Origin of the sequence: Chitinophaga niabensis, from assembly GCF_039545795.1 — a bacterium.
GTDB classification, from domain to species: Bacteria; Bacteroidota; Bacteroidia; order Chitinophagales; family Chitinophagaceae; genus Chitinophaga; species Chitinophaga niabensis_B.
The window spans coordinates 4,155,814-4,213,484 of record NZ_CP154260.1 but is presented as its reverse complement, the minus strand read 5'-3'; the positions used below and the strand labels follow the sequence as shown (position 1 = coordinate 4,213,484).

Here is a 57,671-nt window from a genome sequence, read left to right as displayed (position 1 = left end):
TACTTTCACTTCCTATATAGCGCCCCCAACGATCTATAAATATGATATCCAGTCCGGCGCATCCGAAGTTTTCCGTAAAACAGAGGTGAAGTTCAACCCGGCTGATTATGAAACAAAACAGGTGTTCTTTACCAGTAAGGATGGTACCAAAGTGCCCATGTTCCTTTCTTATAAAAAAGGGATTAAACAGGATGGCAAGAACCCGGTACTGTTATATGGCTATGGCGGGTTTAACATTCCTTCCACGCCTTCCTTCTCTGTTTCCAACCTCTTCTTTATGGAACAGGGTGGTATCTATGCAGTTGTAAACCTCCGCGGTGGAAATGAATATGGGGAAGCATGGCATAAAGGCGGTATGCTGGATAAGAAGCAGAATGTATTTGACGATTTCATTGGTGCAGCAGAGTACCTGATCAGCACTAAATATACCGTTCCCGGTAAACTAGCCATCCGTGGCGGATCCAATGGCGGCCTGCTGGTAGGGGCCTGTATGACGCAGCGTCCGGACCTGTTCAAGGTAGCTTTGCCGGCCGTGGGGGTACTGGATATGTTGCGTTACCAGAAATTCACGATCGGCTGGGCATGGGCAGTGGAATATGGTTCCAGTGAAAAGGCGGACCAGTTCCAGTACCTGGTAAAATACTCGCCGCTGCATAACCTGAAAAAGGGCACGCAATATCCTGCTACGCTGATCACTACAGCTGATCATGACGACCGTGTGGTGCCGGCGCACTCATTCAAGTTTGCCTCTGCACTGCAGGCCGCGCACAAAGGCAGCAACCCGGTATTGATCCGTGTGGAAACACAGGCCGGGCATGGGGCCGGTAAACCTACCTCCAAACTGATAGAGGAGGCTACGGACATCTGGGCCTTTGTGATGTATAACCTGGGTATGAAGATGTAAATAAATTTAAAAGAAAGACGCCGCGTAATACTATGTTGTTACGCGGCGTTTTTAGTATATTAACATGATGAAAGTATTAATCACAGGGAGCAACGGGCTCCTGGGGCAATACCTGGTAGAACTCCTTTCCAGCTTACCGGCATACGAAGTAATTGCCACGGGCAGAGGCGCCAACCGGCTGCGGATGCAAAAAGGCTATCAATATGAATCTGTAAACCTGGCAGATGAATCTGCCGTAAAAAGATTAATAGAAAGAACAGCCCCTGATGTGATCATTCATGCCGGTGCCATGACGCAGGCGGATGACTGTGAACGCAGTAAAGATGCCTGCTGGATGGTGAATGTAACGGCTACACGTTATTTGCTGCAGGGTGCGGAGAAGGTAGGCGCTTTCTTCCTGTTCCTTTCTACGGACTTTGTTTTTGATGGTCTCAGCGGCCCATACAGCGAAGAGGATGCCGTGAATCCTGTGAATTATTACGGCGCCAGCAAGGTAGCTGCGGAACGCCTTGTAAAACAGGCAAAAGTTCCCTGGGCTATTGCAAGAACGGTACTCGTATATGGTGTGGCCGATGATTCCCGCCGCAGTAATATCATTACCTGGGTAAAAAGTAACCTGGAACAAAAGAAGAAACTGAAGGTGGTGAATGACCAGTGGCGTACGCCCACACTGGTACAAGATCTCGCGGAAGGATGCAAACGCATCATCGATAAAAAAGCAGAAGGTATCTTTCATCTCTCCGGAAAAGATATGCTGACCCCATATGATATGGCCATGCAGGTGGCTAATTACCTCAACCTGGATACGAAGTTATTTGAGAAGGTGGATGCCTCCAGTTTTAAACAACCTGCACAAAGGCCTGCCAAAACAGGATTTGTGATCGATAAAGCTGAGCGGGAGCTGGGGTTTGCGCCGCGTAGTTTTGAAGAAGGGTTGAAGCTGGTGATAGAGCAATTGCCTGAGAGGTGATCTGCCGGAACCCTGCCGCGCTGCAGAGGGCGGATGTTTTTTTATTTTCAGGGGATGCGTGTTTTTTAACAGGAACTGCGTTTTCAACAGAGCAGCGTTTTTTTAAGAAGATCAGGCTCACTGCCAATGTGTTCAATATCCTGGATGAATACCTTTACTCAGGTGCTGATTATGGCTCTTTCTACTACTGGCAGGCGGAAGCTCCGAGAGATATCGGTTCAGTATAGCTTATAAATTCTAATAAAAAGGCCGATCAATTTGATCGGCCTTTTTTATTCTGGTCTGTTGTATCTGGTGTTATATCCGGGATTTGTTTCCGGGCTTAATGCATTGGGATAATTATTCTTCTATGCGGATAGCGCTTTTCGGCACTTTGAACCGCTGCTCTACGGAATCTTTTGCTTTGGTTGTATCCGCCGGCAAAGTGCGGAAAGGTACAGCCAGGTTATACGTAGCGGAATCTTTGGCAGTGAACATCACTACTTCATTTTGCTCCCACCTGATCCGTTTTTCATACATTTTCTGTGCTTCGGCCTGGGTTCTGAAGGTCTGGAACACTACATAGTAATTGATAGAATCACTTACCGGCTCAGATGGCACAGGAGGCAGTGAGTCCGTTACAGGCGCAGCGGCCTGCTGGTTACTTGTATCTTTCTCCGCAGGCGCTATTGAAGCAGACTGCCATTCATCCTTTAGCAGGTAAATAGCTACGCCGCCTGCGATCACGAGCAATGGCACTATTACCCACCACCATCTGAAACGGCCCTGGCTTTCAAACTCTTCCGGTATGGCAGACATGTGTTCCACCACTTCATGATTCACCACTTCCGTAGTGCCCTGCAATACTTTAGGGGCAGATTCAGGCCGTAATACCTGCTGCAGCGAAATGGGCTGCCAGGCATCCGGTAATTCCTGGGGGGTGAAACGGATCTGGCCGAAAGGATCCAGCCGGAGGGAACCCACACCTGGCAGGTCGATCGGCTGGCCGGTTTGCAGGCTTTCCCTGAATTGCTGCAGGTACTTGTCCAGCTTGAGGGAAGCTACGGCATCCACGAGGTTTTCTTTTTGCGAGATCCAGTGCAGGCAGGAGCCATCATCTTCCCAGCGGGTATCGAAGTTCACTTGCTGGCGGGGAGGCGTTAACACCTGGTCCACCACGGAAAAGTGAGCGGGGATATGCTGAATAGTAAAGGTGCCCACCTGCGGAACAGAGCAGGATTGCTGTTTAAAAAGTACTTCTGTGATGTATTGCTGTAGCATTGCGGCCAGGTCAGTTTGAGTGCAAGTTTACGATTTAAAACTTAATCGTTATACCACCCAGCACGTTTAACCCGTAGGATTGATACCCATACCACCGCTGGTACTTGGAATTGAATAGGTTATTGGCGTTCAGCCAGATATTGAAATTCTTGCCGATATCGAAGGTGGCGCCTGCGTTCAGGTCCTGTACAGACTTCGTTTTGGCGAAGTATCCGGTGGGCAGTACATAATAGCTGCCGTTGAGGGTGAACAGGTTGGCGTTCAGGTGCAGTTTTTTGGCAATGGTGTACTGTGCGTACAGGTTAGCCTGGAAGGGCTGTACATGCCAGGGTTTCAGTTCGGTCTTCTGTTTGGTGAAGTTGAACCAGTCCAGCGCAAGGCGCACCTGGAACTTTTCTTCCTGCTGGTAACCTACTTCTATATGCGCCTGGAAGGCACGGAGCTCTTCCTCGTTACGCATGTAGAACTTCTTGCCATCTATGGAATCATTCACGAAAAGCGGCAGGTCGTACCAGGTAACAGCGGCAAACTTGGTGTTATAGCTCAGGTGGCTGCCCAGAGTTCCTTTGATACCGGTGTACTTTTCTTCCACGCGGGTGTTCCTGATACCAACAGGGTATTTTTCGATGAATGGATTCTTATTGGCCAGGTTGCGGAAATTGTTCTTGTCTATATAAGAGATCCAGCCACTGCTCAGGATGAGTTTTTTACGGATCAGGTGTGATTCGTTCACGATGTCTGGCAGCAGGTAGAACTTATCGTTCGTCCAGGTAGGGTTCACACCGGCATGGAGCATAAAGCCAGGCTTGGTCACCTCTACGGCTGGGTGAACGGCTGCTACGTTGTTATTGATCTGTTCGTTATTGTCCTCTTTAAAATTACTCAGGTCCAGCAAACCTTCTGCCTTGAACCAGATATCTTCAAACAATTGCTTGCGGATAGGTGCTTTCAGCACAAAGGTGTTTTCCATGCGTTTGTAGGAGTCACCGAATACGATGAACTCTGCCTGCGGCTGGAACTGGAAGGCCCAGTCGTTCTGCGGGCGGTTCTTAGCCCCTACTTTAGCGATCACTTCATTAAAGCCCTGTTTTACATCTCCTTTGCTGAAGGTGTAAAGATCATGATCATATCCGTAGTAATGCACCTGGTTGCGGTTGTAACCAAGGCTGGCATTGAATTCGAAAAGAGGGGAGAAGTAAGTACCGGAACCCAGTACATTGATATTGGTGTAATCCTGGTTTTCGATATCGCCCTGTGAGGAGGTATAATTAAAGTAGAGGCCGAGGTTGTATTTATCTGCCCTGCCTGTACCAAAACCAGCCTGCACCAGCGGGGTCTGGAAGTTCCCGTAGCCCAGTTTTATATAGTTATTCTGCAGTTGCAGGGAAGAGGTATCCCTTCCTAAAGCCAGGGGGCGGATAGGCACCGGCTGATACATAAAGTAAAGGTTTAACGCCGGCACCTGGTAGCCTAACTTAGGCCGTGTGGTATCCACGGAAGGTAAGGAGGCAGTAAGGTTCAGCTTGGCTGCATCACGCAGTTTAGGCTGGTATTTGGAAATGATGTCGATCGTTTCCTGTTTGAGTGTGTCTTTCTTCTGGGCCGTGGCAACCTGTTGTATGAGTAAACCTGCGCCAAGTGCCAGGAAGAATTTCGTTGTATGGAAAATGGTAAGATTCATATGCGTTAAATGCTATAAATTATTTGATCTTGGAACCTGCTTTTTCTTCTGCTTCTGCTTTGGCCAGTTTGTCTTTGGCTTCTGCCTTCAGCTCAGGGATGGGACAGTTTTCCGCAATGCTCTGGAAAGTAGCTTTTGCGTTGAAGTAATCTTTCTGACGGGCGTATACATCTCCTAAGAGGATGTAAGCTTTCGCTGTCCAGAATTCATAAGAAGAAGTATTCTTGATCACATCAAAGCCGGCTTTTTCTGCAGCAGCCAGGTCATTTTTCAGGAGGTAACAGTTAGCGATGCCGTAGCGTGCTTCTGCTCCTATTTCTGATTTGGTGAGGCCGGCGGCTATTTTATATTCATTGATGGCTTCATCGTACTGTTGCTTTTCCTGCTGTGCTTTACCAAGGTAGAAGTGACCGATGATCTGGTCGTCCGTACTGATATTGCTGGCGGATAACAATTGTTCTGCCTGGACGCTCACATCGTCCCAGCTCTTCAGCTGGTAATTGCTCCTTAGCAATCCGCGGTTGGCAGCGAGTGTATTTTCTTTATTGGTGGAAAGGGCCAGCAATTGCTGGTAGTATTCTTTTGCTTTCGCATAATTCTTCACCTGGTAGTAGTTCAGGTAAGCAGCCTGTAAAGCGGAGCGTTCCGCAAAAGGGCTGGTACCGCGGGTGAGCACAAACTCATAAGCGGGCAATGCGTTGGCGTAATCTTTATTGTTATAGAGGCATTCTGCTTTATAGAAGCTGGCCTGTAAAGCAAACTGACCGTTCGGATATTTCTGCAGGTAATTGGTGAAGGCAGTGATAGCACCGGCATAGTCTGCATTGCTGAAACGGGTTTCAGCGGCAGCGTAGGTGATGGAATCTTCTGCGGAAGCAGATACAGATTTACCGGATGCTTTCAGCAGGGCCAGGTAGTCGTCTGTTTTGCCTTGTTCCACATAAATGGTGCGGATGCTTTGCAATGCTTCATTAGCTTCTGTGGAGTTCGGGAATTTCTCTACCACCTGGCGGAAGTATTGTAACGCCGTGTTATCCTGGTTGGTATTGAAATAAGCAAGACCGAGTTTTACCAGTGCTTTGGGAGCATTAGGCCCGTTTGGTTGCTTTTGCAGTACGTTCTTGAGATAAGGAATGGCTTCAGTGAAACGTTCATCGCTCAGGTAGGTATCGGCAATTTCCATTTCAGATTCATTCGTGAAGTTAGAGCCGGGATAACTGGTGGCCAGTTGTTTCAGCAGGGCCAGTTTCTCGTTGTGTTTACCCTGGATACCCAGGATGATGCTCTTCTGGTAAGTAGCGTAATCAGCACCTGGTTCGTTGGCATTGATGATGCGGTCATACAGTGCGGTGGCTTTGGCAAAGTCGCGCAGCATGTAATAGCAGTCTGCAGCCCGCAGTACGGCATCATTGGTGATGCGTCCTGCATTGGGGCCGCTGGCCCGCTGTGCAGATTCAAAGTAAGGCAGGGCCGTGGCGTACTGTTCTTTTTTCAGCAGACTGTATCCCATGTTATAGCTGGCCGTTTGTGTATTGGCTTCGCCGGATACAGGCGTGTTGCCTGCATCAAAATAGGCCTGAAGGCTGTTGATGGCTTTATCCGTATTGTTCTGGCGCAGCGCTATTTCCGCTTTCCAGAATTGTGCCAGCTGGCCGATCTGTTTGTCGTATGGATTGGCGAGGGCAATATCCAGCAGGCGGTCTGCTTCTGCCAGTTGCTGGTCGTTCACTAACTGCGTGGCACGGCCGTAGGCTACTTTCTGGTAAGCCCTTAACACGGCGGGGCTCTTTTCCGGCAGTTGTTCCAGGATAGCGATGGCTTCTTTGTAGTTATTGGTATTGGCAAACAGCTGCACGAGTATTTCGCGGGCTTCTTTGTTGTATTCGGAGCGGGGATAATTGTTCACGAAGGTGGTCAGCTCCGTGATCGCTGCATCCTGGTAACCTAATTCAAAAGAAAGTTTGCCATAGTTGAAGCGGGATATTTCCTGTTGCTTGGGGTTGGAACTGTTGCGTGCGCAGAAGGCGAATGCATTCCTTGCGTTGGCTTTCTGGCCGGTGCGGAGGTAACAGTCACCCAGCAGGTACATGGAGTTCTGGCCCAGGGAATCCTTTTCACTGCTCAGCTGTTTAAAACCAGTGATGGCTTTATCCAGGTTCGCGGTTTGATAGTAAGCGTAAGAAAGCTGGTAAACATCTTCCTTCCTTATTTCGTCTGCATTCTCCTGGTATTCCTCCAGGTAGGGGAGGGCTTTGGGATAGTCCTTCTTTTCGAAATAAGCCTGGCCTACCAGTTGTTTCAGTTCCGCTTCATAATAAACGTTCCCTTTGCGGATCAATGGTTCTGCGTAAGCGATCAGCTGATCTTTTTTACCCTGGAAGTAGTAGATCTCTGCGATATAGTAAGGTACCACCGCATCATATTTCGGATCGCCTGTTACACGTTTGAAGCTGTTAAGGGCAGCATCGTACTGTTTGTTGTAATAGGAGATGAAGCCGTAGTAATAGTTGGCGGGGATGTAGTATTTGTTCTGGATCTCTTTGATGGAAGCAAAAAGCGGTTGTGCTTTTTTGAAATCCTTCACGTTGAAGTAGCAATAGGCCAGTTCGAATTTAGCATCTGCAATATCTTCATTGGAAAGGTTGTCGATACTGGCTGCTTCATAGTAAGGGATCGCTTCCGTGAATTTGTTCCGGTGGAAGTAGAACCGGGCCAGCTGATAGCTTACCATTTGTTCCCGGGCGCTGTTGTTGAAATTTTTGATAAAGGCCAGCGCCTTCTTCTCCGCATCTTCATTCTGCAATTTCAGGGCGCACATGGCATAATAGTAATGCGCGTCCGTATTCACGAGGGAACGGTTGGTTTCCTGGAAATAGCTGATATCGTCTATTGTTCTCTTGAACAATTGCATAGAAAGGGCATATTTCCCATCGCGGTACAATTGCTGTGCTTCTTTGAAAGTTTTATCCGGCTCCGTGTAAATACGGGTTTGCTGCGCGTGGACGGCGGCAGATCCTGCGATCCCTGCCAGGAGGAAGAATACATGCAAAGGTGGAAGAGAGAAGTTCTTTCGAGTGAATAGCTTCATGCTGTATGTTATTTCGAGTATTATTTTGTTTAAAACGGTTTCAGACTGAAATTATTTCAAAAGCAAGACAGTGCCGGATTTTCAGGCCCCTGCTCCCGAATGCTAAACTTGGCAATAGATTGAGGTTGACAAACTTGGCAAATATATATTTTTATAGTTTTTAACCCCCTTGCAGGTTATCTACCCTATGTGGATAAACTATTGGATGTGGATAACTATTTAGTGCTTATATATATTAGATTCTATCTAAATTTGTGCTGATCCTGATTATTAAGAAAAAAAGCTGTTATACTTAACAAGAATCAAACCAATTATCGACTATGAAAAAACTCTTATCTGCCCGATTCACTAATGGCCAAGTTAATTTATCACTATTGATCCTGCGTGTTGGTTTTGGTGCATTGGTAATGCTTCGCCACGGCTGGCCTAAATTAAAAGGGTTTTCCACTTATGCCAGCCAGTTTGCCGATCCCTTCGGCATTGGTAAAACCGCTTCGCTGGGATTAACCGTATTTGCGGAATTCTTCTGCGGTGCCCTGCTGGTATTAGGTTTGCTGACGCGCCTTGCTACCGTTCCTTTGATCATCTGTTTCAGCGTGATCATTTTCATGATCCACAAAGCAGATGGTATGGAAAAACAGGAGTTTCCCATTCTTTTCCTGTTAGCCTTTGTTGCCATCCTGATCACAGGCCCTGGTAAGTATTCTATAGACGGCGCGATCGGTAACTAAACCGGGAAAAATAAAAAGTAAAAAGGGAATTTGTTGGTGGTAGTAGGAATATCCTACATTTACACCTTCAATTTCCCTTTTTGCATTATGTACAGTACTACGATAGATATTCGCGTTCGTTATGGCGAAACAGACCAGATGGGTTATCTCTACTACGGGAATTATGCATTGTATTATGAAGTAGGCCGTACTGATGCTATCCGCCAGCTGGGCTTTACTTATAAAGAACTGGAAGATCAGGGTGTGATCATGCCGGTAGCGGAATTGCAGGTGAAGTATCTGCGCCCTGCTTATTATGATGATGTGATCACGGTAAAAACCACCCTCAGGGAATTGACAACCAATCATAAGATCCAGTTCCACTCAGAGTTGTATAATCAGAAAGGAGAGTTATTGAATGTGGGTGTTACAACATTGGCCATCATCGATGCCAAAAATAAAACGCGCATGAACCTGCCAGAAGTTATGAGAGAGAAACTGGCGGTATATTTCTAAGCAATACAAAACACATCAGCATGGAAAAGATCTACGCCAGCCTCATCACCATCGGAGATGAGTTGCTGATAGGCCAGACCATTGATACCAATTCCGCCTGGATGGCACAGCGGCTGAATGAAATAGGCATCTGGATCCAGAGAAGGGTGGCTGTGGGAGACGATAAGGCAGCTATCATCAAAGCGCTGGAAGAAGAAGGAAAGAATTCTCAGATAGTTCTGATCACCGGCGGCCTGGGGCCAACGGCAGATGATATCACCAAACCGGTGCTTTGCGAATATTTTGGCGGGAAGCTGGTACAGGATGAAGCAGCTTTACAGAACGTGCTGCAACTGTCTGCCATGCGGGGGCTGCCTGTGCTGCAACGGAACCTGGACCAGGCGCTGGTGCCGGATGTTGCTACTATTATACAGAATAAAAGAGGCTCTGCACCCGGTATGTGGTTTGAAAAGGGAGGAAGTATTTATGTATCTATGCCCGGCGTACCGCATGAAATGAAGGGGATTATGGAGTATGATGTGATAGGTATGCTGCAGGCCCGTTTTGAAACACCAGCGTTGCTGCATCATACACTGATCACGGCAGGCATGGGAGAATCCTTTGTGGCAGAGCGGATCATGGATTTTGAAAACAACCTGCCCAAACATATCAAGCTGGCTTACCTGCCTAATTATGGCTTATTAAAGCTGCGGCTCACCAGCATTTCCCCGGATAAACAATCTGCTGCAAACGAACTGCAGCATGCCTTTGATACCCTGAAATCCCTGGTGGGAGATATTCTCGTAGCAGAAAAAGATGTTACGATGGGAGAGGTGTTGGGAGAAGTGCTCAAGACAAAAAACCTGAAAGTGGGTACGGCGGAGAGTTGCACCGGTGGAAAGATTGCCAGCCTGATCACCGCCATTCCCGGCAGTTCTGCCTATTTTAACGGAAGTGTGGTGGCTTACTCGTATGAAGTGAAACAACATGTATTGGGTGTACAGGCGGAAACGTTGGAGAAACACGGGGCTGTAAGTGAAAGAACAGTACGGGAAATGGCAGAAGGTGCATTGCGGGTATTAGACGTAGATTGCGTAATGGCAGTGTCCGGCATTATGGGGCCGGATGGCGGAACGGAGGAAAAACCCGTGGGCTCTGTATGGATCGCAGTAGGCGGTAAAGGGAAGATCGTTACCAAACTGCACCGTTTCCGTTTCGACCGTGCCCGGAATATTGATATGACCTGTGTGGCTGCCATGAACGAATTGCGGAAATGGCTGGAACTTTAATTTACCTTATTTTTGTCCTCTACTAAAAATAAAACACTAAAACACTTTTATGGCAATAGTCGAACTGGTGATGCCCAAAATGGGAGAAAGCATAATGGAAGCTACAATCCTGCGTTGGCACAAGAAACCCGGTGATAAGGTGAAGTTAGATGAAACGGTGCTGGAGATAGCAACTGATAAAGTAGACAGCGAGGTGCCTTCCATTGCGGAAGGAGAGATCACTGAGGTCCTTTTTAATGAAAATGACGTGGTGCCCGTAGGTACCGTGATTGCACGTGTGCTAACAGCAGCAGGTGCCCCTGTGGCTGCTTCCCCTGCTACGCCATCCCCGGCAGCTGCAGCTCCCAAAGTTGTTAGTGACTCTCATTTCCAGACAGCGCCTGCCCGCACAGAAGCAGTTGCACCTGTTTCCGGAGAAGCACGTTTTTATTCTCCCCTTGTACTCACTATTGCACAACAGGAAGGCGTGAATTTCGCAGAGCTGGAAAAGATCCCCGGCTCCGGAACAGAAGGCCGTGTTACTAAAAACGACATACTCGACTATATCGCCAACCGCAGCAATTCTACCTCCACACATATCCAGGAGCCGGTAGTGGTGCAGGAAGCACCCAAACAAAGAGAAGTGGCTACCGTGCCTGCTTCCAACAGTTATGGCGGTAATGTGGAGATCATTGAGATGGACCGCATGCGCAAACTGATTGCGGAACATATGGTGCGCAGCGTGCATACCAGCCCGCATGTGACCAGTTTTGCAGAAGCTGATGTAACCAATATGGTACGCTGGCGTGAACAGGTGAAGAAGGATTTTGAAAAAAGGGAAGGAGAGAAGATCACCTTTATGCCTTTGTTTGTGGAGGCCGTGGTGAAATGCATCAAGAAGTTCCCGCTTGTGAACTGCTCACTGGATGGAGATAAGATCATTCTCAAGAAAGATATCAATATCGGTATGGCTGCAGCCCTGCCCAGCGGTAACCTTATTGTGCCGGTGATCCGCAATGCGGATACCCTGAACCTGGTAGGCCTTACCAAACAGGTGAACCAGCTGGCCAATGCCGCCAGGCAGAACCGCCTGAAACCGGAGGATACACAGAATGGTACCTTCACCATTACCAATGTAGGTACTTTTGGCAGCCTTACCGGTACGCCCATCATTAACCAGCCGCAGGTAGCTATCCTGGCGGTAGGGGCTATCAAGAAACGCCCGGTAGTGGTAGAAACGCCCCAGGGTGACTCCATTGCCATCCGCCATATGATGTACCTTTCCATGTCCTACGATCACCGGATTGTGGATGGTTCACTGGGTTCTACCTTCCTGAGCGCTGTGGCGCATGAGATGGAGAATTTTGACCCGGGTAAGGAATACTAACATTATTGAAAAGGCTCCGGGTTCCGGGGCCTTTTTTTAGCCTGTTTGGGCTTTAATGAGGTAAGGGGCTCAGGGGTACCTTTTTGGGGCATTAAAGGGCAAAAAAAAGGCCTCCATGTTGGAAGCCTTTTATTGCGTCGATGAGTAATTTAGTATTAGTAACGACCACGGCCACCGCCGCCACCGTATCCACCACCGCCACCACGGTTTCCACCACCTCTGTTTCCACCACCGCCATTGGCTTGTTTAGGACGAGCTTCGTTCACCATCAGTTGCTTGCCTTCCACTTCACTACCGTTCAGACTCTCCATCGCTTTAGTTCCTTCTTCCTGGTTTGCCATTTCTACAAATCCGAAACCACGTGAACGACCGGTTTCATGATCTTTGATGATTTTTGCAGAGGTAACTGTCCCGAATTCGCTAAAGATTTGGTGAAGGTCCTCATCGTTCAACCTGTAGTGCAGGTTGGCTACGTAGATGTTCATGATAAAAAAATTAAAAAATGAAAAATAATATTGAAGTTAAGGAATTAACTGAATAAAAAAAATGCTCCCTTGTTTTTTCAATGTTTTGCCTTATGGGAGGGGGATGCCGTAACATCATCAATCGTTGGACAGCAAAGGGTTAGGGGCATTATATAATGACCATAAATATGTGACTCCGGGGCTTTTGATGCTTGATATTAAGATTTTTCGTAACTTCAATAAGGGCTGATCTAAACGGCCGAAAGCTATGAAGGCATTGAGTGAGACGTGGTTCGCTGAAGGATTTATAGATTTCGAATTAAAGAAATATACCCTTCTCGCCTACCTCCAGGAGATTAACCGTTACTTTAACGAGAACAAGCTATACCCGCAGCTGAGCGATGTGATCTTCCATTACAATAACCTGCTGGCATTCAAGGAGAACAAACAGTTCCTCCGGCAGCAGTTCCCCAAACAGTTAACAGCCGTGAATTTAGAGCGTTTGCAACTGCTGTATGAACAGATGATCGCAGACGATGAAATGATGGAAGAACTGGAGAGCATTATGCAGTTTGCCTTACTCAAAATGAACCGTACGATCAAGGAAGGTGCGGAGATCTATGATTTTGTGGAAGAGAAGCTGAACATAATGCCGGTGGGCATTATTCCGCTGGATATACAGGAAGGGTATATGCTTTTGTGTGATGGGAAGTTCAGCGATACGGAAGTGTATCAGTACCGCCTGACGATCTTTGAAAGGCATGATGAAAAGTACAGGGGCATTCATACCAAACATATCAGTACCTATACCCGCAGCCTGGCGCATACTTATCAGAGTATCAAATCAGACCTGATCCGTCACCGGCAGGAGTTGCCGAACCCTGCGGTGTACACGATACAAACGGAGCTGGTATTCCCGGTGCAGGAAACATTGCTGCCGGTGGCGAAACGTTGTTTGGTGAAGTATATCACGGCAAACAGGGCTTAGGGGAACAAGGTTGTTTTAGCAAGGTTGTTTTAGCAGGGTTGGGCAGCAAGTTTTGTAATTTATAAATCCGCCATGGTAGCTTCATCCTAGCTTTATCCTTGCTTCATGTTGCCTGCCGGAGCGGGTTTAAGCTACTTTGAAGCTAGGATGAAGCAAGGATAGATCTTAATCCAGCTTCAATACCTTACCCGGTTCATTCCCGAATTTCACTTCCACTTCATACCCCAGGGGCTTATAGTAATTGCCAATGATCTGGCGGATCTTCTCTTTACTTTGCTCGAGGTAGATGTTGTTTGTCTTTAGTTGTTCACGCGAAGTTTCGTACAATTTCTTCTGTACGTCTGTGTATGTTTCATCATTCGAAGGAACAAACCAGCCTTTTTTATTGGCCGTTTCCATCTGGCTGAGGCGAAGCTCGTAACTCAGCAACGCTGGGGCCGGAAGCTGTACTACTACCCGTTTTTCTTTCAGTGTAACGGAGAAGTTCTTATCATCTATATTCACGCCATATTTGGCAGTGTAAGGAACAGTTACCCAAATAGTGTTTTCTGCAAGCACTTTATTGAGATTATCCCACCAACCTCCGTTATTCTCCACATTGCTGCGTTTGATGTTAGCATTGCCCTGTACCTCAAGACTGGCAAGCTCTGCAATCTCGCGTACAATCAGGCTGTTGGACAATATAGTCTGGTTCACCTTTTTAGAGCCGAACCACTGGCCCAGCCAAAAGATGAACACAATAAGCAGAATAACTACGATCCACTGAATGATCTTTTTCATGATGATTTTTTCATGTCTGTATAAGTACCGTTCATGAGTTTACCCATTACACGATCAGGATGTTCGAGTGCATTAAAACCAAATTGTTTGTACAATCCATGTGCATCCTGTGTGGCGAGCATAAACCTGCGAAGTGTTGTCAGATCAGGATGTGCGAGGATCACTTCCATCAGCCATTTGGATAATCCCCGGCCGCGGTGTGCGGGCAGCACAAATACATCTGCGAGATAACCGAAGGTGGCAAGGTCTGAGATCACCCTTGCAAAACCTATTTGTTCCTGGCCATGATAGATGCCAAAACACAGAGAGTTGGCAATAGACTTTTCCACGAAACTGCGGGGTATATCCTTTGCCCAGTATGATTCTTCAGATAAATACTGATAGATCACATCTGTTTGTAACTGGCTTTTGTCTGTGCTGATCCTGTATCCTTCCCGGGTTGTTTCAATATGTAGCATGCCTAAAAATAAATAAAAACGCCGGATACATCGACCCGGCGTTTTAAATATTCCGTACTCTAAAATGATCTGTTTAAGCGTAACGTTGCCTGCGCAGTATCCTGGAGTATAATTGCGGTGTAAGGCCGGTCACTTCCATAAACTGGCGTTCCAGGGTATGGCGACTGGTTTTGAAGCGTAAAGCCAGGTCCAGCATTTCCACCTGTCCTTTTTGTGCGGCGAGATAATCTACCATTTCATCTACCTGGCGCAATGCAGGTTTTTGTTTTGGCAGCAGGTCTTCCAGCACTTTATCCAGGATGTTCTGGATAGTGTCCAGGTTATCAGCATTGTTCAGCTCTTTGGCAGTTAGGGCCCAGCTGTTGTCCACTTTAGTAAGGTCGCGGAAGTAATTGGTAACGGACTCCATGCTGATGCCCATCAGCCTGTGGCTAGCGTAGGCATTGAGTTGTACTACTACTGCATTCAGCGGGCCTGTTACGCGGGCATTCACTGCGCAGGTAAAAGGGCCTGTTACAGACGCTTCCGGTAACTCAAAAGAGGCATGATCATTTGGTTTAAATGCCAATGCGCCTTTTTGAATGAATACCAGGTACTGTTTACCTAATGTAAAAAGCTTTTTCTGAGCAATGTCTGCAGCCGATGTGATGTTTTGCAGAACAATATACTGTTGCACAAAAGGTTGCAAAGTATCTTTAGGACGAAGGTAATAGGTGTTCATAGGATTTAGCGGTTTTGTCTGTGATCTATCTCCGCGATAACTGATGTAAATATAGTTATTTTAGTATATGCAAGAACATTTTAATTAGAAAAATTCACGAATAAATTAGAAACCATTGAAAATCTTCCACTTAACTACAAAATAACAAAACCGGGAGCCAAGCCCCCGGTTTTGCATATTAAGCTGTTGATTATCAGTAGTCAAATCCCCAATTCTTGCCCTTTTCCGTGGCAGGAACGCCCTTGCTTAACCATTGCGGGGCAGGAGCCCCCTTTAGAAAATGATCAAAGAACTGCTGCTCCCGGATCTGGATATCCTTCCGGTTCTGGCGTTGTATAAGGTTGTGTGCTTCATTATTATAATTAAGCAGCCAAACCGGTTTGCCCAGGCGGCGGAGGCCGGTGAACATTTCAATACCCTGGTACCAGGGCACGGCGCCATCTGCATCGTTGGACATAATAGCCAGCGGCGTAGTGACCTTGGGCAGGTGGAAGAGGGGAGAGTTCTCTATATATAACTCCGGTTTCTCCCAGAGGGTAGCACCGATCCGGCTTTGGGTATGCTCATACTGGAACTGGCGGTTCATGCCACTTTCCCAGCGGATGCCTCCATAGGCACTGGTCATATTAGCTACCGGTGCGCCGGCCCATGCTGCTTTGAACAGGGTAGTGGCTGTGATCAGATGACATACCTGGTAACCACCCCAGCTCTGACCCTGGATGCCCATATTACTGCGGTCTATCCATGGATTTTTCGCCAATGCTTCCGCACCGCTCACAATATAATCATAGGCGCTCTTGCCCGGCCGGCCGTTTTCATAACTGATATCCGGGGCCAGTACAATGTACCCGCGGCTCACGAAGAAAGAGATGTTCAGTCTTGATGGTGTGGGAGCCGGTGGCTGATAGGTATACAATCCATCTGTGAGTTTCTCATAGAAATAGATCAGCACCGGGTAACGTTTATTAGGATCAAAGTCTTCCGGTTTGTAAAGGATCCCTTCCGTGGTTTTACCATTATAAGTATCCCATTTGATCAGTTCCGCGGTACCCCAGTTATATTGTTTCTGTTGCGGGTTGATCCGGCTGATGCGTTCTGCCGATGCAATATTGGCACCTGCAAATACATCCGGTGATTCAATATAATTAGCACGCTGGAAAAGATATACATCTGCCTGTTTTGCCTTCTCTGTTCCCTGGTAGGAATAAGGGCCCATCACAATTAACTGCGGGCCTTTTTTATCATTCAGCTTGAGAGAATAGAAACCGCCGAATTTGGAAGAGTCGCTTTGTGCTTCCAGCAGCAGGGATTGTTTAGGTTTGAAGAAACGGTCTTCCCTGTTGAGGCGTACATTGCGTAGCACCGTTTTTGTTTTCCTGCCCAATCCGTTGGTGATCATCACCGGTGCTTCTTTACCTGTTGGATCTGTTTGCCAGATATCATAGCGGTCGTTGATGTATACATACTTATCATTTTCCAGCCAGCCGCTGATACCATATGGACCCGGATAATCCGGCATGTCCATTTCCTCATCCGTGATCTGTGTAGGAATAGCAGCGCTGATATCCCTCACCTCTGCAGTAGTGATCTCATAGCAGAACCATTTTCCGGAAGGCTGAGAAAACCAGTAGATGAAACGGCCTTGCGGGGAAATGAAAAAGTTCCCGTCCAGTTTTTCTACTAACAGGCGGCGCTCGCCGGTATTGATGTTCACAGCATAAGCAGTTTTCAGTGTGCTGCCCGTCCACTGTAATGCTACGCGCTGGCCTTTATCTGTTGTACCCAAACCGTATGTGGCATTTCCTTCATCTGCAATAACAAATGTTTCCATTTCCTGATCGCTTAACTGCACCATGCGGTTCTGTTGCAGGAAATATACAGCTGCGTAACTCTTTTTCAGATCACGGTCCAGGTTCTTCAGCTGCATGGGTTGCAGGTAATCATCCTGGTAGTTCCAGATATCCACTTTCGCCACTTCGAATTCTACGATGGTGGTATCTTTTGGTGGCTGGATAGGTGCGGTGCCAAAGAACAAACGTTCGCCGTTTTTTGAGAAGCTGGGTATACCATCTTCTGAAACGCTCCACTTCTGCGGAATGCCGGTAGTAGACTTTGTGACAACAATGTGCGCACTGTCCTGTGCCGGTTTGTAATAATATAAGGAGAAGAATTTCTGTAAAGCTTTTGCACTGTCTCTGCTGCCAAGGTATGCTACCTGCTGCCCTTTGTCGTCAAAAACGAACTGTACAAAGGAGCCATGCCCGCGGCTGAGTGTATCTGCTTTCCTGCCGGCCACATCCCATAACCATACACCTGGTCTGGCGAGTGAATCTTTTTTAGGTGGATTGGTAACGAGTACGATCTTGTTACCGGGTTTGCTGATCGTGTAGCTGGTGACACTTTTGACGGTGTCCTGCGGTTTGTTGCTGCCAAGGTAATGGATTACGAGGTCGCCTGCTGCAGCGCTGCCGGCTCCACCGGGGGTATCTTCATCCGCATCTTCTTCAGTGTTGCCTTGCTTTCCGGGAGCATCCGTTTTAGCAGGTGCCGGTTTTTTAGCGCCTTTTGCTGCAGCGGTATCCGTCTTAGGTTTGTCAATCAGATAAGCCAGCAGGCCGCTTCCTTTTTCCGGTGTTTTAAAGGATTTCACGGCAGCTACCTTTGTAATATTGGTTTGCCCTAATTCAATGAAACCCAGTGAGTCTTTGGGCATTTCATCCGGTTTCTTTTTCTTGATCCGGGCCTGCCTTACATCTTTGAAAAAGGGTTTGATCGTGAATACCACAAAACGGGAATCTTCTGTGATCACTGCGGCCGTAGCCCGGGGAACATCAAGCTGCTGCCCGTTCTTCAGGTTACGGATCACCAGGGTAGCGTCTCCCTCCTGTGGTGTAATTGTATAGATTGCCCATTGTCCGTTATTGCTGATGGCTTTGGTGCCAATGCTCTGCCAGCCGTCATACACTGTATGGTCCAGTGGTTTTTTGGGTTGGGCCAGTGCTCCTAATGGTAACAGTACGGATAGGGATACGAACCATCTTAAAGATCGTTTCATAAGCCGTTAGATTTTAGTTTCACAAAATAATAATTCCTGTGAGAAAGCAGGCGGGAAGGTGGATGAATGGTTAAGCCAGTTTACTGCGCCGGTTCTGCCGGAACACCCTTACCATCTGCAGTGCTACAGAAAGTAAGATCAGGCCCAGGCCCAGGTAGAATTCGCTCCGCAATAATTTGTTCTCATGAAAAAGGATGAAAGCCAGGATAATGCTGTATAAAGGCTCCAGGTTGAAACAAAGGTTCACCGTAAAGGCAGAGATCTTTTTAAGCGCATTCATGGAAAGCGTGTACATGAGTACGGTGCAGAACCAGGCCAGGGCCAGGAGGTATACAAGATCCATGAAAGAAGGGATCATGGATGCCACCGGAAAAGCATGCAGGTAAAAGGGCAGCAGTAGTGACAGGCCCAGGAAACCAATGCCCAGTTCGTAAAAGGTAATGTTCTCTGTATTGTACTTCGCTACCAGCCGTTTGTTGAATACCGTAAACAGGGCGGCAAACATAGAAGAGATAATGCCCAGTATGATACCGGTACGGTATTGCGTATCAAAGTGAAAGATCAGGAGGATGCCTGCGAGGGTAAGCAAACTCAGCAGCATTTCCACTTTATCAAAAGCACGCCGGTTGATCAGGGGATCAAAAATGGCGGTGAATAAACTGGTGAGTGAAAAGCAGACCACGCCAATGGATACGTTGGCATATTTGATGCTGCCGTAAAAGAAGATCCAGTGCATGGCAACGATGAACCCGGTACCGCCTATACGTAAAATGGCCTGCAAGGGTAATTTTTGCAAACGGCCCTGCCAGCGGAATAATACGAACATGGTCACGGCAGTGAACAGCAAACGGTACCAGACCAATAAACCTTCGTTCAGGGTAATGAGTTTACCGAGGATACCGGTAAAGCCAGCTAAAAAAACGGAGAGATGAAGTTGTAAGAATGCTTTTTTCATTTGCCAAACAGGCTCTGCCACTGAATCTTCAACACACCTAAAATGCCTTCCTTCACAATGCCTTTGCTCATTTTAGAATAGCCTTCCTTGCGGTCAATGAAAGTGATAGGCACTTCCTTTATTTTAAAGCCCAGTTTCCAGGCGGTGAATTTCATTTCTATCTGGAACGCATATCCCACAAACTGGATCTTATCCAGCTGGATCTTTTCCAGCACCCGGCGTTTGTAACATACAAAACCTGCGGTGGCGTCTTTTACGGGGATCCAGGTGATTAGGCGTACATAAATAGAGGCGCCGTAGGATAATACAGCACGGTCCCATGGCCAGTTTTCCGTATTGCCGCCTTTTACATAACGGGAGCCTACGGAAACATCTGCTCCTTCAGCTGCACAGGCGTGATGTAAACGAACGAGGTCTGCCGGGTTATGGGAGAAGTCCGCATCCATTTCTGTGATATACCCGTAGTTTCTGGCAAGGGCCCATTTAAACCCATGGATATACGCGGTGCCAAGCCCCAGCTTGCCACTGCGTTCTTCCAGGAATAACTGCCCCGCATACTTTGTTTGCAGTTCTTTTACGATGTTGCCGGTACCATCCGGAGAGCCATCATCTACAATAAGTACATGGAAATCCTGCTGTAATGCGAATACCGCGTCAATGATCCGTTGGATATTGTCCTTTTCATTGTACGTTGGTATGATAACTAATTTTTCCAATTAGCAATTGCGATTTTAAGGATGGCGAAAATAGGGAATATCCGGCTTAATATTACATCGTTAACGAAAACATTATGGTTTTTTTAGCATCATACTGTGATATATCTCTGTCAGTTTCTGCTTGGTGTTGAGGGGAAAGTCTGCTTTCATCATCCAGTCGTAATACTGCGGCTCTATCTTCAGCACGTCCCTTACAGGCCTGCCTTTATACTTGCCGAAGTTGAATAGTTCAACGCCGTTCTGGATGGTCATCCTGCGGGCAAAATCCACATAATCATCTTCTTTAGTGAAAGTGGCCAGTGCTTCCACTTCCGGTTTCAGCTGCTGCTCATACCTGACCAGCTGTGCTTCCAGGATCTCATAAGTGGCGATGGCATCTGCTTCTGCACTATGAGCATTTTCCAGGTCCTTATCACAATAGAACTTATAAGCAGCGCTGAGCGTACGTTTTTCCATGAGGTGGAAGATCTTCTGTACGTCTACGAACCTGCGGCTTTTGATGTCGAAGTTAAGGTCCAGGCGTAGGAATTCTTCTACAAGCAAAGGCACATCAAACCTGTTTGAGTTATAACCGGCTATATCGCAATTTTCGAGGAACTGTTTGTATTCATTGGCTACCTGTTTGAAGTAGGGAGCATCTTTCACATCTTCGTCCGTAATCCCGTGAATAGCCGTAGTGGCTGCAGGAATGGGAATGCCGGGGTTGATGCGTTTGGTTTTATTGAGAACGGACTTGTCCGGCATCACTTTTATGACAGCTATCTCAATGATACGGTCCGTTGCCACATTGGTGCCTGTAGTTTCAAGATCAATAAAGGCAAGCGGACGGGTGAGTTGTAATGCAGACATATTCTTTGGGTTCTAAACCGTTAAGTATTTTTTTAATCCTCCAAAATCCAAACCTTCATAATCGCCGGAGCTCATGAGGAGGACGTTAGTATTGTGAAAATCCTGCTGACCGAGGAAGGCTTCGAGAGCGGCCCGGTTGTTCAGTATAACAAGATCTTTATTGGCAAAACCTTCCCGGATGATTTCGGGGCTGAGGTCCGGCATACGTTTTATTTCCAGGGCATGTGCGCTGTAAAATACGCCTGCCAGGTCTGCGGGGTCCAATGCGCCGGCATATTCACTCATAAAAGCCGCATTGAGGCTGCTGTACGTATGTAATTCCAGTACAGCAATGAGTTTGCGGTTCGGGTATTGTTTACGGAGCGCCTGTATGGTGGCCTTAACTTTGGAGGGGGCATGGGCAAAGTCGCGGTAAAAGGCGGTCTGCTCATTTTTTGCCACCAGTTCCATCCTTTTGGCAGCTCCTTTAAAGGTAGCAATTGCCGCCAGAAAATCAATATCACCAATTCCTAAAGCTTTGCAAACCAAAAGGGCAGCATGGATGTTAAGCAGGTTGTGCTCCCCGAAAACCATCAGGTCTGTGGAAGCATTACCAAAACGAACGCGGGTGAGGCCATTAATAATGGTATGCTCCGGTACCCCGTAAGGGATACATTCCAGATGGCTGCCTTCTTTGGCTACCAGTTGCCGGAGGGTTTCGTCCGTTTGGTTGTAGATCAGTTTACCGCCGGGTTCCATGGTACGGAGGAAGATGGCGAACTGCTCCAGGTAGTTCTCAAAAGTGGGGAAAACATTGATGTGGTCCCATGCAATACCGCTCAGCACGGAGATCTGGGGGTGGAGAAAGTGGAATTTGGGCCTTTTTTCCAGTACGGAAGCCGGGTATTCATCTGCCTCGCACACAATGAGCGGGGCATCTGTAACGTTTACGGATTGGGAAAAACCTTCCAGCTTTGCACCCACCAGGTAATCGAATTGCTGGTGGCATTGTTGTAAAACGTGCATGATCATGGAGGTAATGGTGGTTTTACCATGACTGCCGCCTATGGCCACACGGGTTTTATCCTTACTTTCCTGGTAAATGTATTCCGGGAAAGAGTAGATCTTTAGTTGGAGTTCCTGTGCCTTGATCAGTTCCGGGTTATCCGCCCGGGCATGCATGCCCAGGATCACCGCATCGAGCTGAGGGTGGATGCGGGCGGGGTCCCAGCCGAGAGAGGCAGGGAGAATGCCTGCTGTGGCGAGGTTTGACTTTGAAGGTTCAAAGATCTCGTCATCGCTGCCGCTTACTTCGTAACCTTTATGCCTGAGGGCGATGGCCAGCTGGTGCATAACACTGCCGCCTATCGCTATAAAATGTACTTTTGCCATGACAATTCCCGGTTCTTTGTGTATTAAATTTGCAAATGAAAATCAATAATTAACAACACATAGGGTTGTTTTTTCTAATATAAACATATATATTTGCAAATATAAGGTCACAAAATACGAATCACAAAGTGCAAATAATTCAAGCCTATGAAATTTCGTTTATTTACTAAAATGCAGAATATGAAATCAGGATACCGCTTGATCGGTACATTTTGTGTAATGGCAGTGTTAGCTGTCATGTTTTCTTCCTGCGCTTCACAGAAGCTGGGATGCCCCATGAAGATCACCAAAGTGCAGCACGAAAAGGATAAAAACTGTTAGTACTGTTATGTGGATCGACCTGGAGAGTGAAGAACAATTGCATACGATACAGTCCCGTTCCTTTGAACAGAAGACGGTAATTTTCAAACACAGTACCCGCTGCAGTATTAGCAGTATGGTGAAATCCCGCCTGGAAAGGTCGGTGGTACCGGAGGGTATTGCGTTCTATTACCTGGATCTGATCAGGTACAGGAGCCTTAGCAACAAGGTGGCGGAGATGTATAACATTCCGCACGAATCGCCGCAGCTGCTATTGATCCATAACGGAGAGTGTATATACGACGAGAGCCATATGGCCATCAGGATGGAAGAATTGGAATAGATGAGTTGAAAAATAATTAAGAGGGCTGGCCGCTGTGCCGGCCCTTCCTTATTGTTAATGCCGTAGCTTTGCGGTATGAAACATCGTATAGTTGTGGCAGTAACCGGAGCCAGCGGTTCTATTTATGCCAGGCAGCTTTTGAACAAGCTGGCGGGGCTGAAGGAGCAGGTGGACCAGGTAGCGATAATACTTACAGAGAATGCCCGCACTGTTTGGGAAACAGAGCTGAGCGACCGGGGCTTTGAGCACCTTCCTTTTCCCATTTTCAGCCAACATGATTTCCATGCCCCTTTTGCTTCCGGCAGCGGGCGTTATAATACCATGATCATCTGCCCTTGCTCCATGGGTACGCTGGGCCGCATTGCCGGTGGTATTTCCAATGATCTTATTACCCGAGCGGCGGATGTGGTATTGAAAGAAAGGCGGAAGCTGATCTGTGTGCTGCGGGATACGCCTTATAACCTCATCCACATCCGTAATATGCAAACGGTAACAGAGGCAGGTGGTATCATCTGCCCGGCCACTCCTTCCTTTTACAGCAAACCCCAAACGATAGAAGACGTTGCCGCTACGGTGGTGGACAGGGTGATAGACCTGGCAGGGCTGGAGCAGGACACTTTCCGCTGGGGGGAATAAATTCTGTGCGGAAATTTGTATCCTTGTTATTCATTTATCATTCTATCATTCATGAAAATAGCCATCATTAACGGGCCTAATCTGAACCTGCTGGGAAAGCGGGAACCGGAAGTATACGGCAGCCTTACTTTTGAGCAATACCTGGAAACGCTGAGAGCGCAGTTCCCGGATGTGCAGATCGATTACTTTCAGAATAATGTGGAAGGGGAGATTGTGAACCATTTGCACAGCGTTGGTTTCAGCTACGATGGTATTCTGCTGAATGCAGGAGCCTATACACATACTTCCGTGGCTATCCGTGATGCGATTGCGGGGATCAAAACGCCGGTGGTGGAAATTCATATCAGCAATATCTATGCACGGGAAGAGTTCCGCCATACATCTCTTACGGCAGCGAAAGCAGTGGGTGTGATCTGTGGATTGGGCATGAAGGGATATGCGCTGGGGGTAAGGTTCTTTTTGGAGAAGTAACTTAATTAAGACAGTCTATTTTATCGAGGATTACATTCATGTGATCCAATCCATATAGTAAAGCGCCTTCATCGATAGACATCCAGTTGAATAGATCGAGAATAAGCCCGTAATGTTGGCGGGTGTAGGTTGTACTTAGTACCGATAGGCCATCTGAGAAACATATTGGTTCATGGTGGGCTATTCTGTTTCTTATCCCGTTTATTTTCTCCAGCTCCCTAAAAACAAAGGTATTATCATAGTGATGCAATGGTGTGCTTCTTGGTTTGGCAGGAAAGATTGCCAGTAATGTTCTTCCTAATGCTGTATACTGATGCCGGGCAAACATATACCGCCAGAATCCAAAATCCATTCTCGCTATTAATTTCGGATGGCTGTAATGCACTCCCAGTTCTGAAACAGCATTGTTGATCATGAGTGGAGTTTTGCCACACCTGGGAGTGTTCAGGGCGCCCCCAGGCATTGCTGCATCTCTAAGCCAATCATTGCCCTGAATAACCTTGTAGTGTCTATCTATTGCATTTCTTAAAGCAACTTCAAAGCAGGAAATAATTGTAAACATTCCCTGGGAAGCCCTCAGATTTAAACGATATAATTTCATCGCTTTACGGGTAATTCCACCCACTGCAGCAAGATACCTGCCTAGCCGATCATTTGACATGATGGCTTCAAAATCTCTATATTTCATTCCGATGGGTTAACTTTCTTTTTTGATCGAAAGAATAGTACTATATTTGTGAAACAGTTCCCGGTTGTCCCTGGCTTGCCAAACTTCCGGGTTTTTTTGTGCCCTTAAAAGTCCAATGTGCCATAGGCACAAATTGGTAGTATTGGGTTAACGAGTACTAATTAATAGAATAAACGATAAATAAAAAGTTAAACAACTGTTATCGCTATCTATAGTGAATGAAACAGTAAAAAAACTAAGGGGCAAACCAAATTTTTTTGGTCTGCCCCTTGATAAATAATCTCGTCTGGTCAATTAATATTTACTGCCGAATTTGTTCCCATACATTGTGATCAGCCGTTTGTCCATCCAGGATCCTCTCATGTTGCGCGTTACGATCTTACCATCAGGCCCGATCAATACACAGGTTGGGATGCCGTTGAAATTATACAGCTTGGACAGGTCGCCCTGGAATGCTTTCAGGTCTGATACCTGCAACCATTTCATCTTTTCCTCGTCCACCGCTTTCAACCATTTTTCTTTGCTATCGTCCATGGAAATACTGATCACTTCAAAGCCCGCAGGATGATAGAGCTCATACACTTCCTTGAGATGAGGAATATCTGCCCGGCAAGGTCCGCACCAGGAAGCCCAGAACTCCAGCAGCACATATTTGCCTTTGCCAACGTGGTCGGACAATTTAACGGGTTTGCCGTCCTTGTCCTCGAAAGCAAATTCTGCATACGGGCTGCCGATCGCGGTTTTGGTGGTTTTCGCTACTGCTTCCTGCAGGTCTTTTCCAGCTGCGGAATTTTTGATCTCCGGTGAAAAGCCTGCCCATAGTGCATTTATTTCATCTACCGTATAAGCGCTCATGCCTCTTTTAAAAACATATGCTGCAACGTAGGAAGATGAATTCTTCCGGATGTAATTGGCCAGATGGTCCTGCGCATTTTTCCGCGCAGCATCTATCTTGTCTACCGCTGCAATACCTACGGAAACCGGCCCTTTTTCTTTATCCTTACCTGGGTTCAGATAAGCGATGTAGCCATCGAATGCTTCGGATGATCTTTTCTGCAAAACATCATATTCTTTGCTGAATGCCAGGTATTGATCGTACAGCGGGGCGCCTGTCACTCTCACTTTGCTGTGGTCGAACTTGTTCGTGTATACCTGCAGCTGGGTGTCGATGCTGTCCAGCTCGGCGTTCAGGGTGATAGCCCTGTTCTCCACAAACAGCGGGATCAGTGGCTGCCAGGGGCGCTTTTCCTTTTCAGTGGGCTCGTTTTTCATGATGGTGATGTCGAACATCTGTGGATAGTCTACCTGCCCGCGGAATTCGAAAGTACCATTCCTGATGATGGTGCTGTCTGCCAGCTTAGGGTTATTGCCGGAACGCAGGAATACTTTTTTTCCTTCACCATTCCCTTTCAGGTGGCCGGTGATCGTATACCCTTGTGCCAGGGCATTCATGCATGGAAGCATGGCCAATAGTAGGAGTGTGTTCTTTTTCATGTTGATCTTTGATTAATGACGTATCCTGATACCATCCAGGCAAAAATATGGCGGTGTGCGCATATTGCCGGCGGCATCTGTATCTGATGATGAAAGGTGGAATACAAGTTTGTTTACTGTGCCGAGCTTTGCCAGGTCTACCTTGTACCAGTCTCCCAGGATCACGTTGTAAGCTGGCAGCAAGGCATCTACATTTGGCCGGATAGCGAGCCAGAAATCCACTGTGCCTGTTGCTTTCTCCGCATTGAAGCCTGTTACGCTCAGTTTTACGAAACCTTTAAAGGTAGCGCCGGCTGCCGCAGTGGAATCTGCCGCTACCTGCTGAGGTGTTTTGTTTGCAGCACGTGCAGCGTCCGCTGCAGCCTTGCCTGCAGCGCGTTTGGCCAATGACTCCTGACCTGCCAGGCTGATGAGGTCGCCGGGTAGTGTAAATCTCCCATAACGTTCTGTGGAAGGATTGGCGATGTTGATGTTCTTCACTTTTGTTCCGTTGATCTGGTAGGCCTGTGTAACGGGGTCCACAGTGCCGGAGTAGATGGAGCCATATGTTTCCAGCAGATAATTGTAAGAAGTATTGGCCACCAGGATGTGTTCCACTACGGCCGCTCTGTCCAGCGTAAGGAAGGCGTCATCATTCTGCACACGGGCCACGAGGTAGTTGCCGGTTTGATTGGGTTTGGCAGTATACACGCTGAAAATGCAGGAATCGATGCTGGCCTGTGCCTGTTCAGGTGTTAAGCCGGCTGGAGCAAAGTCAGGGCTCAGGTTCCAGGGGTAGGAACGCCAGTTCTTGCTGGATATTGCAAAGCCGCTAAAGCCACCGCCTGCATGCTTCTTTACGTTTATGGTTACAACGCCTGATTGAGAAGTCCCTGCTTTGAAAGGTGCATCGGGTATTTTGAATGAGAGTTCCCCAGGTTGCAGTTCATCAAATGTAACATCATTCACTTGTGCGATGGGTTTGCCTCTTTCTTCTTTTTTGCAGGAAAGGGCTAATGCAGATATCAGTATAGTAAAGATGAGATTGTTTCGCTTCATGATCGGTTATTTTAAGTCAGCATTTTGAGTCATGGCCGGATTGTTGATGATCTCGGCATCCGGAATGGGCCAGCATATCCTGTTTTCCACGAGTGGTTTACTGTCTTTGATCGTTACGATCCAGGGCTGGCCATTGTTTGTAAAACGCACTGCAGCAAAGAACTCGCTGCCATTTTCCAGGAACAGCTCCAGGAAGATCTCGCGGAAGATCAGGTTCATTGCTTCCTGAATATTAGCAGGTGATAATGCAGGCAGGGCTGGTGTGGTACGTTTTGCACGCATTTCATTGATGGGTGCAATGGCTTCTGTGGCGGAGGCACCGGTTCTCGCCAGCAGTTCTGCTTTCATGAGGTATAATTCTGCATAGCGGAAATAATATGCTGCGTATTTCTCATCAAGAGGGCTCGTATTCCTGCCGGCATAAGAACCCAGCCTGCAGACTTTTTTGAAGGTATGGTTCATGGTATTGTCCCATGTTTCCGGTGAACGAACAGGTCCTGTAGCCACATCCCAGCGGGGATCGGCCTTGAACCAGTCCAGCCCGTAACGCAGGCCTGCTGTGAGTGTGGCGCCAACCGGCAGGGGCAGTTTATTACCGGCATAAACAAGGCCATACGTGTAATAATAACCACCTGCAGAAGTTCTGGTGCCATTGTCTTCAAGATAGCGGGCAAAGAGGTTCTCTTTGGAATCCCAGGCATTCTTGTAGATGTCGTTCATATTGGCTTCCAGGGCGAGCGATGCAGGATGGTTCTGCAGCACATCATTTACCAGGCTGAGCGATGCTTTTAACATCTCGTGGTCATTACGGTAGGCGCCGCGGTAGAGCAGGAGTTTGGCCTTGAGGGCTTTTGCGAATTGTTTGGATACGTAACGCGGTGTGGTGATATCCTTCAGTCCCGCGATCGCAGCATCAAGGTCTTCATAGATCTTCTCATAGCTTTCCCCCACATTAATGCGGGCTTTGATCACATTCCCAAGGTCCATCGCCTGGTCGCGGTACAACAGGCCATCCGGATCAGCATCATCGGCCCACCAATGACTAAAATTCCAGAGCAGGTTAGCGTTGATCCAGGCACGGAGGCATTTTGCTTCCGCCAGTAATGCAGATTTCTCATCTGCAGTAATAGCGTCAGCAGAGAGGTTATTGATGCCGGTGATGGCAAAGTTGGCCGCATTGAGGCTTCTGTAGAAAGTCTGCCAGCAGCCTGTATTACCGCCTGTTGTTTGGCTGTAACCCATATCGTAATCAATGGCCATGTAACTCATGAAGCCTGATTTGGAGGCGAGTGCGGCGTACATCCCGCCGGACCAGGAATCGTTCTGGAAAGAGGCGTAAATTCCACCCACCGCGGCTCTCGCTTTGGATGCACTGGTGATGGCATTGGCATCTGTCAATGCATGAATGGGTTGTTCATCGAGGAATTTTTCGCAGGATGAAAGGCTGGCAGTCAATAAAAGGATCGATATATAATGTAATGTCTTTTTCATGCGGTCGGTTATTTAAAAGTGAACCTTGCGCCGAGATTGAAATTCCTGGCGGATGGATAAAAGCTGTTGTCTACGCCCATGCCTGTTCCAATGGCGCTGGATGACCAGTTACCTTGCGGATCGAAACCGGGATAGCGGGTGAGGGTGAACAGATTGGTTGCCTGGAAAGTGAAGTCCACTCCCTGGATGAGGTAATCGCGGAACATTTTCGCAGGCAGGCGGTAGCTTACATTCAGTGCGTTCAAACGCAGGTAGGACGCGTCATACAACCAGAAGTCAGAGAAGGTGGAGTTACCGCCATCACCGTATTGCGTCATACGTGGCATGGTAGCTTCGTAAGTGCTCAGCAGGGTAGCGCTTTTGCCTGCCACAAGATTGCTCTGGTTGTAGTTGCCCACATATCCGGCATCGTCCATTGCCATTTTCCATAAACGTTTATGGCCGTATGCATATGTGAAGGTGGTGTTCACCATGAGGTTACGATAGTTGAATGTGGCACCGAACCCGCCGGCGAATTTCGGATCTGCGCTGCCGATGTGCGTTTTGTCGCTGTTATTGATCACGCCATCGCCATTCTGATCTACAAAGTAGAGATCACCTGCACTTTCATAGCTGTTGCGGTACATGATCTTTCTGCCCTGTGCATCCCTTCCCTGGAGTGCGATCAGTTCTTCCGCCGTATTGATGAGCCGGTCGTAGGTCTGGAAGCCATACCAGATGCCTGTTTTCTCACCTTCTTTCACGCTCATATAGGTGGTGATAGAACTGGGGAAGAACAGTTCCTTTGTAATACCGTTGATGCGCAGGATCCTGTTTGTATTACGGTAGATGTTGAAGTCCAGCGTAAAAGTGGTATGCTGTTTTTTGACTACATCTACACTGACATCAAACTCAATCCCTTCATTTTTCAAAGAGGCCACGTTAGAACTGATACTGGAGAAAGAACTGCTGGGCGGCAATGGCAGGCTATAGATCAGTTCGTCTGTATGTTTGCGGTATACACCTATTGTACCCCTGATCCTTTCATCCCACAATCCATAGTCAAGGCCCAGATCCGTCATTCTCGTCTGTTCCCACTGCAGGCTGGCATTGCCAATGCTGCTGGGCGCAATGGCAGGTTGCTCATTATAGCGTGAGGAGCCAACGCCTGTGATCCATGCATAGCTGCCCAGGTTCTGAGAACCTGCTGTACCGGTAGATGCACGCAGTTTGAGATAAGAGATAACACGCTGCAAACGCGGGCTCTTCATGAAGCTCTCTTCCGTGATCAGCCATGCCAATGCGCCGGAAGGAAAAAGGCCCCAGCGTTTGTCTGGCCCGAAGCGGGAAGATCCATCGCGGCGAACGGTACCGGAAATGATGTAGCGATTATTGAATTTATAATGCGCACGCGCGAACTGAGAGATCAGCGCATTGGCTGTGTAGGATTCAACAAGGGCTCCGCGGGTGGCGGCGGAAGAGAAGTCGTTCAGGATATCGTCATCCGGGAAGTTGGTGGCGCTCATGCCATAGCGCAGGAGGCTGTTCTTTTCCATGGAATAACCGGCCAGCGCCAGGATGTCGTGTTTACCAAGTGTTTTCACATAGGTCAGCGTATTTTCCCAGACGCGTGTTTGTGTTTTATCCTGCTCTAATGTTCTGCTGCCCGTGGTGTTAAAAGTACTGCCGCGGCGCATGTATTGGAGGCGCTGGCTATTGGCATAGTTGACAGTAAAAGCAGATTTTGCCATCAGGCCATTCAGGATGCTCAACTCAAGAAAGCCGGTGCCATTGAATGTTTGTCCATCGCCGGTGTTGGTATTGAGCAGGGTAGTGTATGGATTTTCCGTATAGGCGTCACGGGTAAAGAGAGAGCCATCAGGATTGTAGGGCGGTATATCCGGGCGAACTTTCTTCAATACGTCCAGCATATAATCCTTATCATCCGTTTTGCGGGAAGCGCCATTCAGGTTCAGGCCGAATTTCAGGCTGCTGCGCAGTTTGGCTTCCAGGTTAAGCCTGCCGCCGTAGAGGTTGCTGCCGCCTGATTGTACGATGCCGTCCATTCTTGTATTGTAGATGGATACGTAATAGGCGATGTTGGAAGTACCGCCTCTCAGGGAGAGATCGTATTGCTGGGAGATGGGGTTCCTGGTTACTTCCTTCATCCAGTTGGTATTGCCTTCGTAATAAGCGCCTGGCAAAACTTTGAAGCTGTTGCGGTTGAACTCGCTGCTGTTGAGGTTGAAGAAAGCCTGCTCATCCAGGTAGAGGCGTGTAAAGTAATCGAACACGCCACGGGTGTAGGCTTCTTCACGGGCTGCTTTATTTGAAAAATCGATGTATTGCGGGGCTTCCATGTATTTGTAACTGTTGAAGTCCTGCACCTGCAAACCGAGACGGGAAGAGAGTTCTATGGTGGGGCGCATACCTTCCACCCCTCTGCGCGTGGTAACGATCACCACGCCGTTGGCTGCTCTGGAACCGTACAATGCAGTAGCAGAGGCATCTTTGAGGATGTCTATGCTTTCTATGTCGTTCAGGTTCAGGTTATAAAGCGCGTTAACGATATTGCCGGAAGTAGCCGTATTGGAAGAATAGTCCGGCACACCATCGATCACCCATAGCGGCTGATTGTTGCCGGAGATGGAAGAAGCGCCGCGGATGATCACGCTGATGGGGGAGGTGGGGGAAGCAGACTGTATAGCCACGTTCACACCGGCCACCTTGCCTTGCAGTACGCTCTGTATGGTAGCGCCCATAGGTGCGTTACGGATCTCCTTTGTGCCAAGGTGTGCTACAGAGCCGGTCACATCTTTTACTTTGGCGGTGCCATAGGCTTGCACAACAACCTGGTTAAGTGTGCTGTTATTTTCTTCCAGCACTACGATAAGATCTTCGGATGTAGTGTTGACCTGCACTTCTTTTGACTGGTAACCGATGAAGGAAAACTGCAGTACTGCCTTGTCATCCAGTTCCAGTGTAAAGCTGCCGTCCCCGGCTGTAACGGTGCCGGCTTGTGTGCCTTTGATGCGTATGCTTACGCCAGGCAGCGGCTTTCGTAGCTTGTCCGTTACACGGCCACGGACCTTTTTCTTTTCAACAGCATCCACACGTGGTGTGATCATTAATCTTTTCTGGATGATAATAGTGTTTCCACGCATGGTGTACGTGAAGGGTTGGTTTTTGAAACTCTTGTCCAGTACTTCTTCCACGGAAGCATCTTTCACTTCTATCGTAACAGGTCTGGCGGTTTTCATCAGGCCTGCATCATATACAATGTCGTACACGCGGAGGCTGCGGATGGAGCGGAATACATTTTCCAGTGGCGCGTCCTTTTCAGAAAGCGTGATCTTTTGTGCATATCCCACAGCATGCACCTGGAAAACAGCAAAGAGCAATAAAGCGGTTGTTAGTTTCATGACGAGCGGTATGGTGACAGGCATACGGGATCGCCTGCCGGTTGGCAAGAAAATTCTACAATACATACTTTAATAGATTTGGTTTTTGATTATCCCTTAAAACAAGCTAATGGTTGGTTTATGTCTGGTGCCAGTTTCAAGATCTCATGTCCTGTTTTATCTTGTTATTACAACGTTTCTGCCTTCAATCCTGAAATGTACCGTGCCGGTAGTTTCCAGGTCTTTCAGCACTTCCGGAAGGCTTTTCGAGCGGGACATCATGCCGCTTAAACCTATATCCGGCAAAGGTTTTTCGTACACAGGCTGAATATCGTACCAGCGTGATAGTTTGCGCATGATACTCTCGATCGGTTCATTATTCCATATAAAGTAGCCTTCTTTCCAGGCCATTACTTCCTCCATGTCAGCGTTGATGATCCGCATTGGCTTGTTGCCGCGGAACATGGCTGCCTGTTGCCCCGGCTGCAATACGCGGGAAGCCTGTTGCAGCGTATTGGTCAGCCGTACGCTACCCTGCAGCAGGGTTGTTCTCACAGCATCCTCTTCTTCATAAGAGTTGATGTTGAAATGCGTGCCGAGTACGTCCAGTGACTGATGGCCGGATATTACGCGGAAAGGCTTTTCCGGATCCGCAGCCACTTCAAAGTAGGCCTCGCCATTCAATTCAACGGTACGGTCCTTCCCCGTGAAGCTGGATGGAAATTGCAGTGATGAAGCTGCGTTCAGCCAGATCTTCGTGCCATCCGGCAGGGTAAGCCGGTATTGCGCACCCCGCGGAATGTCTATCCGGTTGATGTGTACTTTCACTTCACTTTCATCCGCTCCTTCATATATCAACTCTCCATTGGCCGCCTTGCGGATGCTGGTATTTCCTTCCCGGGCCAGCAATCCGTTTCCCGTACTGTCCAGCATCACTTTCTGACCATTCGCCAGTGTGAGCACAGCCATGTTTTTGCCGGGCAGTGCATCGTTCTTTGCAATCGCCGCAGCCGGTACGGCTTTTTGCGGTTGCGCCTGCCGGAAGATGAAAAATCCTGCAGTTATTACCAGCAATATACTGGCAGCTGCTATACTGCGCCAGGGTGAAATTTTACGGACCACAGGTTCCTTCATGGCATCTGCAATCCTTGACCATACGCGGTCTCCACCATCCTGAACAGGAGGTAACACCGGGCTGTTCAGCAAAAGGATCAGGCCACGTGCCTGATGCATCTGCTGTGTTTTTTGTGGATGTTGTTCACCCACAGCTGCCCAATAGGCGTTGCTTTCTGCGGTAGGATATTTTACCCACGCCAGGAAATCCTGATCGTGCAGAAAGTCGGCCGTTGCGTATTGACCGTAATCGTTGCGTATGTTATTCATAACCCGTGTACCAGTATATACACATGGGATCTATATTTTACCCCACGTTTTTGAAAAAATCCTGAAGTTTTTTTCTAAGACATTATTTTGATGAGAAAAGCCAGCAGCACAAAGTTTTCGCGGAGATGGCCGAGTGCCCGGTAGATCAGCTTGTAGGTGGCTTTGGAGGTGATGCCCATCATTTCACTGATCTCTTCATAGCTGAGGTCTTCATAGAATTTGAGGTAGATGGCCTCCCGCTGGCGGTCCGTCATACCACTCATTGCTGTTTCCAGCTTTTGTTTCAGTTCCTGCAGGCGCTCTTTCTGCATGAGCACTTCATCCTGCCCGATCTCGAAATGGAATTGCAGTTTGTCGTCCTGCTCAGTATAGGAGGCCGTATCCGGCAGATATTCCAGCTTACGCGCCAGTACGCGGCGGAAGGATTTATAGAGATAGAATTTAACAGAAGCGGTGGGGCCAATATTTTTGCGGTTCTGCCAGAGTTTGATAAAGAGGTCCTGTACGCTTTCTTCAATAATGTGCTGGTCCCTCGTGAACCGGATGCCATATTGCATCAGGCCTGTATTATACATGTCATAAAGCTGCCGGAAAGCCAGTTCGTCACCTTCCCTGTAGGATAACCAGATACTGGTATCGGCCATAGATATATTATTCTCCATCCGCATTAGTTATCCTTACCCGGTCACAGCGTGGCCCATGATATGGTGAATGGAATAAAAATAAGAATATCTCAGGGAATGTTTTACAGAACTTTATTACTCCGGTTTTCAATAGTGTTATATAAAAAAGAACGGGAACCTTTATGGCTCCCGTTCGCAAGGTTTTTATTAATGTGTATGCACATGTTCTTCTTTGAAAGCTTCTCTTGGTTTGAGCCCTAATAACTCGAACATCATATGGTCTTCTTCGAAAGAAGGGTTTTTAGTGGTGAGCAGCTTTTCTCCGGTGAAGATGGAGTTGGCGCCTGCCATAAAACACATGGCTTGTTCGGAAAGGCTCATTTCAGCACGGCCGGCACTCAGGCGTACCATAGCTCCCGGCATGAGGATGCGGGTGGTGGCGATCATGCGTACCATATCCCAGAACTCTACTTTCGGCAGGTGTTCCAGTGGTGTGCCTTTTACGCGGGTAAGTGCGTTGATGGGAACGGAATCCGGATGGCTGGGCATGTTAGATAAGGTGCGCAGCATATTGATACGGTCCTCATGAGATTCACCCAGGCCAATGATACCGCCGCAGCAAACCGTTACGCCTGCTTTGCGCACATTGTCGATCGTTTGGAGGCGGTCATCGTATGTACGGGTAGTGATGATCTCACCATAGTATTCATCGGAGGTATCCAGGTTGTGGTTGTAGGAGTAGAGTCCGGCATCGGCCAGTTTCTGTGCCTGGGATTCGGTGAGCATGCCCAAAGTGCAGCATACTTCCATACCGATCTCATTTACGCCTTTCACCATTTCTATCACCCTGTCAAAATCCCTGTTATCGCGTACTTCGCGCCATGCGGCGCCCATGCAAAAACGGGTGGAGCCGGCGTCTTTCGCTTTTTGCGCGTAAGCCAGTACTTCGTCCTTTTTCATCAGGGCCTGTACATCAATGCCGGTATTATATCGGGCTGCCTGGGGGCAGTAAGCGCAATCTTCGGAACAACCGCCTGTTTTGATAGAGAGCAGGGTACATACCTGTACTTCCGCTGTATCCTGGTACTCCCTGTGCAAGGTAGCAGCACGGTACATGAGTTCCAGCAGGGGGGTATTATAGATATCCTTTATTTCTTCAAGTGTCCAATCGTGACGGATCATAATACTTCAGATTTGACGGCAAACCTACAAATCAATTGCGAATTTACCATTACGAATTACGAATTAAATTATATTTTCTTGTGTTAAAGCTTCATTCGTAAGGCTCAGTCGCTGATTGAGGGTGGTTTACAGGTATTGGAAATTGGTTTTCGGTGTAATATTGAGCAAGGTCTGGTAGATCAACTGGATGGTACTCTCGATATCGTCTTTCTTGATCATTTCCACGGTGGTGTGCATGTAGCGCAGGGGGATGCTGATCAGGGCAGAAGGTGTACCATCATTGGAGTACGCAAAAGCATCCGTATCTGTACCGGTGCTGCGGCTTACAGCATGCAGCTGGTAAGGGATCTTTTCTTTCTGCGCGGTTTTGATGATCAGGTCACGCAGGATGTTGTGTACAGCCGGGCCGTAAGTGATGCTGGGGCCGCCGCCGCATTTAATCTCCCCTTCGATGTTCTTGTTGATCATCGGGGTGGTGGTATCGTGTGTAACATCTGTGATGATGGCCACATTCGGTTTAATGCGTTTGGCGATCATCTCTGCACCGCGGAGACCAACTTCTTCCTGAACAGCATTAACAATGTACAAGCCGAATGGCAGGCGTTGTTTGTTTTCTTTCAGCAGGCGGGCCACTTCGGCGATCATAAAACCACCGATCCGGTTATCCAGGGCACGGCAGATAAAGTAATCGTAGTTCAGTTCTTCAAATCCATCGTCAAAGGTTACCACGCAGCCTACGTGGATGCCCAGGTCCTCTACTTCCTTGCGGGAGCGGGCACCACAGTCCAGGAAGATGTTCTCTACTTTTGGATGTGGTTCTTTACCATCTCCGCTGCTGCGCAGGCGGGTATGGATAGCAGGCCATCCGAAAACCGCTTTTACGCTGCCGGCTGCTGTATGGATGTTTACGCGCATGGAGGGAGCGATCGCCTGATCGGAGCCGCCATTGCGGATCACATAGATCAATCCTTCAGGGGAAATGTAGTTCACAAACCAGGATATTTCATCTGCATGCGCTTCTATCACTACTTTAAAAGCCGCATCCGGGTTGATCACACCTACTGCAGAACCATATGGATCTACAATGGTATCGTCTATATAAGGTTTAAGATATTCCAGCCAAAGTTTTTGTCCTTCCTTCTCAAAACCAGTAGGGGAGGGATTGTTGAGATAAGTCTTCAAAAAGGCCAACGATTCCTTCGTTAATATTGATTTTTGTTTCTTAGACATCTTTGTTCGATTAATTATCCTGCAAAAATACGGATTCCCGGCATTCTGCGCATTATATTCCGCCGGCACTCACCCAAAGGAGATGCAGCAGCGCGGAGAGCATCATCAATCCGTCCAGGTAAAAATAATAGAGGTAATCGGAGTCATGTTCCTGTGCGTATCGTTTAATCATGGCCGTTATGGTAACAGGTACCAGTAAACTGAACAATACGAAAATGGGAACGGCGGTCGCCAGCAATAAGGCAAATACGGCTGCTAAAAGTACAGAGCCGTAGTACAGTTTATCCAGCTGTGCATCCGGCAGCAGGGTAATGAGACTGCGGATGCCCTGTTGGCGATCCTGTTCTCTGTCCCGGTAATCAAAGAGGATGCAGATGGCGTATATGAGGAAGAAGCGGTGCCCGGTGAGGTAGAGTATTTCCAGTGTATCCGTATCGCCAGCAATGAGAGCGGGGAGAACAGTGGTTACATATGTCCATACGAAAGCGAGGAAGATGGTTTTGCCGATGGCAATTTTGCTCAGCCAGCTGAACATTTTATGTGGCACTTTGGGTGCGGAGTAGAGGAAGGTAAGCAGTACGGCGCCGCTAACGGGCAGCCAGTGTTTTAGGAGCGGGAGGGCAAACCAGATGGCACCGATCAGGCCAATGGCGCATCCGAGTAACTGCAGCTTCCTTCGCCGCAGATTCCAGCCGTGCCTTTCAGAGGTATTAATTGAACCGGGGGTAAGGTACCAGTGGAAGTTGTAGCTGCAAATGGTAGCGAAGAACACGAAATAGTAATAGTTCAGGCTATCGTACCGCAATTGCAGGATATGGTCGGTCTGCCAGGTCATTATTACCGCGCAGATGGCGATGTATAGTGAACTGAACAGGAAAAAGTTAAAGAAGGCCCGAATCATGGGCGCTAAATTAGGAAATAGCGGAGGATATATTGTATGAGTTAGATCATATGAGCAGGGAGGTGTTGGGTTGAGGGGATAGAATATGGTGGATGAGCCAGGTCCTGTGATGTTTATTGATCAGGATGGGCGGATAAACATGGTGGATGGCTAAGTGATGTGGTGGTTATTGAGCAGGGTGGGTGGATAGGAATATGGTGGATGAGCCAGGTCCTGTGATGTTTATTGATCAGGATGGGCGGATAGAACATGGTGGATGGCTAAGTGATGTGTTGGTTATGGGATGTACAAGCGCTGGACGATCCTTATACGATAGTAGGGAGATCCCTGTAGTGGCGGTGGATTGGGGGTGGAGGGATTGTGGACCGGGTCTGGAGGTGAATACAGGCAAGGGTTTGAGCAGCCGGAATGATAATAGTATATACTTTTGTAAGGTGTTTTTATTTTAAAATTAAATAGTAATATATTATAAATAATTCCATCGCACACCCCGCGATGGAATTATTTTATTTACTATTTATCCTCTTTAATGATCTTCAATCCTTTCGTCCATCTCACCAGTTCATTCAGCATTACCTTCGCCTGTTTTTCAGCAGATTCTGTAGGCACAAATACATCTTCATCATTGATATACTGAGAAAAGAAAGGGAGATGCACTGCTTCCGTTAAAGCCACCATTTTAAAAGTAGCCAGATCGTTTTTCAGGCTGTTAGCTGCTCTTGTACCTGCAGATACACCACCATAACTTACCGTGCCTGCTGCTTTATATCCCCATTCATGATAAAGGTATTCCAGTGCATTACGCAGGGGGGCGGGATAATTATAATCATATTCGCCGGTTACAAAGATGAATGCATCTGCAGCATCGATGGTTGCGCTCCATTTTTGGGTGTGTGCATGCTCATACTTTTTCATGCTGGGGTGATGCGGTTCAGACATCATCGGGAGGTTGATGGCTGCGAGGTCCAGCACTTCTACTTCAAAGCTGCCATGTTGTTTGGCCAGTTCAGTGATCCAGTTGGCTACGATGGGGCCTTTGCGGCCTTCCCTGATCGTAGCGATGATGATTTTTAATTGATACATGGCGCAAAAGTAGTTTTCTTTTGGAAGAGATGGGAGGGAGTTACCTGGAAGTTAGTGCGGAAGAATGTATTTGCTGTTTTGTATATTTGTTGACTATGAAGTGGCTGCTGATCCTATTTGCAACTTACATGCTGGTGCTGCCTTGCATTCCCTGCAACGCGGAGGAGGTTTGTTGTTTGAAGGAAGAAGCCTGTGCTGCGGGATCGGATTGTTCTTCAGATGAGAAGGACTGTACTGACGAGGAAGCCTGTTCTGATGAACACTCCTGTTCTGATGAACGCTCCTGTACTGATGAATACTCTTGTTCTGATAAAGGTTCATATTCTAAAGAACATTCCTGTGCCCATGAAGGTTCCTGTTCTGATAAAAATTCTTCCCCGGAAGAAGAATCCGGTGATCATTCTTGCCCGGAAGAGCCCGAAGAGCATGAACACTCTGCCACCTGCCCCTGCTGCCCTTCTTTCTCCTGTAATACCTGTCACTCTATTATAGTATCCAGCCTGGCTTTAGAAGAACCCATCATATCTGCCCGCAGTTGTGATAATACCTCTTTTGCAGATAAACCGCTGGCTAATTTCTCCGCCATTATCTGGCAACCTCCTAAGGTTCTTTATTTTCCTATACATACATAAAGAACCTAAAATCTATAACTCATGAAGAAAGCGATCAGCTTATCACTATTGCTTTGCGCAGGCATTTTATGTTATGCGCAGCAGGTGCCTAAGTCCATTGATACAACAAAAATTGAAGAAAAAGAACTGGAGGAAGTAGTGATCTCCTCTACCCGCAGTACCCGTACCATACAGAACATTCCTACGCGCGTTGAATTCATCGGCGGAGAAGAACTGGAAGAAAAAGGCAACATGAAACCGGGAGACATCCGCATGATGCTGAATGAAAGCACGGGTATTCAAACCCAGCAGGTATCTGCTACTTCTGCGAACGCCAGCATCCGCATACAGGGGCTGGACGGGCGTTATACCCAATTGCTGAAAGACGGATTTCCTTTATACGCCGGTTTCTCCGGAGGGCTTGGCCTGTTACAAACACCTCCGCTTGACCTTAAACAGGTAGAAGTGATCAAAGGATCGTCCTCTACTTTATATGGCGGTGGTGCTATTGCGGGATTGGTGAACCTTATTTCACGGGTACCCACAGAAGAAAGGGAATTGCGGTTCCTCGTAAACGGCACTTCTGCGGGAGGACTTGATCTTAGCGGTTTCTATGGTCAGAAATTTGAGAAGGTGGGGTTTACTTTGTTTGCCTCGCATAATGCCAGCAGGCCCTATGATCCATCCAATACCGGCTTTACGGCTATTCCTAAAACAAGCAGGTTTGTATTTAATCCAAAACTGTTTGTTTATTTCAATCCCAAAACCACCTTCAGCTTTGGTGTGAATACCATCTTTGAAGACCGTACAGGAGGCGATATCCTTTACATCAAAGGAAAGGGAGATAATGTGCATAGTTATTTTGAGAAGAATGAAAGCAAACGCTTTTCCACACAATTATCACTCACACATCAGTTTAATGAGCACAGCAGTTTAACGGTGAAGAATTCCGTGAGTAACTTCTCGCGGACCATCAGTGTACCTGATTATGTGTTTGATGGTAAGCAATGGTCCAGTTACACGGAAGTAGCCTATAACAGGAATGGGGAGAAGATGGATTGGGTAATGGGGCTGAATGTATATACAGACCTGTTTCATGAATTCCCGAAAGACGGTTCCCGTAAAAGGGATTATGAACAATACACCATCGGCGGTTTTGTGCAGAACACCTGGCAGGCCAGTAACTGGCTGGCATTGGAAACGGGGTTGAGGGTAGATCATGTGGCGGAAATGGGCACTGTTTTTCTGCCACGCATTGCAGCGTTGTTTAAAATAACGCCGGAACTGACATCAAGGATTGGAGGTGGTTTAGGATATAAAACGCCTACTATGTTCACAGAAGAAACAGAGCGGGTACAGTACAGGGAGGTAGAATCTCCTGCAACGCTGCCTCCTGTATTTGAAAGGTCTTACGGCGGTAATTTTGATGTGAACTATAGTACCTCGCTGTCTGATAAAGTGAACCTGAGCATCAACCAGCTTTTCTTTTATACGAAGATAAAAGATCCTTTGCTGCTGGTATTGGATAATGGTCATCCAACATTACGCAGTGCAGTGGGATTTATTGATACCAAAGGCTGGGAAACGAATGTGAAAGTAGGTTTCGGAGATTTTAAACTGTTTGTGGGTTATACTTTTACGGACGCGCAATTGAAGGATGGGTTGGTTAAAAAGGATAATCCGCTGACGGCGAAACATCGTTTGAATAATGTGCTGATGTATGAGCTGGAAGAGAAATGGAAGATAGGGCTTGAAGCTTATTATTACAGTGAGCAAACGCTGAACGATGGCGCAAAAGGTAAGCCTTACTGGATCTGCGGCTTCATGGCGGAGAAGTTGTGGGAGAAGTTTTCTTTGTTCATCAATTTTGAGAACTTCCTTGATGCCCGGCAAACGAAGTTTGATACGATCTATACCGGTACGGTTACAAATCCTGTGTTCAGGGACATTTATGCGCCGTTAGATGGGTTTGTGGTGAACGGGGGGATTAAGCTGAATTTATAACTGCCAGGCAACGCAGCGATGGTTATTTGGGCAGGAACATTCGCTCAATAAAGAACCAATGTACAAGCGTGCGACGCAACGGCGGCTTCATTAAAGAAGAACTGCCTGGTACATAAAAAGAACCGGCGCTTAACTTAAGCGCCGGTTTTATATTTTAATAGAAGGATATTTCCGTGTTTCTTTCCCGGCGTATTGACTACTTTATTTACAAAGGAATATTTCCGTGTTTCTTTCGTGGCATGTTCACCACTTTATTCTCCAGCATCTTATATCCTTTGATCAGTTTGCTGCGCGTTTCTTCCGGCATCACTACTTCATCAACATAGCCTTTTTCTGCAGCCAGGTAAGGGTTTGCAAAGCGCTCCGTATATTCAGATACCAGCTCATTCATGCGTGCTTCAGGATCAGCGGCAGCATCTATCTCTTTCTTGTAAATGATCTCCACTGCGCCTTTAGGTCCCATTACGGCAATCTCAGCCTGCGGGAATGCAAAGTTGAGATCGGCACCGATGTGTTTGGAGTTCATCACACAATAAGCACCGCCATATGCTTTCCGTGTGGTAACGGTGATCTTGGGAACAGTGGCTTCACTGAGGGCAAAGAGTAATTTGGCACCATTGGTGATAATGCCATTCCACTCCTGGTCTGTTCCGGGCAAGAAACCGGGAACATCTACCAGTACCAATAAAGGAATATTGAATGCATCGCAGAAACGGGTGAAGCGGGCACCTTTGATGGAAGCTTTGATATCCAGTACCCCGGCCAGGATGGCGGGCTGGTTGGCTACAATGCCAATGCTCCTTCCGGCAATACGGGCAAAACCTACGATGATGTTATCTGCGTAATCTTTATGTACTTCCAGGAAACTGTCTGTATCCGTGAGTTCCGCGATCACTTCCTTCATATCGTAAGGCTGATTGGGATTCTCAGGGATAATGTTATTCAGCACAGGGCGTACTTCATTGCCTAACTCGTATGGATACACGGGAGCGGTATCTTCGCAGTTCTGCGGCATGTAGCTGAGCATCTGTTTGATGTTCTGGATACATTCCACTTCATTGGCGCAGGCAAAATGGGTAACACCACTTTTAGTAGCATGGGTATGTGCTCCGCCGAGTGCTTCAGAGGTCACTTCTTCATGTGTTACCGTTTTTACCACGTTAGGGCCGGTAACAAACATATAAGAGGTGTTCTCTACCATGAGAATGAAATCTGTGATGGCAGGGGAGTATACGGCTCCGCCGGCACAGGGCCCCATGATAGCTGATATTTGCGGGATCACGCCGGAGGCGCGGGTATTGCGGTAGAAAATTTCTGCATAACCTGCCAGGCTTACCACACCTTCCTGGATACGTGCCCCGCCACTGTCGTTCAGGCCAATGAGGGGAGCGCCGTTTTCCATGGCAAGGTCCATGATGCGGCAGATCTTTTTGGCGTGCGGCTCTGAAAGGCTGCCGCCATATACAGTAAAGTCCTGGGAAAAAACATATACGAGGCGGCCATTAACAGTACCGAATCCGGTTACTACACCATCTCCGGGGAATTGTTCCTGTTCTGTGGTAATTCCTTTGTTCCGGTTGTGTACAAACATGCCGAGTTCTTCGAAAGAACCTTCGTCCAGCAGGAGCTGGATCCTTTCGCGGGCTGTAAGTTTACCTTTCTTATGTTGTGAATCGATGCGTACCTGTCCACCGCCCAACCGGGCTGAGTCAATTTTGGACTGTAGTTCCTGTATTTTACTCATACGTGTAAAAATACGGGATTGCGTCTAATTGTGGATAGCTACTTTGGGAAGTACTAAAGTATCGCTGCTGTTACCGGCATTGTCCAGTACAAAAACCCTGTACTGCATAGTGTCAGGATTAGTGACAGCGGGAGGGATACCATCTCTGAGGCGCATGCGAACATCCATTCCATCGCTCACATATAATTCTACTTCTGCCTTCAGTTTGGTTCCTTTATGGCTTTCCAGCAAGGGGAAAAGCACGTCTGTATAAGTGGTGTCGTCAGGGTTATCGCGCCATAAACGGGAATCGTGTACCCACATAGCTCCTTCCGTATCTCCGTTGGCATCCTGGAGTTCAAAGGTATAAACCAGCAGATCCTGCCCTTTTGCCACATCCAGTGTAGACACTGATTTGAACTTGAGCACAGGTTTATCGCCTTTCGGATCATCCTTTTTGCAACCCAGAAAACCTATCAGTACGATGGATAAAGCTACAATTTTCTTCATATAACAAACCTACATTAAATTGACCAAAAGGCAAAGCCTCCGGTATAATAAACGCTCCCTTCCCCGGGTTTGTTACATGTTGTTTCCGGTATTTTAAGAAGGATCGTAAATTTGCCCCGATGAACGATTCTTTTGCAGACCGGATATTTACCAGCAAGAGCCCGGAAGTGCTTGTGCCAGAGCTTTTTCGCTTCCAGTACCTGACCAATTCCCTCTACAGGGCATATGTGGATGCTTTGAAAATAGACCCCGCCGGGGTGCAGGAGATCAGCCAGGTACCCTTTCTGCCCATCCAGTTCTTTAAGAGCCACCGGGTGGTTTGCGGGGAATTTGAACCAGAGGTAGTATTTGAAAGCAGCGGCACTACGCAAACCCAGAACAGCAGCCACCTTGTTAAAGATACCTCCATCTATACACGAAGTTTTATGGAAGCTTTCCGCCAGTTCTACGGACCGGTAGAAGATTTTGTAGTGCTGGGCCTGTTGCCTTCCTACCTGGAAAGGCAAAACTCTTCCCTGGTATACATGGTGCAGGAAATGATCCGGCGCAGCGGCAAACCGGAAAGCGGCTTTTACCTCTATGAACATGAGAAGCTGGCGGAAACACTGCAAGCCCTGCAGCAACCGGTACTGCTCATTGGTGTTACGTTTGCGCTGCTGGATTTTGCAGAACGCTTTCAACTTCATCTCCCCAATGTGATCGTGATGGAAACCGGTGGTATGAAAGGCCGCAGGGAAGAATGGACGCGGGAAGAGCTGCATGCCTATTTAAAAGAAAGACTGGGTGTAACCACCATTCATGCGGAATACGGGATGACGGAATTACTCAGCCAGGCCTACTCCAAAGGAGAAGGTATTTTCCGCTGCCCGCCCTGGATGAAAGTGCTGGTGCGGGATGAAAATGATCCTTTCCAGCTCTACAGCGCCAGTGCCTCCGGCGTGATCAATGTGATAGATATGGCTAATATCCACTCCTGCGCATTCATTGCCACAGACGATATCGGCCGCCTCCATGCAGATGGAAGTTTTGAAGTACTGGGGCGGATGGACCATTCCGCTTTAAGAGGTTGTAGTTTAATGGTGAATTAAGATAATATGTTTATCTTTCCGGCAGAATACTTATCCTATGAAGAGACTTTTGCTTTTGGCAATGGTATTATTTTTCTGCATGCCGGAAATGCAGGCCCAGTTACTGAAAAAGATAAGGGGCAAAAAAAAGGAGAAGACGGAAGAAACCGAAGAGATTGATGAATCCTATCCACAGACCCGGCCTAAATCCACAGCAGCCAATCCGGCTTTGATCATCGGCGGCGATGAAAAAGTAATTGTAGATTCCTCTTACGAATATGATATGGCAGTATACCAGGAAAGTGAAGCTTTCCAGGGGAACCAGCGTGTAATAGACGGGGGAGAGGATATTGTGATCTACTACAGCAGCACGGAAGCCGCTTTCTGTATTCAGTTACAAAGCCGGAGCACCGGTACCAAATATCATTTCTACGGGGATTTTGCCAAAGAATCACAACTGATGCTGGCAGGTGTGGGAGGAATTGCCAGCGGGGACAAGATCAAACTGGAACTGGAGGGCATGGAACCTGTATACCCCGGTGAAATAGGTTACCTGAGCCAGCTGCGGCGTACAGGTTCCAAAAAAGTGATCTCCGGCGTGGCTTGTGAAGAATATGTAGCCCATAACCTGCGCAGGGACCCCCGGGTGGTGAATACCAACCATGCAAAAGTAACGGCCTATGTATGGATCCCCATGGACCCGCATTCCGTTTTCCCCGGTTACAGCCTGATGCCCAATCACTTTAAAATGCAGATAGAGAAGATGCGGATTGATGGTTCCTATCCGCCGGTGGTGATGCCATTGGAAATGTTCCTGGAATATGGGAACGGGGATAAGGTGTATACCTATACTACCATGATCATTGTAAATGAAAGAAGGAAAGTGATGCTCACGGACATTAATAAGTAACGGCCGGGAAGGCCCGGCCGCTAATGGTTTCCGTTGCATCTTTTAATTGCTAACAGGGTAGTTCTGGATATTGGAGCCAACCCATGGTAGAAAGGCCCTGAGGCTAATAATACAGGGATAGAATGGCGAATTCTTTATGCTAAAGTAATAGCTGAATTGCAAAACATATGGTAAATGTTTGTGAAGCAAATGTGAAAATTGAGAGTAGTCCACAGGACTAATATAGAATTGTGTTTTTTAATGTATTTTCGTAAAAATTGAGGCACAATTAAATCTTAAACCATTCACTATGCAACGTTTAGCGGCATTTTTATTTATCGGTGGCGCCACCGTCCTGATGTCTTTTGCGAACCCTACCACAGAACCAACCAGCAAAGTTGTTGTAGTTGCTCCCCGCGCTACAGTTTACCAGGTAGATAATTCACAAAGCAGCCTTAGCTGGACAGCTAAGAAAGTAACCGGTTCACATTCCGGTAATATCTCTGTTTCTTCCGGCAAGCTGGAAGTGGACAAGAATGTATTAAAAGGCGGATCTTTTGAACTGGATACCCGTTCCATTACGGTAACAGACATTAAAGATGCTAACATGAACGGCAAATTGCTGGGTCACCTGAAAAGCGATGATTTCTTTGCAGTTGACAAACATCCTTCTGCCAGTTTCGTGATCACGGGCGCAGCAGCTAAAGGCGGTGGAAATTATGACGTGAATGGTAACCTTACTATCAAAGGGATCACTAAACCTATCTCTTTCCCTGCTACCGTAACAGTAGCTGGCGGTAAGGTAACAGCTAAGGCTACTATCAAGGTAGACCGTACCAAATTCGACATCAAGTACCGCTCTAACAATTTCTTCGAGAACCTTGGAGACAAAGCGATCTATGATGATTTTGAACTGGATGTAACACTGGTGGCTAACGCACAGTAAACTTATAAAAGGCCGGATGCTCTCCGGCCTTTTTTTATAATTTCAGCAGGCCGTATTTATACAGTGAATTAACAGGTTTGTTATCCCAGAAAAGCTCAAAGTCTTCCAGCCCCGCCGCTTCATAACTTTCCATCACTTCCTGCAAAGTATAGGTTTTAGGATTGTTGATAGACAACTTCTCCAGTATGCCGGCAAACCATTCGCCGTGTGACTGATTCACACTGATCGCATATTTTTCTTTTTTATCCTGGAAGGTGAAAGAGGTCATTTCCCAGGAACTGCCTTTCTTGGATTTTGTGAAATTCTGCACCGCAGGTTTTCTGCCCAGCCAAACCACCTTGGCAGTTGGTTTAGCCGTAACGAACTGATCTTCCTCCAGTGCTTTTTCAATATAGTCAGGCGGGATCTTTGTGCGGGGTACTTTGAACTCGAACCATTTCTGCAAAGGATCATCAAGACAAATGCCATGCATAAAGTTGAGCAGTGATTTCTTTAAACCAAAACTGAACAGCTCATGTTCTGCGCCTGTTTCATCGATGTGTACGATATCGTTGTTGGCGAAAGTGCCGATGGTTTCTGTTTCTTTCTTCACCATAAACTTCTCCGGGTTCAATCCTACAGGGCTGTGCGCCGTCATGGTAAATAAATGCCAGAAGGCAGATTGCAGGATACCCATTTTGAACATCTGGCGTACCATTTCCAGTGAGTCGATTGTTTCCTGTGCGGTTTGTGTGGGGAAGCCATACATGAGGTAAGCATGTACCATAATACCAGCCTCTGTGAAATTCCTGTTCACCTGCGCCACCTGCGAAACGGTAATACCTTTCTGGATCATTTCCAGTAAACGGTCTGATGCTACTTCCAATCCACCTGAGATAGCAATACAGCCGGATGCTTTTAACAGGAAACAAAGATCGCGGGTGAAACTTTTCTCGAAACGTACATTCGTCCACCAGCTGACGGTGAGTTTCCTTTTCAGTATCTCGAGTGCCAGTGCACGCATCAAAGCAGGCGGTGCGGCTTCATCCACAAAGTGGAATCCGTTCTGGCCGGTTTGTTTAATGATCTCTTCCATCCTGTCGCACAGCAGGGAAGCGGCGATGGGTTCATAGAGGCGGATGTAGTCCAGCGAGATATCGCAGAAGGTACACTTGCCCCAGTAACAGCCATGTGCCATGGTGAGTTTATTCCAGCGGCCATCACTCCACATGCGGTGCATGGGGTTCACTACTTCTATGGCTGAGATATATTGGTCCAGCAGAAAATCACTGTAGTCCGGTGTACCTACCTGGCCCTGTTTATAATCTGCACAGGCTTTATTGTTGTAATAGGTGACTACGCCATCTGCTAAAGTGAAAGTACGTTTGAGTTCCGTGATGTCTTTCTTTCCTTCTACATAAGCGATGAGGTTTTCGATGGGCGCTTCTCCATCGTCCAGCGTGATGAAGTCGTAGAATTCAAATACGCGCGGATCAGCAAGAGAACGCAGTTCTGTGTTCGCAAAGCCGCCACCCATCGCTATTTTAACGTCAGGGTAATTGGCTTTGATCCATTGGCCGCAGCGGAGGGAAGTGTAAAGGTTGCCGGGGAAAGGAACAGAGATGGCTACCATTTTAGGTTGTACACTTTCCATCCTTGCCTTCAATATATTGATCAGGATCTCATCAATGAAGGTATATTCCTGTTGCAGGGCATCGTAGAGTTCATCAAAACTATTTGCAGAGCGGCCGAGCCTTTCTGCATAACGGCTGAAACCAAAATGTTCATCCACACATTCCATGATGAGATCGGAAAGGTCTTCCAGGTACATGGTGGCCAGATGTTTGGCTTTGTCCTGGTTACCCATGGAACCAAAAGCCCAGTTAAGGTCTTCCAGCTGTGCAAAACGACCCGCCTCCGGTAACAGATCGCGTTTGCAGATCCGGTGGGCGAGTGTGGGATTCTTTCCCTGCAGGAACCGGATCACGTCATCTATGGTATAGATATAATCCTCCTGTAAGGAAACGATGCGGGCGGCATTATCTGTTAATACTTTAGTTTGTTCATTTATTCGTGTAAAGAGCTCTTCCAGGCCTTTTTTGGAAAATAAAGCAAGGGTCACTTCAATACCCAGGTCCGCCTGAAAAGAAGAAATGTTCTTAGTGTTCAGAAAACCTTTCAGGTAAGCTGTGGCCGGGTAAGGCGTGTTCAGCTGTGTGAAAGGCGGAGTAAATAAGAAAACAGAAGCACTCAAATCGATTGTTTTAAAATGCAAAACTAACCCTTATTAATTTAAGCTTTGTATACTTACTGGTAAGTAAGTATATTTGTGCCCTATAATCCGGGAATATGTCAGATACAAAGGACAAAATTGTAATGATGGCAGACCATCTGATAAGGACCCAGGGGTTCAATGCCTTCAGTTACAAGGACATTGCGGACCCTATGGAGATAAAGAATGCGGCCATTCATTATCATTTTCCTTCCAAAGCAGACCTGGGGATCGGTGTGATTGAACATGAAATAAAGAAATTCAGGGAATTTGCAGAAAAATGGAGGAAATTACCGGAGGACAAGCAGCTGGCCAAACTGGTGGAAGTGTTCCACCGCCATGGAACCAATGGTTTCATTTGTTTAATGGGTTCACTCTCCCCTGATTTTGAAACATTTACAGCCCCCATGAAAGCTAAAGTGCAGGAAATGGGGAACGATATAGTGAACTGGCTCAGCACCTGCCTGGAAAATGGAAGGGTTAATGGCCGTTTTTATTTTGAAGGAGAGGCATCTGACAGGGCGTTGCTGCTGATCACTAATTTACAGTCGTCATTGATATTATCGAGAGTATTGGGGCCATCCGTATTCAACCGGGTAAGCAACAGGATATTAAAAGATTTAAAGCCATGAAAACTATGAAAAGAGTTGTTGTAACAGGCCTTGGTGCCGTAACCCCGCTTGGTAATGATGTTAGCTCCTTCTGGGAGTCTTTAACAGCCGGTAAAAGCGGTGCGGCCACTATTACCCGTTTTGATGCTTCCCGTTTCAGAACACGTTTTGCGTGTGAGCTGAAGGGTTTCAATGCGGCAGACTTTATTGATAAAAGCGAACTGCGTAAAACAGATCCGTTCACACAATATGCACTCGTAGCTTCTGATCAGGCCATCAAAGATTCCGGCCTGGATTTTTCCGGTATGGATCCCTTCGCTACCGGTGTGATCTGGGGATCAGGACAGGGTGGTATGCAAACATTTGAAGAGCAGGTAACAGAATATGTGGAAGGTGGATTCAATCCGCGTTTTTCTCCTTATTTCGTTCCCAAGCTGATCACCAATATGGCTTCCGGCATGATCTCCATGCAGCATGGATTGATGGGCATTAATTACACTACTGTTTCTGCATGCGCCACTTCTAATACCGCCATAATGGATGCATTCAACTACATCCGTTTGGGTAAAGCGAAAGTGATCATCACAGGAGGTTCCGAAGCGCCAATAACTCCGGCTTCTGTTGGTGGCTTCTGTGCCATGAAAGCCATGTCTATCAGGAATGATGATCCTGCTGCCGCTTCCCGGCCTTTTGATGTGAACAGGGATGGATTTATCATGGGCGAAGGAGCGGGTGCCTTGGTGCTCGAAGAATATGAACATGCCAAAGCACGTGGTGCAAAAATATATGCAGAAGTTGCAGGTGCAGCCATGACAGCAGATGCGTATCATATGACGGCTACACACCCTGAAGGGCTGGGCGCTTTACAGGCGATGAAGTTTGCTTTGGAAGATGGCGGGCTGAATGCAGAAGAGGTGGGCTACCTCAATGCACATGCTACTTCTACGCCCGTTGGCGATCTGAGTGAAATTGCAGCCATCCGTAAAATGTTTGGTGACACAGCGGCTCATTTGCATATCAGCGCTACCAAATCCATGACAGGACATTTGCTGGGAGCAGCCGGCGCCATTGAAGCAATTGCGAGTGTGATGAGTATTGTAAAAAGTGTTATTCCACCTACGATCAATACAACGGAATTAGACCCTGCTATTCCTGCGAGTTTGCAGATTGTGTTAGGTTCGGCGGTAGAGAAAGAAGTAAAGGTGGCGATGAGTAATACTTTCGGCTTTGGGGGGCATAACGGGATTGTGGTGTTTAAAAAGTTTTAGTGGTCTTAAAGAACTATGGTTTGTGTTTTTAACACACTGCCCATAAAAAGCCCCGATGATCCATCGGGGCTTTTTCTTTAAGCAATATTTATCAGCTGCCTCTTGCACCACCTGTTTTAACAGGTTTCTTTGCAACGTTCGCTTGTTTGCCCGGTTTCATAAAGGACGCATTGTTCACCCCCGGCTGATTAGTCTTACTCTGCTTATTGTCCCTTTTGCCGCCTTTCTTGTTACTGTTATTTAATAATGACATAGCTTTTAGAATTGGTGCAAAACAAATATAGTAAATTTTTGCAGTGATATTCTGTTATCTTTATTTACATGAATACCAGGTACTTACTTTCCCTGCTGCTCTGTTCCACGCTGGCAGCTAATGCCCAGACCCTCAGCAATCCGGTGCTGGATAAAGATTTTCCTGATCCCACGGTGATCCGCGTCAATGGAAAATATTATGCTTATGCCACACAGGGCCGTGGCCACATACAGGTGTCTGTTTCTGAAGATCTGCAGCATTGGAGTGATCCGGCGGATGCGCTTCCGGTAAAACCCGTTTGGGCAGATAAACATTTCTGGGCACCGCATGTACTCTATGATTCCTCCATTCAGAAATATGTACTCTTCTATTCCGGGGAATCCACAGATACTACAACCGGTAAATGTTTAGGAGTGGCTTATGCTACGCAGCCGGAAGGGCCGTTTACAGATAAAGGGTCTCCCCTGATCTGCGGAGAGGGCTTTGAACATATAGATCCCATGGCTTTTATAGACCCGCAAACGGGCAAAAAACTCCTGTACTGGGGCTCTGGTTTTAAACCGATCAGGGTGCAGGAAATGAGGGATGATTGGTCTGATTTTAAACCCGGTTCCAAACCGGTGCCGGTTGTTTGGCCGGGTAAGGAAAAGAATTATACAAGGCTGATAGAAGGTGCCTGGCTGGATTATCATGCAGGGAAATATTATCTCTATTATTCCGGTGATAACTGTTGCGGGAAGGATGCAAATTATGCCGTGCTGGTATCAAGAGCGGATCATGCGGAAGGGCCTTTTGAAAGCCATGGGGTGATACTGGAAAAGGATAGTATCTGGTTAGCGCCCGGGCATAATTCTGTTTTTAAAGATGCGCAGGGTAATAACCATATTGCTTATCATGCTATTCACCGGCAGAAGGGAGGAGGAAGAGTATTTTGTATCAGCTCGCTGGTGTATGCGAATGGATGGCCGGTGGTGAAGCCATAAATAAAAGAGGCGGTATTATAGATACCGCCTCTTTTTTTAATTAATAGCAATCTCTTTCGTTGCTTTCGTCTGCTCTTTGCTTTTTGGAATACTCAGTTTTAAAATGCCATCTGTATAACTGGCACTGATCTGATCATCCTTTGTATTGTCCGGCAGCCTGAAAGTTCGGGTGAAAGAGCTGTAACTGTATTCTCTCCGGCTGTATTGTTTGCCATTACCGTTTTCAGATGACTCCTGTTTTGTTTCCGCGCTGATGCTTAATACATCATCATCCACCTTGATCTTGAAATCTTCTTTTTTAAATCCGGGTGCTATCACATCTACGCTGTATTGTTTGTCATCCTCGGAAATATTTACAGCTGGTAGAGATTTTGACTGTCTTCCGTTTTCAAAAGGGAAGAAGCTTTCCAGGTTAAAGAAGTCGCGCCAGGGATCATACGCTTTCAGACCCTTGTCGGTTCTTTCCAGATTTTTCATATGTACCTCCTTTTTAGATTTCTACCGGAAAAACCAGGCCATGGCCTATAAACTTATCAACCATGCTATAATATGCACAATATGTAGAGGAATGTGGAAATAATTTCCGGTGAAAACTGCTGTAGCATTGGATTGTATTGAATTTCAGTAAACTGTGCAAAGCTGTTTTTCTGGCACAATTATTTATATATAGTATTCAGAAGTTTCTTAGTAAGAGGTGGTCTGACACCATGCAGACCTGAGATCATACTCTTAATACCTGATCTGGATAATACCAGCGTAGGAAACAAGAAACGTTCAGAGGCTCCGGAATTCCCGGAGCCTTTTTTTATGCATGCAACCTTTGAAACAGGCATTCGTCTTTATAGCATGAGATACCTTATACTGTTGTTACTGATCTCCTCTACCTCTTACGGGCAAATGAAGTACTTCTCCCGTAAGCAACTTGATAAATTCCTGAAGGTACAGATGAAGTCCCTCGGCATGCCGGGCCTCTCCATTGCTGTGATCCGGAAGGGAAAGATCGTTTATCACAGGGCACTGGGTGTAACCAATACAACTACACCTGTTAAAGTGGATGATCAATCTATCTTTGAAGCAGCCTCTTTATCCAAACCGGTATTTGCCTACCTGGCGCTGAAAATGGTAGATAAGGGTTTGCTGAACCTTGATAAGCCCCTGTACCAATATCTCCCTTTTCCTGAGTTGGAATATGATCAACGTTATAAACTGATCACTGCGAGGATGGTGCTGGACCATACAACAGGTTTTCCCAACTGGCGTTGGTTTGACCTGGCGGACTCTGCACGGCAGATCAAACGGGGAGATATGTATATTAAGAAAGAGCCGGGTACTTTCACTTATTCGGGAGAAGGATATCATTACCTGGCCAAGGTATTGGCGCATCTGAATAAGATGCCGCTAAGCAAGCTGGATGCTGTTTTCCGGCAGGAAGTAGCCGTTCCTTTAGGAATGCAGTATGCCTGGTTCACTTATAATGATTTCATGGGGCAGCATAAAGTAACAGGACATAAGAATGGTAAAGTAGAAGGAAGAAGATGGCCGATGGCATTCCCAGATGAAGATTCTACTTCCTTTGGCGCTGCCGGGAAACTGCATACGGAAGCAGTGAGCTATGCGCATTTCCTGGTAGGATTGATGAAGGATGAAACACATGAAGAAATGTTCAAGGCGCAAACAGCTGTGCCTGAAAATTACAATGAAGGTGTAGTGGCCTGGGGATTAGGATTAGCCATAAGGCCAACGAAGTATGGCATCGCTTATCAGCATGGCGGCAACAACGGTAATTTTCAATCCGGCTGCCTGTTCTATAAAGAGAAAAAGAGCGGTTACGTGTTCTTTACTAACTGCAATAAGGGAGATGTTTTTAATGAGCGGTTACAGGTGTTTTTAGAGATCTTATAGCTGTTCTTCTGGCACAGTTTTTTCTGTATAATTATCAGAATTTTCTTTAGAATATGATATGGGTAAAACCAACATAGGAAAAAGAAATATTCAAAGTCTCCGGAATCTCCGGAGACTTTTTTTATGGGCATAGTGTTTGACTTTCTAATTGCAAAATCAAACGTTATGAGTTATCATCAATATGAAACATACAAAAATCGTTAGATGCAACTGGCGGACATTATTATAGCAGAGATCCGGCAGAAAGGTCCTGTTTCCTTTCACGATTTTATGGAGGCATCGCTGTATTATCCAGGGTTGGGATATTATACCGGTTCCGGTGAGCAGTTTGGAGAGCAGGGTGATTATTATACGAGCCCGTATATATCCCCGGCTTTTGGTGCCATGATTGCACGGCAGCTGGAAGAGATGTGGCGCGTTATGGGTAAACCCCCTTTCACGATCGTGGAATTTGGGGCAGGCAGTGGCATGCTTTGCCATGATATCCTGAGCTATCTTTCCGGGAATACCTCATTATACCAGCATCTTCAATATTGTATCATTGAAAAGAGTCCGCTTATGCGGGAAAAACAACAAAAACACCTTCATGATAAAGTATATTGGTTTGATGCAATTGAAGAGATCCATGGTGTTACGGGCTGCATCCTCTCCAACGAATTAATAGATAACTTTTCTGTACATCGCGTGAAGATGGAAGATGAATTAAAAGAAGTATATATCGATTACCAGGATAAGAACTTCCTGGAGATCTTAAAACCGGCTCCCGCCGTTTTACAGGACTACCTGGATGAACAGGGCATATCCCTGCCCTTCGGTTACAGAACAGAGATCAACCTGGAAGCCGCAGACTGGATCAGCTCTGTTGCGGAGGCATTGGAGAGAGGATATGTGATGACAATTGATTACGGTTATGCTGCACAGGATCTGTACTCAGAGAAAAGAAGAGAGGGTACGCTGATGTGTTATAACAGGCATGAAATAAATGATCAGCCTTATATTAATATAGGCCACCAGGATATTACCGCACACGTGAACTTTACCGCACTTAAAGAGTGGGGTTGTCAACATGGCTTACAATGCTGTGGTTTAATCAACCAGGCCGGTTTCCTCCTGTCGCTGGGCCTGAAAGAATACTTACGTACCATTGCACTGGTGGGAATGGACCTGGTCAGTGCTGTAAAGAAGGAAGCCTTCATTACCCGTAAACTATTGCTGGAAATGGGAGAGCGGTTCAAGGTATTGATCCAGCAAAAGGGCACTCCGCCTTATGCACTTACCGGTTTGAAAATGAAATAGTATCTTAGCCCCCAATTGCTTACGCCCACATGGCAAAATCTGACTTAGAACTATGGCAGCAGATCCGGTCGCACGACCTGGAGGCATTTGGTGAACTATACGAGCGGCATTGGGAAATGTTGTTCGAAGCCGCCTGGCGCAGGCTGTATGATAAAGATGCCGCCAAGGATATTGTGCAGGAGGTGTTCATTTACTGCTGGCAGAAAAAAGACCAGATCCATATTACAGATTCCGTAGCCGGCTATTTAAGTACGGCTGTACGCTTCAAAGTACTGAACCACCTGAAAGCAGAGGGTACCCGCCAGAAATATGAGCAGCAGGCCGGAGCCGCGTTGCCGCAGGTAACCCATATCCCCAATCAGGACCTGCATAACACTTACCACCGGGAGGTGGAAAAATTGCCCCCTAAAATGCGGGAGGTATTTATGGACAGCCGGGAAAGCGGACTGTCTATTTCCGAGATCGCGGAAAAACGCGCTTTATCTCCACAAACAGTTAAGAATCAACTATCCGGGGCTCTAAAGAAACTACGGGAAGGGCTGGGGAATTTCTTCATGGAATAATTTTTTTAAACCGGCATAGTACTACCGCCGGTTGAGCATTGTCTATTAAACGTAACAGCACATGAACAAGCCGGAAGAGCATATCATTCAATCTTTGCTGGAAAAGCATGCACTGGGTATCTGTACCCCGGAAGAGATCGCGGTATTGCATGAATGGTATGATGCTTTCCCCGATAAAGGCCCTGCCTTTGCGGATGAAGAAGATAAGAAAAGGTGGAAGAAAGAGATGAAGGCTGCTGTGATGGATACCATCCAACCCCGGAAAACAACGCGGCGGATGTATTGGCAGATAGCCGCTGCCGCAGTATTGGTGGTAGCAGTGGCTACTTTTCTGCTGAAACCCTGGGAGCCGGAATACATTGGTGTAATGGCGCCAAAAGGAAAAGGGGTGATGCGGTTTGAACTGCCGGACCATTCCATTGTGTGGTTGCAGGCAGGCTCTACTATTCGTTATGAAGGAAGAAATGTGGAACTGGTAGATGGGGTAGCGGGTTTCTCGGTAACACAGAATAGTAATGAGCCTTTTATGGTGCGTACAGCATCCGGCCTGAATGTGAAAGTGCTGGGTACGGAATTTACCGTGAAAGCATTCCATGAATTGCCGGAAGTAAAGGTCTATGTTGAATCAGGTGCTGTGCAGATCTCAGACAGCAGTAATGCGAATATCGCAGTATTAAAAGCAGATCAGCAGATCGTATATAATATTGCCACGCATCAGCATATACAGGATAGTGTGCATGCCGTTACGCTCGCTCAGTGGAAGACCGGAGAATATACATTGGATAATGCCTCCTTTGCAGAACTGGCCAGGATCCTCAAAGACCAGTTCGACACAGAGATCAGGTATAATGAAAAGATAATGGCGCCTTATCGTTTCAATATTAGAATTACACCCACATCAACGCTGCCGCAGATTCTGGATATGCTGCACGAGATCAGTGGCGTGAACTATACCATTAACGGAAATCATGTTATCATTACAGGCGTAAGCCAATAACCTATGTACTTTATGGATTGCATAACAAACCGGCGTGCCGGTAAGGGAAGCGTATTGTCCCGATCATTTAACCTAAGTATGCTGCTGTGTTTCCTTTTCAGCTGGCAAACCACTCAGGCGCAGGATAACAATCCCCGCCTGAGTATTACCATCCCTGCTACCACATTGGATGTAGCGCTGCGTATGCTGGAGCAGCAAAGTAAAGTGGCACTTTCCTATGAGAACACCCGTGTGCGGAATATTCCTGTAAAGGCCCGCCATTATACGGATACGCCGCTGGAAACTATTCTGAAAGAAATACTGGAAGATACCAGGATGACTTTCATGCGGAAGAACGGTAACATACTGATTGTGCCCAAACCGCGGCAGCCAGGTACCCTCAGCGGATATGTGGAAGATCAGGCCTCGGGAGAAAGACTGATCGGTGTATCGCTGGCTGTACCGGAATACCAGGCAGGTACCACCAGCAATAATTATGGCTTTTTCAGTATCACCATTCCGGCAGACAGCATCCGGTTACGGGTTTCTTATATCGGTTACCAGCGCATGGATACAACCATCCTGCTGACTGCGGATACCCGTTTGAATTTTAAGCTGGTGCCTGATCAAAGATTGCTGGATGTAGTAACGGTACGTGCCAGCAGGGAAGAACGCATCCAGGAGTCATCACAGATGAGTATGATCAATCTGCCAGCCAGCCAGATCGCAGCGATGCCCCGTTTTTTCGGAGAGGCGGACCTGCTGAAAACATTGCAATTATTACCGGGTGTAAAACAAGGTGCAGAGGGCACCAGCGCATTACTGGTGCGTGGAGGTACTCCTGATCAGAACCTGATCCTGCTGGATGGTGCGCCTTTGTATAATCCTTCGCATCTGCTGGGCATCTTCTCTACCTTCAATACCAGTGCCCTGAAAGATGTTACCTTGTATAAAGGTGCTTTCCCTGCCAGGTATGGTGGCAGGCTTTCTTCTGTAGTGGATGTATCTACAAAAGACGGGGATATGCGTGAACTGCATGGCGATTTTACCATTGGCCTGCTGGCCTCACAGGCAACAGTAGAAGGGCCGATAAAAAAGGACAAAACCTCTTTCATTGTTTCCGGGCGCCGTACGTATACAGACCTTGTTGCCAAACCCTTTATAAAAAATAGCTACGACAGAGAGATTGATAAGTTCACCATGTATTTTTATGACCTGAATGCCAAAGTACAGCATGTGATCTCTGATAAAGACAGGTTGTTTTTCAGCTTATACCATGGCCGGGATAAATTGCGGGTGTCAGAAAAATTAGAGATCAAGATCCCTGACAACTATCGCAGGGCATCAGATTTCCTTATACTATGGGGGAACACTACAGGTACTGTTCGCTGGAACCACGTTTTCTCCAAAAATCTTTTTGCTAATACGATGCTGCTGGGCTCGCGCTACCAGTTT

The 57,671-nt window shown here is 47.1% G+C and carries 53 protein-coding genes and 1 riboswitch (2 of these 54 only partly in view); of the genes, 25 read left to right on the top strand and 28 right to left on the bottom strand.

Annotated features, from left to right (window positions below; all coding sequences use genetic code 11):
* From AAHN97_RS16615 to AAHN97_RS16605, 3 genes are all read left to right on the top strand, one after another.
* Window positions 1–904 carry the end of a prolyl oligopeptidase family serine peptidase gene (locus AAHN97_RS16615; protein ID WP_343303178.1) on the top strand. It extends 1,226 nt beyond the left edge of the window, so the window shows 904 of its 2,130 coding nt (coding positions 1,227–2,130); its start codon lies off the left edge, out of view; its stop codon occupies window positions 902–904.
* Between the two features lie 64 nt (window positions 905–968).
* The gene (locus AAHN97_RS16610; protein ID WP_343303177.1) at window positions 969–1,874 is read left to right on the top strand and encodes an SDR family oxidoreductase; all 906 of its coding nucleotides are present in this window, start codon (window positions 969–971) and stop codon (window positions 1,872–1,874) included.
* Window positions 1,871–2,101 (top strand): hypothetical protein, encoded by a 231-nt coding sequence (locus AAHN97_RS16605; RefSeq protein ID WP_343303176.1) that lies wholly within the window; start codon window positions 1,871–1,873, stop codon window positions 2,099–2,101. Before AAHN97_RS16610 ends, AAHN97_RS16605 begins: the two co-directional genes overlap by 4 nt.
* Window positions 2,102–2,213: 112 nt before the next feature.
* Here the strand turns inward: AAHN97_RS16605 and AAHN97_RS16600 are convergent, their stop codons facing one another.
* From AAHN97_RS16600 to AAHN97_RS16590, 3 genes are read right to left on the bottom strand one after another with little or no spacing between them, the layout of a single operon-like run.
* Window positions 2,214–3,134, bottom strand: a complete 921-nt coding sequence (locus tag AAHN97_RS16600) for a hypothetical protein (RefSeq protein ID WP_343303175.1) — start codon at window positions 3,132–3,134, stop codon at window positions 2,214–2,216.
* Between the two features lie 34 nt (window positions 3,135–3,168).
* Window positions 3,169–4,815, bottom strand: coding sequence for a hypothetical protein (locus tag AAHN97_RS16595; RefSeq protein ID WP_343303174.1), 1,647 nt, complete (start codon window positions 4,813–4,815; stop codon window positions 3,169–3,171).
* A gap of 19 nt (window positions 4,816–4,834) precedes the next feature.
* Window positions 4,835–7,903 carry a tetratricopeptide repeat protein gene (locus AAHN97_RS16590; protein WP_343303173.1) on the bottom strand — a complete coding sequence of 1,023 codons (3,069 nt, stop codon included), beginning with the start codon at window positions 7,901–7,903 and terminating at the stop codon, window positions 4,835–4,837.
* 320 nt (window positions 7,904–8,223) lie between these two features.
* Here AAHN97_RS16590 and AAHN97_RS16585 point away from each other — a divergent pair, with 320 nt between their 5' ends.
* The 4 genes from AAHN97_RS16585 to AAHN97_RS16570 all read left to right on the top strand — a co-directional run bounded on the left by AAHN97_RS16585 (window position 8,224) and on the right by AAHN97_RS16570 (window position 11,763).
* A complete protein-coding gene (locus tag AAHN97_RS16585; protein WP_343303172.1) occupies window positions 8,224–8,634 on the top strand; it encodes a DoxX family protein in 411 nt (136 codons plus the stop codon).
* Window positions 8,635–8,721: 87 nt separating this feature from the next.
* Window positions 8,722–9,129, top strand: coding sequence for an acyl-CoA thioesterase (locus AAHN97_RS16580; RefSeq protein ID WP_343303171.1), 408 nt, complete (start codon window positions 8,722–8,724; stop codon window positions 9,127–9,129).
* A gap of 20 nt (window positions 9,130–9,149) precedes the next feature.
* Window positions 9,150–10,397, top strand: a complete 1,248-nt coding sequence (locus tag AAHN97_RS16575) for a CinA family nicotinamide mononucleotide deamidase-related protein (protein WP_343303170.1) — start codon at window positions 9,150–9,152, stop codon at window positions 10,395–10,397.
* 49 nt (window positions 10,398–10,446) lie between these two features.
* Window positions 10,447–11,763, top strand: a complete 1,317-nt coding sequence (locus AAHN97_RS16570; protein WP_343303169.1) for a dihydrolipoamide acetyltransferase family protein — start codon at window positions 10,447–10,449, stop codon at window positions 11,761–11,763.
* A gap of 155 nt (window positions 11,764–11,918) precedes the next feature.
* Here the strand turns inward: AAHN97_RS16570 and AAHN97_RS16565 are convergent, their stop codons facing one another.
* Complete coding sequence (locus AAHN97_RS16565; RefSeq protein WP_074237259.1) at window positions 11,919–12,248, bottom strand: RNA recognition motif domain-containing protein; 330 nt, start codon at window positions 12,246–12,248, stop codon at window positions 11,919–11,921.
* Window positions 12,249–12,495: 247 nt separating this feature from the next.
* On the opposite strand from AAHN97_RS16565, the gene AAHN97_RS16560 reads away from it, so the two are divergent.
* Complete coding sequence (locus tag AAHN97_RS16560) at window positions 12,496–13,215, top strand: hypothetical protein (RefSeq protein ID WP_343303168.1); 720 nt, start codon at window positions 12,496–12,498, stop codon at window positions 13,213–13,215.
* Window positions 13,216–13,380: 165 nt separating this feature from the next.
* On the opposite strand, the gene AAHN97_RS16555 is transcribed toward AAHN97_RS16560, so the two are convergent.
* From AAHN97_RS16555 to AAHN97_RS16520, 8 genes are all read right to left on the bottom strand, one after another.
* Complete coding sequence (locus AAHN97_RS16555; protein ID WP_343303167.1) at window positions 13,381–13,995, bottom strand: DUF4230 domain-containing protein; 615 nt, start codon at window positions 13,993–13,995, stop codon at window positions 13,381–13,383.
* A complete protein-coding gene (locus AAHN97_RS16550; protein ID WP_343303166.1) occupies window positions 13,992–14,453 on the bottom strand; it encodes a GNAT family N-acetyltransferase in 462 nt (153 codons plus the stop codon). Before AAHN97_RS16550 ends, AAHN97_RS16555 begins: the two co-directional genes overlap by 4 nt.
* A gap of 73 nt (window positions 14,454–14,526) precedes the next feature.
* Window positions 14,527–15,174 (bottom strand): DUF6597 domain-containing transcriptional factor, encoded by a 648-nt coding sequence (locus AAHN97_RS16545; RefSeq protein ID WP_343303165.1) that lies wholly within the window; start codon window positions 15,172–15,174, stop codon window positions 14,527–14,529.
* 193 nt (window positions 15,175–15,367) lie between these two features.
* Window positions 15,368–18,229, bottom strand: coding sequence for a S9 family peptidase (locus tag AAHN97_RS16540; RefSeq protein WP_343303164.1), 2,862 nt, complete (start codon window positions 18,227–18,229; stop codon window positions 15,368–15,370).
* Between the two features lie 70 nt (window positions 18,230–18,299).
* Window positions 18,300–19,184 (bottom strand): DMT family transporter, encoded by an 885-nt coding sequence (locus AAHN97_RS16535; RefSeq protein WP_343303163.1) that lies wholly within the window; start codon window positions 19,182–19,184, stop codon window positions 18,300–18,302.
* Entirely contained in the window at window positions 19,181–19,900 is a 720-nt protein-coding gene (locus AAHN97_RS16530) for a polyprenol monophosphomannose synthase (RefSeq protein ID WP_343303162.1), read from the bottom strand. Before AAHN97_RS16530 ends, AAHN97_RS16535 begins: the two co-directional genes overlap by 4 nt.
* 72 nt (window positions 19,901–19,972) lie before the next feature.
* Window positions 19,973–20,749, bottom strand: a complete 777-nt coding sequence (locus AAHN97_RS16525; protein ID WP_343303161.1) for a 3'-5' exonuclease — start codon at window positions 20,747–20,749, stop codon at window positions 19,973–19,975.
* Window positions 20,750–20,761: 12 nt separating this feature from the next.
* Complete coding sequence (locus AAHN97_RS16520; protein WP_343303160.1) at window positions 20,762–22,120, bottom strand: UDP-N-acetylmuramate--L-alanine ligase; 1,359 nt, start codon at window positions 22,118–22,120, stop codon at window positions 20,762–20,764.
* 180 nt (window positions 22,121–22,300) lie between these two features.
* On the opposite strand from AAHN97_RS16520, the gene AAHN97_RS16515 reads away from it, so the two are divergent.
* From AAHN97_RS16515 to aroQ, 4 genes are all read left to right on the top strand, one after another.
* Window positions 22,301–22,441 carry a hypothetical protein gene (locus AAHN97_RS16515; protein WP_343303159.1) on the top strand — a complete coding sequence of 47 codons (141 nt, stop codon included), beginning with the start codon at window positions 22,301–22,303 and terminating at the stop codon, window positions 22,439–22,441.
* 7 nt (window positions 22,442–22,448) lie between these two features.
* Complete coding sequence (gene ytxJ / locus AAHN97_RS16510; RefSeq protein WP_343303158.1) at window positions 22,449–22,763, top strand: bacillithiol system redox-active protein YtxJ; 315 nt, start codon at window positions 22,449–22,451, stop codon at window positions 22,761–22,763.
* Window positions 22,764–22,838: 75 nt separating this feature from the next.
* Window positions 22,839–23,399 carry a UbiX family flavin prenyltransferase gene (locus tag AAHN97_RS16505; RefSeq protein ID WP_343303157.1) on the top strand — a complete coding sequence of 187 codons (561 nt, stop codon included), beginning with the start codon at window positions 22,839–22,841 and terminating at the stop codon, window positions 23,397–23,399.
* A 51-nt stretch (window positions 23,400–23,450) separates the two neighbouring features.
* Window positions 23,451–23,870: a type II 3-dehydroquinate dehydratase gene (aroQ, locus tag AAHN97_RS16500; RefSeq protein ID WP_343303155.1), complete on the top strand. Its 420-nt coding sequence runs from the start codon at window positions 23,451–23,453 to the stop codon at window positions 23,868–23,870.
* A gap of 1 nt (window position 23,871) precedes the next feature.
* On the opposite strand, the gene AAHN97_RS16495 is transcribed toward aroQ, so the two are convergent.
* From AAHN97_RS16495 to AAHN97_RS16445, 11 genes are all read right to left on the bottom strand, one after another.
* Complete coding sequence (locus tag AAHN97_RS16495) at window positions 23,872–24,558, bottom strand: hypothetical protein (protein WP_343303154.1); 687 nt, start codon at window positions 24,556–24,558, stop codon at window positions 23,872–23,874.
* Window positions 24,559–24,852: 294 nt separating this feature from the next.
* On the bottom strand, window positions 24,853–26,052 hold the full coding sequence (locus tag AAHN97_RS16490; protein ID WP_343303153.1) for a TlpA disulfide reductase family protein: 1,200 nt from the start codon (window positions 26,050–26,052) through the stop codon (window positions 24,853–24,855).
* A gap of 12 nt (window positions 26,053–26,064) precedes the next feature.
* Complete coding sequence (locus AAHN97_RS16485; RefSeq protein ID WP_343303152.1) at window positions 26,065–27,090, bottom strand: DUF4465 domain-containing protein; 1,026 nt, start codon at window positions 27,088–27,090, stop codon at window positions 26,065–26,067.
* Window positions 27,091–27,096: 6 nt separating this feature from the next.
* Complete coding sequence (locus AAHN97_RS16480; protein WP_343303151.1) at window positions 27,097–28,581, bottom strand: RagB/SusD family nutrient uptake outer membrane protein; 1,485 nt, start codon at window positions 28,579–28,581, stop codon at window positions 27,097–27,099.
* An 8-nt stretch (window positions 28,582–28,589) separates the two neighbouring features.
* The gene (locus AAHN97_RS16475; RefSeq protein ID WP_343303150.1) at window positions 28,590–31,982 is read right to left on the bottom strand and encodes a SusC/RagA family TonB-linked outer membrane protein; all 3,393 of its coding nucleotides are present in this window, start codon (window positions 31,980–31,982) and stop codon (window positions 28,590–28,592) included.
* Window positions 31,983–32,138: 156 nt separating this feature from the next.
* Complete coding sequence (locus tag AAHN97_RS16470) at window positions 32,139–33,344, bottom strand: FecR domain-containing protein (RefSeq protein ID WP_343303149.1); 1,206 nt, start codon at window positions 33,342–33,344, stop codon at window positions 32,139–32,141.
* A 74-nt stretch (window positions 33,345–33,418) separates the two neighbouring features.
* Window positions 33,419–34,006 (bottom strand): RNA polymerase sigma factor, encoded by a 588-nt coding sequence (locus tag AAHN97_RS16465; RefSeq protein ID WP_343303148.1) that lies wholly within the window; start codon window positions 34,004–34,006, stop codon window positions 33,419–33,421.
* A gap of 168 nt (window positions 34,007–34,174) precedes the next feature.
* On the bottom strand, window positions 34,175–35,149 hold the full coding sequence (bioB, locus tag AAHN97_RS16460; protein ID WP_343303147.1) for a biotin synthase BioB: 975 nt from the start codon (window positions 35,147–35,149) through the stop codon (window positions 34,175–34,177).
* Between the two features lie 126 nt (window positions 35,150–35,275).
* Window positions 35,276–36,379, bottom strand: a complete 1,104-nt coding sequence (locus tag AAHN97_RS16455; RefSeq protein ID WP_343303146.1) for a M42 family metallopeptidase — start codon at window positions 36,377–36,379, stop codon at window positions 35,276–35,278.
* A gap of 52 nt (window positions 36,380–36,431) precedes the next feature.
* Window positions 36,432–37,280: a UbiA family prenyltransferase gene (locus tag AAHN97_RS16450; RefSeq protein ID WP_343303145.1), complete on the bottom strand. Its 849-nt coding sequence runs from the start codon at window positions 37,278–37,280 to the stop codon at window positions 36,432–36,434.
* A gap of 513 nt (window positions 37,281–37,793) precedes the next feature.
* The gene (locus tag AAHN97_RS16445) at window positions 37,794–38,363 is read right to left on the bottom strand and encodes an NADPH-dependent FMN reductase (RefSeq protein ID WP_343303144.1); all 570 of its coding nucleotides are present in this window, start codon (window positions 38,361–38,363) and stop codon (window positions 37,794–37,796) included.
* A gap of 95 nt (window positions 38,364–38,458) precedes the next feature.
* Here AAHN97_RS16445 and AAHN97_RS16440 point away from each other — a divergent pair, with 95 nt between their 5' ends.
* Complete coding sequence (locus AAHN97_RS16440; protein ID WP_343303143.1) at window positions 38,459–38,995, top strand: hypothetical protein; 537 nt, start codon at window positions 38,459–38,461, stop codon at window positions 38,993–38,995.
* 21 nt (window positions 38,996–39,016) lie between these two features.
* Complete coding sequence (locus AAHN97_RS16435; RefSeq protein WP_343303142.1) at window positions 39,017–40,978, top strand: TonB-dependent receptor plug domain-containing protein; 1,962 nt, start codon at window positions 39,017–39,019, stop codon at window positions 40,976–40,978.
* 205 nt (window positions 40,979–41,183) lie between these two features.
* On the opposite strand, the gene AAHN97_RS16430 is transcribed toward AAHN97_RS16435, so the two are convergent.
* Together AAHN97_RS16430 and AAHN97_RS16425 are read right to left on the bottom strand one after the other, a co-directional pair.
* Window positions 41,184–42,722 (bottom strand): acyl-CoA carboxylase subunit beta, encoded by a 1,539-nt coding sequence (locus tag AAHN97_RS16430; RefSeq protein ID WP_343303141.1) that lies wholly within the window; start codon window positions 42,720–42,722, stop codon window positions 41,184–41,186.
* A gap of 24 nt (window positions 42,723–42,746) precedes the next feature.
* The gene (locus AAHN97_RS16425) at window positions 42,747–43,211 is read right to left on the bottom strand and encodes a hypothetical protein (protein ID WP_074237284.1); all 465 of its coding nucleotides are present in this window, start codon (window positions 43,209–43,211) and stop codon (window positions 42,747–42,749) included.
* Window positions 43,212–43,330: 119 nt separating this feature from the next.
* Here AAHN97_RS16425 and AAHN97_RS16420 point away from each other — a divergent pair, with 119 nt between their 5' ends.
* The 3 genes from AAHN97_RS16420 to AAHN97_RS16410 all read left to right on the top strand — a co-directional run bounded on the left by AAHN97_RS16420 (window position 43,331) and on the right by AAHN97_RS16410 (window position 46,113).
* Window positions 43,331–44,299, top strand: a complete 969-nt coding sequence (locus tag AAHN97_RS16420) for an acyl transferase (protein ID WP_343303140.1) — start codon at window positions 43,331–43,333, stop codon at window positions 44,297–44,299.
* A 37-nt stretch (window positions 44,300–44,336) separates the two neighbouring features.
* On the top strand, window positions 44,337–45,188 hold the full coding sequence (locus tag AAHN97_RS16415; protein ID WP_343303139.1) for a hypothetical protein: 852 nt from the start codon (window positions 44,337–44,339) through the stop codon (window positions 45,186–45,188).
* Window positions 45,189–45,477: 289 nt separating this feature from the next.
* Window positions 45,478–46,113 carry a YceI family protein gene (locus tag AAHN97_RS16410; protein ID WP_343303138.1) on the top strand — a complete coding sequence of 212 codons (636 nt, stop codon included), beginning with the start codon at window positions 45,478–45,480 and terminating at the stop codon, window positions 46,111–46,113.
* Window positions 46,114–46,147: 34 nt separating this feature from the next.
* Here the strand turns inward: AAHN97_RS16410 and AAHN97_RS16405 are convergent, their stop codons facing one another.
* Window positions 46,148–48,346: a B12-binding domain-containing radical SAM protein gene (locus AAHN97_RS16405; protein ID WP_343303137.1), complete on the bottom strand. Its 2,199-nt coding sequence runs from the start codon at window positions 48,344–48,346 to the stop codon at window positions 46,148–46,150.
* 95 nt (window positions 48,347–48,441) lie between these two features.
* On the opposite strand from AAHN97_RS16405, the gene AAHN97_RS16400 reads away from it, so the two are divergent.
* Window positions 48,442–48,996, top strand: coding sequence for a TetR/AcrR family transcriptional regulator (locus AAHN97_RS16400; protein ID WP_343303136.1), 555 nt, complete (start codon window positions 48,442–48,444; stop codon window positions 48,994–48,996).
* A gap of 5 nt (window positions 48,997–49,001) precedes the next feature.
* On the top strand, window positions 49,002–50,243 hold the full coding sequence (fabF, locus tag AAHN97_RS16395) for a beta-ketoacyl-ACP synthase II (protein ID WP_343303135.1): 1,242 nt from the start codon (window positions 49,002–49,004) through the stop codon (window positions 50,241–50,243).
* Window positions 50,244–50,334: 91 nt separating this feature from the next.
* Here the strand turns inward: fabF and AAHN97_RS16390 are convergent, their stop codons facing one another.
* On the bottom strand, window positions 50,335–50,496 hold the full coding sequence (locus AAHN97_RS16390; RefSeq protein WP_343303134.1) for a hypothetical protein: 162 nt from the start codon (window positions 50,494–50,496) through the stop codon (window positions 50,335–50,337).
* A 68-nt stretch (window positions 50,497–50,564) separates the two neighbouring features.
* On the opposite strand from AAHN97_RS16390, the gene AAHN97_RS16385 reads away from it, so the two are divergent.
* Window positions 50,565–51,479, top strand: coding sequence for a glycoside hydrolase family 43 protein (locus AAHN97_RS16385; RefSeq protein ID WP_343303133.1), 915 nt, complete (start codon window positions 50,565–50,567; stop codon window positions 51,477–51,479).
* A 36-nt stretch (window positions 51,480–51,515) separates the two neighbouring features.
* Here the strand turns inward: AAHN97_RS16385 and AAHN97_RS16380 are convergent, their stop codons facing one another.
* Window positions 51,516–51,956, bottom strand: coding sequence for an Hsp20/alpha crystallin family protein (locus AAHN97_RS16380; protein WP_343303132.1), 441 nt, complete (start codon window positions 51,954–51,956; stop codon window positions 51,516–51,518).
* Window positions 51,957–52,158: 202 nt separating this feature from the next.
* Window positions 52,159–52,259, top strand: a riboswitch (TPP riboswitch).
* A 66-nt stretch (window positions 52,260–52,325) separates the two neighbouring features.
* On the opposite strand from AAHN97_RS16380, the gene AAHN97_RS16375 reads away from it, so the two are divergent.
* The 5 genes from AAHN97_RS16375 to AAHN97_RS16355 all read left to right on the top strand — a co-directional run.
* Window positions 52,326–53,381, top strand: coding sequence for a serine hydrolase domain-containing protein (locus AAHN97_RS16375; protein ID WP_343303131.1), 1,056 nt, complete (start codon window positions 52,326–52,328; stop codon window positions 53,379–53,381).
* Window positions 53,382–53,585: 204 nt separating this feature from the next.
* A complete protein-coding gene (locus tag AAHN97_RS16370) occupies window positions 53,586–54,677 on the top strand; it encodes a class I SAM-dependent methyltransferase (RefSeq protein ID WP_343303130.1) in 1,092 nt (363 codons plus the stop codon).
* A 29-nt stretch (window positions 54,678–54,706) separates the two neighbouring features.
* The gene (locus AAHN97_RS16365; protein ID WP_343303129.1) at window positions 54,707–55,240 is read left to right on the top strand and encodes an RNA polymerase sigma factor; all 534 of its coding nucleotides are present in this window, start codon (window positions 54,707–54,709) and stop codon (window positions 55,238–55,240) included.
* 61 nt (window positions 55,241–55,301) lie between these two features.
* Window positions 55,302–56,237 carry a FecR family protein gene (locus AAHN97_RS16360; RefSeq protein WP_343303128.1) on the top strand — a complete coding sequence of 312 codons (936 nt, stop codon included), beginning with the start codon at window positions 55,302–55,304 and terminating at the stop codon, window positions 56,235–56,237.
* Between the two features lie 12 nt (window positions 56,238–56,249).
* A protein-coding gene (locus tag AAHN97_RS16355) for a TonB-dependent receptor (protein WP_343303127.1) crosses the window boundary here: on the top strand, window positions 56,250–57,671 show its 5' portion. The gene runs 1,251 nt beyond the window's last position; the window shows 1,422 of its 2,673 coding nt (coding positions 1–1,422); the start codon lies at window positions 56,250–56,252; the stop codon falls past the right edge of the window.

What these genes read in the sequence shown, in the direction of transcription:
- AAHN97_RS16610 (WP_343303177.1), top strand. Translation starts at nt 969, where the DNA reads ATGATGAAAGTATTAATCACAGGGAGCAACGGGCTCCTGGGGCAATAC.
- AAHN97_RS16600 (WP_343303175.1), bottom strand. Translation starts at nt 3,134, where the DNA reads ATGCTACAGCAATACATCACAGAAGTACTTTTTAAACAGCAATCCTGC.
- AAHN97_RS16595 (WP_343303174.1), bottom strand. Translation starts at nt 4,815, where the DNA reads ATGAATCTTACCATTTTCCATACAACGAAATTCTTCCTGGCACTTGGC.
- AAHN97_RS16590 (WP_343303173.1), bottom strand. Translation starts at nt 7,903, where the DNA reads ATGAAGCTATTCACTCGAAAGAACTTCTCTCTTCCACCTTTGCATGTA.
- AAHN97_RS16585 (WP_343303172.1), top strand. Translation starts at nt 8,224, where the DNA reads ATGAAAAAACTCTTATCTGCCCGATTCACTAATGGCCAAGTTAATTTA.
- AAHN97_RS16580 (WP_343303171.1), top strand. Translation starts at nt 8,722, where the DNA reads ATGTACAGTACTACGATAGATATTCGCGTTCGTTATGGCGAAACAGAC.
- AAHN97_RS16575 (WP_343303170.1), top strand. Translation starts at nt 9,150, where the DNA reads ATGGAAAAGATCTACGCCAGCCTCATCACCATCGGAGATGAGTTGCTG.
- AAHN97_RS16570 (WP_343303169.1), top strand. Translation starts at nt 10,447, where the DNA reads ATGGCAATAGTCGAACTGGTGATGCCCAAAATGGGAGAAAGCATAATG.
- AAHN97_RS16565 (WP_074237259.1), bottom strand. Translation starts at nt 12,248, where the DNA reads ATGAACATCTACGTAGCCAACCTGCACTACAGGTTGAACGATGAGGAC.
- AAHN97_RS16560 (WP_343303168.1), top strand. Translation starts at nt 12,496, where the DNA reads ATGAAGGCATTGAGTGAGACGTGGTTCGCTGAAGGATTTATAGATTTC.
- AAHN97_RS16555 (WP_343303167.1), bottom strand. Translation starts at nt 13,995, where the DNA reads ATGAAAAAGATCATTCAGTGGATCGTAGTTATTCTGCTTATTGTGTTC.
- AAHN97_RS16550 (WP_343303166.1), bottom strand. Translation starts at nt 14,453, where the DNA reads ATGCTACATATTGAAACAACCCGGGAAGGATACAGGATCAGCACAGAC.
- AAHN97_RS16545 (WP_343303165.1), bottom strand. Translation starts at nt 15,174, where the DNA reads ATGAACACCTATTACCTTCGTCCTAAAGATACTTTGCAACCTTTTGTG.
- AAHN97_RS16540 (WP_343303164.1), bottom strand. Translation starts at nt 18,229, where the DNA reads ATGAAACGATCTTTAAGATGGTTCGTATCCCTATCCGTACTGTTACCA.
- AAHN97_RS16535 (WP_343303163.1), bottom strand. Translation starts at nt 19,184, where the DNA reads ATGAAAAAAGCATTCTTACAACTTCATCTCTCCGTTTTTTTAGCTGGC.
- AAHN97_RS16525 (WP_343303161.1), bottom strand. Translation starts at nt 20,749, where the DNA reads ATGTCTGCATTACAACTCACCCGTCCGCTTGCCTTTATTGATCTTGAA.
- AAHN97_RS16520 (WP_343303160.1), bottom strand. Translation starts at nt 22,120, where the DNA reads ATGGCAAAAGTACATTTTATAGCGATAGGCGGCAGTGTTATGCACCAG.
- AAHN97_RS16515 (WP_343303159.1), top strand. Translation starts at nt 22,301, where the DNA reads ATGAAATCAGGATACCGCTTGATCGGTACATTTTGTGTAATGGCAGTG.
- ytxJ (WP_343303158.1), top strand. Translation starts at nt 22,449, where the DNA reads ATGTGGATCGACCTGGAGAGTGAAGAACAATTGCATACGATACAGTCC.
- AAHN97_RS16505 (WP_343303157.1), top strand. Translation starts at nt 22,839, where the DNA reads ATGAAACATCGTATAGTTGTGGCAGTAACCGGAGCCAGCGGTTCTATT.
- aroQ (WP_343303155.1), top strand. Translation starts at nt 23,451, where the DNA reads ATGAAAATAGCCATCATTAACGGGCCTAATCTGAACCTGCTGGGAAAG.
- AAHN97_RS16495 (WP_343303154.1), bottom strand. Translation starts at nt 24,558, where the DNA reads ATGAAATATAGAGATTTTGAAGCCATCATGTCAAATGATCGGCTAGGC.
- AAHN97_RS16490 (WP_343303153.1), bottom strand. Translation starts at nt 26,052, where the DNA reads ATGAAAAAGAACACACTCCTACTATTGGCCATGCTTCCATGCATGAAT.
- AAHN97_RS16485 (WP_343303152.1), bottom strand. Translation starts at nt 27,090, where the DNA reads ATGAAGCGAAACAATCTCATCTTTACTATACTGATATCTGCATTAGCC.
- AAHN97_RS16480 (WP_343303151.1), bottom strand. Translation starts at nt 28,581, where the DNA reads ATGAAAAAGACATTACATTATATATCGATCCTTTTATTGACTGCCAGC.
- AAHN97_RS16475 (WP_343303150.1), bottom strand. Translation starts at nt 31,982, where the DNA reads ATGAAACTAACAACCGCTTTATTGCTCTTTGCTGTTTTCCAGGTGCAT.
- AAHN97_RS16470 (WP_343303149.1), bottom strand. Translation starts at nt 33,344, where the DNA reads ATGAATAACATACGCAACGATTACGGTCAATACGCAACGGCCGACTTT.
- AAHN97_RS16465 (WP_343303148.1), bottom strand. Translation starts at nt 34,006, where the DNA reads ATGGAGAATAATATATCTATGGCCGATACCAGTATCTGGTTATCCTAC.
- bioB (WP_343303147.1), bottom strand. Translation starts at nt 35,149, where the DNA reads ATGATCCGTCACGATTGGACACTTGAAGAAATAAAGGATATCTATAAT.
- AAHN97_RS16455 (WP_343303146.1), bottom strand. Translation starts at nt 36,379, where the DNA reads ATGTCTAAGAAACAAAAATCAATATTAACGAAGGAATCGTTGGCCTTT.
- AAHN97_RS16450 (WP_343303145.1), bottom strand. Translation starts at nt 37,280, where the DNA reads ATGATTCGGGCCTTCTTTAACTTTTTCCTGTTCAGTTCACTATACATC.
- AAHN97_RS16445 (WP_343303144.1), bottom strand. Translation starts at nt 38,363, where the DNA reads ATGTATCAATTAAAAATCATCATCGCTACGATCAGGGAAGGCCGCAAA.
- AAHN97_RS16440 (WP_343303143.1), top strand. Translation starts at nt 38,459, where the DNA reads ATGAAGTGGCTGCTGATCCTATTTGCAACTTACATGCTGGTGCTGCCT.
- AAHN97_RS16435 (WP_343303142.1), top strand. Translation starts at nt 39,017, where the DNA reads ATGAAGAAAGCGATCAGCTTATCACTATTGCTTTGCGCAGGCATTTTA.
- AAHN97_RS16430 (WP_343303141.1), bottom strand. Translation starts at nt 42,722, where the DNA reads ATGAGTAAAATACAGGAACTACAGTCCAAAATTGACTCAGCCCGGTTG.
- AAHN97_RS16425 (WP_074237284.1), bottom strand. Translation starts at nt 43,211, where the DNA reads ATGAAGAAAATTGTAGCTTTATCCATCGTACTGATAGGTTTTCTGGGT.
- AAHN97_RS16420 (WP_343303140.1), top strand. Translation starts at nt 43,331, where the DNA reads ATGAACGATTCTTTTGCAGACCGGATATTTACCAGCAAGAGCCCGGAA.
- AAHN97_RS16415 (WP_343303139.1), top strand. Translation starts at nt 44,337, where the DNA reads ATGAAGAGACTTTTGCTTTTGGCAATGGTATTATTTTTCTGCATGCCG.
- AAHN97_RS16410 (WP_343303138.1), top strand. Translation starts at nt 45,478, where the DNA reads ATGCAACGTTTAGCGGCATTTTTATTTATCGGTGGCGCCACCGTCCTG.
- AAHN97_RS16400 (WP_343303136.1), top strand. Translation starts at nt 48,442, where the DNA reads ATGTCAGATACAAAGGACAAAATTGTAATGATGGCAGACCATCTGATA.
- fabF (WP_343303135.1), top strand. Translation starts at nt 49,002, where the DNA reads ATGAAAAGAGTTGTTGTAACAGGCCTTGGTGCCGTAACCCCGCTTGGT.
- AAHN97_RS16390 (WP_343303134.1), bottom strand. Translation starts at nt 50,496, where the DNA reads ATGTCATTATTAAATAACAGTAACAAGAAAGGCGGCAAAAGGGACAAT.
- AAHN97_RS16385 (WP_343303133.1), top strand. Translation starts at nt 50,565, where the DNA reads ATGAATACCAGGTACTTACTTTCCCTGCTGCTCTGTTCCACGCTGGCA.
- AAHN97_RS16380 (WP_343303132.1), bottom strand. Translation starts at nt 51,956, where the DNA reads ATGAAAAATCTGGAAAGAACCGACAAGGGTCTGAAAGCGTATGATCCC.
- AAHN97_RS16375 (WP_343303131.1), top strand. Translation starts at nt 52,326, where the DNA reads ATGAGATACCTTATACTGTTGTTACTGATCTCCTCTACCTCTTACGGG.
- AAHN97_RS16370 (WP_343303130.1), top strand. Translation starts at nt 53,586, where the DNA reads ATGCAACTGGCGGACATTATTATAGCAGAGATCCGGCAGAAAGGTCCT.
- AAHN97_RS16365 (WP_343303129.1), top strand. Translation starts at nt 54,707, where the DNA reads ATGGCAAAATCTGACTTAGAACTATGGCAGCAGATCCGGTCGCACGAC.
- AAHN97_RS16360 (WP_343303128.1), top strand. Translation starts at nt 55,302, where the DNA reads ATGAACAAGCCGGAAGAGCATATCATTCAATCTTTGCTGGAAAAGCAT.